This is a genomic window from Urechidicola sp. KH5 (genome assembly GCF_054661455.1).
Genome location: NZ_BAAFSW010000004.1, coordinates 173,015 through 230,685, shown reverse-complemented (window position 1 = coordinate 230,685; position 57,671 = coordinate 173,015). Strand labels below are relative to the sequence as shown.

Below are 57,671 nucleotides of genomic sequence, written 5' to 3'. Positions count from 1 at the left end.
TCAATACTTACAACCAAGTAAAAAACACTTACCTGTTAAAGAATTTATCACTCCAGAACAATTCAAAAAGTACGAACGTATAGGTAAAGAAATGGGCTTTAGACATGTAGAAAGTGGCGCTTTAGTTCGCTCTTCATATAAAGCTCATAAACATATAGAATAATTAACAAATCATTAACGCTTAGTCTGTTAAGCTGGCATATTAATTGCGTCTAACATTGTAACAAAGAGTTAGTAGGCTTTGTTTCATATTAAATGATTTAAATAAGTTTAGTTAGTTGATTTACACCCGCTTTTTTAGCGGGTGTTTTCTTTTATCGAAAAATACAAATACGATGAGTACTACTAATAAGATTCTATCTAAAACTAAATCTTTATTATCTTTACTAAAAAAGTGTATGTCTAATCAATCTAATGTCGTTATTGGAGTTATTGCAGGAATAGCTCTTGGTGCAGTTGCCGGTTTGCTACTCGCTCCAGATTCCGGAGAAAATACTAGAAATAAATTAAAAGATAAGTCAACTGATTTAAAACATTCAATTCAAGATCAATTAACCGCCTTATCTGAGCATTTAGATAATAAAACTCTAGAAAAAATTAAAGAAGAAATAAATTCTGCACAAGATACTGTTAAAGAAGAATATCAAGAGATAACACATAAAATAAAAGATTTAGAGAACGAAATTGAAGCTAAAATAAAGGAGGTTAAATTACAATGGAAAGAAACTAAAAACGCCTAATTATTTCTTATGATTGATTTATTAAAAAACTATTTAGAAAAACGTATACAGTTAGTAAAAGTTGAGCTTATTGCTTCTTTTGCTAATATAGCATCTGGACTTATTAGTGGATTTTTAGTGATACTTTTTGTCTTTTTCATAATTCTAATTTTAAGTTTTGCCTTGGCATTTTGGTTAGGCAATATGCTTGAAAATACAGCTCTCGGATTTCTAAGTACTGGAGGTATTTACACCTTATTATTTATTGGTTATCTCACCATTGGTAAAACCAGAATGGATGCAACGGTAAAAGATACCATAGTTAAAAATGCAATGAAAAACGAAGAATTAATCTCTGATACCACAGAAGAGTTATGAAAAAAATAACGTCATACGAAGATTTAATGACCTATAAGGCTCTCTTAAAAGTAGATGTTAAATCTAAAGAAGAAGAAATTAGAAATCATCAATTGGTTAAAATTTCTCAAACTTTCTCGAGTAAAGAAAGTGCTAAAGAAACAGTATTGTCTTCGGTTCAGAAATTAAAATTAAAAGATGTAATCAACTCTCCAATTGGTTCTGTTATTAGCACATATTTACTAACCAATAAAGTTATTAGAAAATACTTTGTTGCATTTACTATTGCGAAACAAACAATACCATATGCCCTAGATAAATTGAAAGATATTTTAGAGCAATCCAAAGAGGAAAGTAATCCTAATCAAACTTGATTGCTTTTATCGGACTTATTTTAGCCACCATATAAGAAGGGACTATAAGCATTAATAAGCAAAGTAGTATTGTGCCTATATTTAAAAGAACTATATAGCCTACATTTAAGTAAACTGGAGCTTCTTTTACGTAATACGTTTGAGGATCTAGGGTAATAACACCAAAAAAATGTTGAATAAGTAAAATACTCAACCCAATTAAATTACCCCAAAAAAGCCCTTTCAAAATAATGTAAGCTGCATTGTATAAAAACACCTTTCTAATACTCAAATTAGTACCTCCCATAGATTTTAAAATCCCGATAAATTGCGTGCGTTCAAGAATTAATACCAGTAATGCAGTAATCATATTAATACCTGCGACCAAAATCATTAATACGATTATGAAAGCTACATTATTATCAAAGAGCTTAATCCATTCAAAAATCCCAGGAAATCTATGAACTACCGTCTCCGCATTTAAATTAGAAGGAATGGCTCTATAAATTTCATTTCCCTTTTCTTTAATCTTATCAAAATCATCTATAAACACCTCAAAACCTCCTACTTGAGTAGCCTCCCATCTATTTAAATGCTGTACTTGCTTTAAATCAGCTATCACCAATGAGGCATCGTAATCTTCGATACCAGTGCTGTATAAGCCAACTATCTTGTAAACTCTTACGCTTGGAGGCTTGTTCGGATCTTTTTTTAAGAAAAACGTATTGAACTCATCGCCTATTTCAAATCCTAATCTGTTGGCAATAAAACTGGACATCAATACTTCATTACTTCTTCTTTTAGTGGTATCAAAACTTGGTACATTTCCGGCATCTAAGTACTCTTCAAAAAAAGACCAGTCGTAATCTGGGCCAACTCCTTTTAGAACAATACCTTCAAAATCTGTTTCAGTCCTTATGATACCGGCCTTTGTTGCAAAGGGTTGTATATGTTTTATCTCATCTACCGAAACAAAATTTGGATAAAAATTTTGATCTGTACTAATAGGCTCTAAAGTAATTTGAGAATTGTTGTTGTCGAAATTAGTGATCTGAATGTGGCCATTAAAGCCAGAAACCTTATCTCTAATTTTTTCTTGAAGCCCTACATTTGTAGCAATAGCAACCAACATAACAACAATACCAAGTGTAATTGCTATTATGGCAATTTTTATAATTGGTGCCGATATTGTATTTTTATATTGCTTACCCGTAATAAGGCGTTTGGCTATAAATAATTCGTAATTCAAAAAATTAAATGCTTCAAGTTCGATTCAAAAATACATATTTATTACAAGTTTTTTTCATTTTATGTTGGTCTATATCCTGCACTACAGAGGCCAAAACGAATACTAGAAAAATTGAGGTTGGGGCCAATCAAACTGCGAGTTATCTTCCTCTCTTAAAAGGAAAAAAAGTAGGTGTTATTGCCAATCAAACTTCTGTAATTTTTAAAGAAGATAATAGCTATACACATCTAGTGGATTCATTGCTCAGCTTAGCTATTGATATAAAAAAAGTATTTTCTCCAGAGCACGGTTTTAGAGGTAAAGCTGATGCGGCAGAGCTTGTCGCAGATGGTAATGATATAAAAACTGGATTACCAATCGTTTCTTTATACGGTAAAAACAAAAAACCAACTGCCGAACAATTATCTGGGTTAGACCTTGTGGTTTTTGATATTCAAGATGTTGGCGTACGTTTTTACACATATATCTCTACCATGCATTATGTTATGGAGGCCTGTGCAGAAAATAACATACCCATAATTGTTTTAGATAGACCGAACCCTAATGGACACTACGTAGATGGCCCTATTTTGAATATGGAATTTAGAAGTTTTGTTGGTATGCATCCAGTGCCACTAGTATACGGAATGACCATCGGCGAATATGCACAAATGATTAATGGAGAACATTGGTTAAAGAACAATGCAGTGTGCGAACTCACTGTAATTCGACTTAAAAATTACGAGCATAGCAGCAGTTATAGCCTACCCATTAGGCCTTCACCAAACTTACCTAATGACAAAAGCATTAACCTTTATCCTAGCCTAGGCTTTTTTGAAGGAACTCCCGTAAATGCAGGAAGAGGAACAGAATTTCAATTCCAACGGTATGGTTCACCAGATTTCCCAACCTCTGATTTCACCTACACACCTCAACCTAATTTTGGCTCAAAATATCCCAAACATAAAGGTAGAATATGTAATGGTATAGATTTATCAAGTGAGCCAAATCAATCTAAAGTAAATTTAAAATGGGTCGTTGATGCCTATCAAAAATCGAAAGACAAAAATGCCTTTTTTGGAAATACTTTTACAATTCATGCAGGATCAAAAAAATTAGAAGAACAATTAAAAGATGGGTTAACCGCTGCAGAAATTGAAGCTTCTTGGCAAAGAGACATTGAAGTATTTAGAAAAAAAAGGGAGAAATACATTATCTACAATTACCAAAACAAAGATTAGTTAAATTCAATATTAAATGTATTGCCTCAATAATTGCTATAAACTTTAGTCTATAAGGGCAATTGCTTTTTTAAATTTTCAATGATATTATACGTAGCAGGACAAATATCAATATTATTTAAGGTGAGATTGGTTAACTGTGCGAAACGCCTTCTATTTGTATGAGGGTACTCACCACACGCTTTAGGTCGCACGTCGTAAATAAAACACGTATTATCACTCTCATCTAAAAACGTGCAAGGTGCAGATTGCAATACATAAAAGTCATCTTCATCTCGCTGTAAATAAGTTTTAATAAATTGATGTTCCTTCATACGTAAATGCTTCGCAATACGCTGAATATCCTTCTCTGTAAAAATCGGACTTGTGGTTTTACAGCAATTCGCGCACTCCAAACAATCTGTTTTGGCAAACTCTTCGTCATGCAATTCTTGCATCAAAACATCTAAGCGTTTAAGCTTTTTCTTTTTGAGTTTTTGAAAGTATTTTTTAGTTTCTGCTTTCGACTCTCTCGCCAAATTTGGCAATTCTTCTAAACTGGGTTTAAGCATCTTAGGTTTTGCTTTTAATTACTGTATAATTCAATGCAAATATCGTAAATTTGCACTTCATTATTTTAGACCAACAATCATGCATCAAATTATAGAAGCAGCTGTTAAAAAAGCCATTCTTTCTATTTATAATACCGAGGTTCCATCGGTTGAATTTCAAGCAACACGCAAAGATTTTGAAGGAGATATTACTGTGGTAGTTTTTGCCTTATTAAGATATGTAAAAGGAAACCCTGTTGTTATTGGTAACGAAATTGGTCTATACCTTAAAGAAAATATTGAGACTATTGCTGATTTTAATGTTGTAAAAGGGTTCTTAAATCTCGTGATTTCTGATACCGCTTATACTTCACAATTCAATGAATTATTTAAAAACAATACCTACGGCATCGTTTCAGCAGATGCCGATGCAAAAGCGGTAATGGTTGAATATTCTTCACCTAACACCAATAAACCGCTGCATTTAGGACACATTAGAAATAATTTATTAGGATACTCAGTAGCAGAAATTATTAGAGCTGCAGGTAACAATGTGTACAAAACACAAATTATTAACGATCGTGGAATTCACATTTGTAAAAGCATGCTCGCATGGAAAAAGTATGGGAATGGTGAAACTCCTGATAGCACTGGTCTGAAAGGTGATAAATTGGTTGGAAACTACTACGTAAAATTCGATCAAGAGTACAAAAAAGAAATTGAAGTATTAGTTTCTGAAGGACAAACAGAAGTCGAAGCAAAAAAGAATGCCCCTTCTCTAATAGAAGCTCAGGAAATGCTGCGTTTATGGGAAGCAGGAAATGGTGATGTTGTAAAGCTTTGGAAAACCATGAATCAATGGGTGTATGATGGTTTTGATAGCACGTATGATGAATTAGGCGTTGATTTTGACAAGAACTACTACGAAAGTAATACGTATCTATTGGGTAAAGATGTGATTGCTGACGGCCTAAAACGTGGTGTATTTTTTCAAAAAGAAGATGGTTCGGTTTGGTGCGATCTTACCGAAGATGGTTTAGATGAAAAATTGGTATTGCGTTCAGATGGAACAGCGGTTTACATGACACAAGATATCGGAACAGCCATTGAACGATTTAAAGATTACAATCTAAAAGGATTGACCTACACCGTTGGTAATGAGCAAGATTACCATTTTAAGGTGTTGTTTTTAATCTTGAAAAAGTTAGGCTTTGATTGGGCCGAAAACTTATACCATTTGTCATACGGAATGGTAGACTTACCTTCTGGGAAAATGAAATCGAGAGAAGGTACCGTTGTAGATGCTGATGATTTAATTGTTGAAATGGTAAATACTGCAAGAAGTATTTCAGAGGAACTTGGGAAGCTTGAAGGCTACACAAATAATGAAAAAGAAGCACTTTATAAAACGATTGGTTTAGGTGCCCTTAAGTATTATATTCTAAAAGTAGATCCTAAAAAACGAATTCTTTTTGATCCTAAAGAGTCCATCGATTTTCAAGGAAATACAGGGCCATTCATTCAATATACCTATGCTAGAATACAGTCTATTTTGAGAAAAGCAGACTTCGACTATTCTTTTGAAATTTCTGACATAAAACTTCATGTCAAAGAAAAAGAAGTTATCAAGCTTATTCAGCAGTTTCCAGAAGTTGTACAAAATGCAGCAAACAATCACAGTCCTGCATTAATTGCAAACTACACCTATGATTTGGTTAAAGAATACAATTCTTTTTATCAAAGTGTACCCATTTTAGGAAGCGAAGTTGCACATGAAAAAATATTTAGAACTCAGTTGTCAAAAAAGGTTGGAGAAGTTATAAAATCGGCCTTTAATCTACTGGGAATTGACGTTCCTGAGCGCATGTAAATAAACGCGCAATAAGTCTGAATTATTCATTAAATTTGCACTACGAAAAAAAGGACAACCTTTTACAAAATATATCTCATGAACGAAGAAAATTAATATTTACTAGTTCATGAAACCGAATTAAAAACATTAAAAAAAGAATACATGAAATACGACATCATTGTTATTGGAAGTGGACCAGGTGGATATGTAACTGCTATTAGAGCATCGCAACTTGGGTTTAAAACTGCCGTAGTAGAAAAAGAAAACCTTGGTGGTATCTGTTTAAATTGGGGGTGTATCCCAACCAAAGCGCTTTTAAAAAGTGCACAGGTATATGATTACTTAAAGCATGTTGATGAATACGGTTTAAAAGCCGAAGCTATTGACAAAGATTTCTCTGCTGTAATCAAGCGTAGTCGTGGTGTTGCTGATGGTATGAGTAAAGGTGTTCAATTTTTAATGAAAAAGAACAAAATTGATATTATTGATGGTTTTGGTAAAATTAAACCAGGTAAAAAAGTAGATGTTACTGATGCTGACGGCAACGTTACTGAGTACAGCGCAGGTAACATTATTATTGCAACCGGAGCTCGTAGTCGACAATTACCAAACTTACCACAAGATGGTAAAAAAGTAATTGGATACCGTGAAGCTATGACCTTACCTGAACAACCAAAGAAAATGATTGTTGTAGGTTCTGGAGCAATTGGTGTTGAATTTGCACATTTCTATAACTCAATGGGAACAGAAGTTACTATTGTTGAATTTATGCCAACATTGGTTCCTGTAGAAGACAATGATATTTCTAAGCAGTTTGAACGTTCAATGAAGAAATCTGGCATTAAAGTAATGACAAATTCTTCTGTTGAATCGGTTGACACGTCTGGTGATGGTGTTATTGCAACCGTTAAAACTAAAAAAGGAGAACAAACTTTAGAAGCCGACATTTTATTATCTGCTGTTGGAATTAAATCAAATATTGAAAACATTGGTTTAGAAGATGTAGGTATTGTAGTTGATAGAGATAAAATCTTAGTAAACGATTTCTACCAAACAAATATCCCAGGCTATTATGCGATTGGTGATGTTGTACCTGGTCAAGCATTGGCACATGTTGCATCTGCAGAAGGTATTACTTGTGTTGAAAAATTAGCTGGTTTAGATGTAGAACCAATTGATTACGGCAATATACCAGGATGTACCTATGCAACTCCAGAAATCGCAAGTGTAGGATTCACTGAAGCGAAAGCAAAAGAAGCAGGTTACGAATTAAAAATCGGAAAATTCCCTTTCTCAGCATCAGGTAAAGCAAAAGCAGCAGGAACCCCTGATGGATTTGTAAAAGTTATTTTTGATGCAAAATACGGTGAGTGGTTAGGTTGCCATATGATTGGTGCTGGTGTGACAGATATGATTGCAGAAGCAGTTGTTGCTCGTAAATTAGAAACTACGGGGCACGAAGTATTAAAAGCTGTGCATCCGCACCCAACTATGAGTGAAGCTGTAATGGAAGCCGTAGCTGATGCGTATGATGAAGTAATTCATCTATAATAAAATATATAATTGTCATAAAAATACCGAGCATATGCTCGGTATTTTTATTTTAATATTTCATAAGAATTTTAAAGTTTAAAGATAATTTTGAGGGACTTGCTTTAAAATAGTGTTCTAAAAAAAATCCATTCAAGTTTTAGAAAATTAAAAAGTGACAATGGTAAAATTTAAATCTAATGGTTTTAAAGACTCTTTTAAGGTCAGAATTAAATCAGAACCATATTCTAAATAGTATTCAGAAAAGTTCTTTTGACGCTCTTGTAAACTTTGCTTTGGAAAGAGCTCATCTTGTAAAGTACGAATACGTTCTGCACGGTCTTTATACTTCCGCCTTTCTGCTTTTAACAAACGTTTCTCTAACATATCTAACCCATTCAATTGTTTTTGTTTCTGAGCTTTAACAGCCCCAATAAAGGATTTATCTGTTTTCGCAGCGATGCCTTCTAACATTTCAAAATGACTATCTATTTGTAAACGCTGTTCAGAAAAATCAATAATAACATCTGAATGCTCCGTAATTTTTTTATTCACTAAATCTAGTTGCTTTAAAAACAATTCTTGATAACTGATATTTAGCTTTTCCATTTTTTGTTCCTGTTTTTCAGAAACCAATAATGCACAATTACGCAACAATAGTATTGGAAATGGCACTTTAACCGTGTCAAAAAAGGACTTCAATTCAAACCAATAAGCCAATTCTCCACCACCACCTATATAGCATAAATTTGGTAAAATAACCTCTTGATATAAAGGTCTTAAAATAACATTCGGACTAAATCGCTCTGGGTGAACATGCAACTCATATGCTAATTCTTCCTGATTAAAACGAATATCAGTATTCAATACTTTGTATTCATCGTCTTCAAAAACTATACGCTCTCTTATAGTATCCGTAAGGTAAAACAAGTTTATTGCTCTCGGATTTACCTGAACTTTATAGTTTTTAGAAAAACTAGTGATTGTTTCACTAACTCTCTTATAAGCTAGGCCTTCTTCTAACTCTTGTTTTACATAAGGAGAAAATAAGCGTTTCAATGCAGGGTCATCTCCATCAACAATTACGAGACCGTACGATTTAAAAAGTTCGTTTGCCAAATAACGCGTTGCCTGGGTTAAATTCTCCGCATTCAAATAAGCATCCGTCATCCATTTTACCAATTGTTTGGCATTGTCTGAATTGCCAACCAACTTTGTAAACTCTGCAATCACCAAATCCAAACCTTCTGAATCCAATCTTCCTACTCCTCCAGATGCTTCTCTATTCCAAGCGATTTTCTTTCCTTGATAATTAAAATAATGAATTTCATCGAAGTCGTGATCTTCAGAAGCCATCCAATAGACCGGAACAAAATCGTAAGCAGGATAGTTCTGTTTGAGTTCTTCTGCCAAATTTATGGCCGAAATAATTTTATATAAAAAATACAGTGGACCGGTAAATAAGTTTAATTGATGTCCGGTAGTAACCGTAAACGATGTTGATTTTCGCAACAATTCAATATTCTCTTTGGTACCATCAGAAATTGTTAAATGCGCATATTGATTGCTCAAAGCATCTGCCAAAACATTTCGAGACTCTTCCGACATCCACGATTGTTTTTGTTTGATTTGAGCCTGAAAATTTTTGATATTCGGATATGCACCAGCATAAGGTGAAATTGTATCAGCTTGGTCTAAATAGTCACAAATGGTTTTGGAAAAATATCCTGTGTTTTGGTACGAAATCGAAGTTACTTTGGTCACTAGTTCGTTAATTTTCTCTATTAAGTATTGGTCTTTTTAGCAAAACCAAATCATGCTTTAAAAATACTAAAATAAATACAGTGGTCGTATTTGAGTGTTTATTCTAACAGTTTTTTAACGAAAATAAAGTTATCTTTGGTACTCTAATTTTACTACATGAAAAAACATACTTTCCTCAGTTTTTTATTATTCATTTCAATTCAATTACTTGCGCAAAATATTCAATCGCCTTCTCAATTTTTAGGCTATGAATTAGGAACTCAATTTTCTAGACATCACGAAGTAGTATCCTATTACAAGTATTTAGAAAGTCAAGTAGAAAATTTACAATTACAACAATATGGCACAACGAACGAACGAAGAGGATTGTATCTAGCAATTCTTTCTAGTAACCAGAACATGCAGCAACTCGAAACGATAAGGTTAGACAACTTAAAGCGTACAGGAATGGTTGAAGGTACTGCAAGTACCAACATACCAATTGTTTGGTTGAGTTATAATGTACACGGAAACGAAAGTAGTAGCACAGAGGCTTCTATGCAAACGATTTACGAATTGCTCACTAGTAAAAAGAATCTTTTAGAAAATGCTGTAGTAATTATTGACCCTTGTATTAATCCTGATGGTCGCGATAGGTATGTAAACTGGTACAATCAGGTAAAAAGTTCTCCATATAACAAATCGCAAGATGCTCGCGAACATTCAGAGCCTTGGCCTAGTGGAAGACCAAACCACTACTTATTTGATTTAAATAGAGACTGGGCTTGGGCTACACAAGTTGAAACACAACAACGCTTAGAAGTTTATAATAAATGGATGCCACATGTGCATGTAGATTTTCACGAACAAGGCATTAATAGCCCTTATTATTTTGCTCCGGCTGTTGAGCCTTATCATGAAATAATAACAGATTGGCAACGTGAATTTCAAACACATGTAGGTAAAAACAATGCAAAGTATTTTGATAAAAACGGATGGCTCTATTTTACGAAAGAGAGCTTTGATTTGTTATATCCAAGCTATGGAGACACTTATCCAACATATATGGGTACCATTGGTATGACCTACGAACAAGCGGGGCACGGTAGAGCTGGATTGGGTATTCAAACAGATGAAGGTTTTGAATTGACTTTAAAAGATAGAATTGCACACCATACAACTAGTGGTTTATCTACAGTAGAAACTTCAGTTACACATGCCTCTCAATTATTAAGTGAATTCGAAAATTATTTTGTTAATAAGAACCTCAACTATAAAAGTTATATCTTAAAAAACGATAATCCTGATAAAATTGAAAAATTAAAAGCTTTGTTAGAGCGACACGGTATTGTTTATGGTGCTCCAACTTCTTCAAAAGTATCTGGGTATCATTATGCCACCCAATCAGAAGGAACATTAAATCTAGATAAAAATGACATAGTTATTAGTACGGATCAACCATTAGGTAAAATGGTTAAAGTATTGTTCGAACCGCAAACAAAATTGTCAGATTCTTTAACTTATGACATTACTGCTTGGTCTATTCCATATGCTTATGGCTTAGACGCTATCGCATCGAAAACTAACGTAAAAACTGAAGTTTCAGTTGCACCGACATTCGTGTCAAATACTACGCATACAAATGCTATTGGATACGTTTTTAAATACCGAAGTGTTGCAGATGCGGCCTTTTTAGGAGCAGTGCTGCAACATGATTTATTTGTAAGAAGAGCTGAAAAATCATTTAGTGTAGATGGTACTAATTTCAAGGCTGGAAGTTTACTTGTTTTAAAAAGTGATAATTCACCAGATTATCAAGAAAAAATAGTGACCTTAGCAAATGAGCACAAACAAGCATTAACACCTGTAACTACAGGTTTTGTTAATAGTGGACCTGATTTTGGTTCCTACAGCATGGCTCCTGTTAACAAACAACGAGTTGCCGTTCTAGCCGGAAATTCAGTTTCTTCATTAGCCTTTGGAGAAGTATGGTACTTTTTTGAGCAAGAATTAAAATACCCACTAACAGTTATTGATGCTGACGATTTAGGTTATGCTGAGATGACAGATTATGATGTATTGATTTTACCTAATGGATATTACGGTTCTGTTTTAGATGAAGACACCATGAATTCCTTAAATTCTTGGGTACGCAGTGGAGGAACATTAATAGCTTTAGAAAATGCCTTATCTAGTTTTGCCAATAAAGATGGTGGTGCCTTAAAAACAAAGAAAGATGATAACGACAAATCTAAAGAGGCAGATTTAACACCTTACAGCGATTTAGAGCGCAAGAATGCTGAAAACCTAATAACTGGTGCTATTTATAAAACTAAAGTTGATGCCTCTCACCCATTGGCATTTGGATATAATGGCACCTACTACACCTTAAAGGCGCGTAAAACTAGTTATGATTATCTACAAAAAGGAGGCAATGTTGCCTATACTGATAGTTCCGCAACACCAATCTCTGGATTCGCAGGAACAAAAGCTAAAGAAATGCAGCAAAAAGCCTTATTGTTTGGAGTAGAAAGAAAAGGTAGTGGTGCCATGGTATATATGGTAGACAATCCTCTGTTTAGAGCCTTTTGGGAAAACGGAAAACTTTTTATTGCCAATGCCGTTTTTCAATTTAATAGTGAAGAATTAAGATAATCGATTTATGCATCTCGGACTTGGCACAGCGGCAATAGGGAGACCTACTTATATCAACATAAGAAGCGAGAAAAGCAATGCTCCTTTCGATTTAAATACTTTTAAACAAAGTGGGCTCTCAATTTTAGAAGAAGCTTATGCTCAAGGAATTCGATATTTTGATACGGCTCCTGGTTATGGTATGGCTGAACAACTTATATTAGAGTGGTTACAGCACAATCCAAAAAACGATGTAGAAGTCGCCACCAAATGGGGCTATAAATATGTAGCTAATTTCGACCCTAACGCAACACAACATGAAATCAAAGAACATTCGCTCAAGCTATTAAATGAGCAATGGGACTTTTCAAAGCAATTATTGCCCAACTTAACAACTTTGCAAATTCATTCGGCAACTTTTGATTCTGGGGTTCTAGAAAATAACGAAGTTTTAGCGCGATTGGCTTCGTTAAAAGAAACAAATGATATTCATATTGGACTTACTGCTTCTGGTGCAAACCAGGTAGCAATAGTGCAAAAAGCTTTAGACATTCAGTCAAACGGCAAACAACTATTTGATGTTTACCAACTCACCTATAACATTTTAGATCAATCCATTCTCGCATTGCAATCTGATTTGAAAGATAAGCGAGTGGTAATTAAGGAAGCTTTGGCCAACGGACGCGTTTTTAAAAATTCGAATTATCCGGTATATTTTGAGTTGTACAATACGCTTGAAAATCTGAGTAAAAAATACAATGTAGGTATAGATGCCATCGCATTACAATTTTGTAGTCAAACTATAAATCCTTTTAAAGTTTTAAGTGGCGCATCAAATAAGCAACAACTTCATCAAAATTTAAGAACCACTACATTTCAGCTATCCAATTCTGAAATTAATGCATTATCTAAATATGGAGTAAGCGCCAATTATTATTGGAATGAACGCAAACACTTAACTTGGAATTAAAACTGGAATTCATTTTTGGCACGCTTTTTTATAGGTAGTATTCGAACAAATTAAAACTACCATGAAAACGAAAACCTTACTATTTACCTTACTATTATCAATATTTTTAACCAGTTGTAAAGAATTTGTAGAAGACTGCATATTTTGGTCATCTACTCCTGAATTTAAGCGAGTAGATCTAGAAATTGGCTATGAGGGTATCCCCTATTCCGATTATATCAAGGCTGAAGTTAGAAACGACTCGAACGATGAAGACTACTACTACGATTTCTTCGTTTATGGTGATTTACCTCCTGGTATGGATTTTCAATTCCATCGAAATAGAGTAGTTTTTAATGGTACTCCTACTCAGAAAGGAATATACTCGATTACCATTCAAGTATATGTTTATGCAAATGATTATAGAAATCCGAATGAAGTAGATGCCGACAACTTTTGCTATGATGATAATTTTATTCAAAGAGAATTTGTCTTTGAAATTCGAGAACCATAGTTCATTTAAATTTTCTATATTTTTAAATTGTAAAATCTAGAAGAATATTTTAAAAATGACTAAACGACTACAAATTCTTGTCACACTATTATTGGTACTTGTATTTCATAGCTGCCAAAAAAACTGGGTCGATGCTATAAGAGGTGGTGCCATGGACAAAGACAATTTTAATAGCTCTATAGCTATTGAAATTAAAAATGATTTAATTATTGTTCCGGTGCAAATAGAAAATAATACTTATCAATTTCTGTTAGATACAGGAGCTCCTTTTAGTATTTCAAAAGAATTACAATCTAAATTTCAGTTTAAAACTGTGAGTAAAGGAACCCTACGAGATTCTGATAATAGTACTATTTCAGTTGACTATGTGAGCCTACCCAAAATTTCTTTAAATGATGTTGGCTTTACAGATCAAGTAGCCTTTGTCGCTGATTTCAATAAAAATCCAATTATAGGCTGTTTGGGTATCGATGGAATTATTGGCTCAAACATGATGCGCTATTGCAATTGGAAAATAGATGCTAAAAACAAAATCATTCAAATCAGCAATAGCGAATTTAAATTAAAGAACCACGATTCTATTTCAATGAAATTTACGCCCAATAGGCAGTTTAGTATCAAAATAAACACACCTCTAGGGAAATCAAAAATTTCTAACCTCACATTAGATTACGGTTCTAATGGGGGTATAACAGTGCCTCAAAAAATTTACGATACGCTAGAAAACAGAGCCATTGTAAAAAAGTCTTTCGTGGCTTATGGTTTTGCTAGCAGTGGTTTGGGCGGAAAATTAAAAAAGTTAGATCGCAAATTTAGTCGTGTAGATTCTTTGGCATTAGGCAATGTCATCAGCAATAATGTACCTATTAAAACAGGTAAATCTGGATTGTTAGGTACCGAAGTATTATCAAAACACATTGTAGCTATAAACTGGAGCAGTGAGAGTTTGGCTTTTGAAAAGTACCCCGATTTAAAAGAAGAGGTTTACAAAACCTTTGGCGTTAACGTAGGTGTTCAGAATAACAAACATGTGGTTACTGTAATTGTAAAGGGTTCTCCTGCAGAAAAAGCAGGCATCAAGCCAAATATGGAAGTATTAAATTATGACAGTATAGATTTTACAGCCAGCACCTTTTGTGAGTATATCGATTATTTAGATAGCAACAATGCTGACGAATTACATCTAACCCTTTTAAATGAAAACGGTGAAAAACAATCTTTTGACTTGGTTAAAACCGAAATGTTTTAAATCAGTGTTTAAGCGCGTTGAAACAAGGTGTAGATAAACGGACGCTCTCCACCAAACGGATTTACAAAGGTAAACTCAAATTCCTCTAAAAGTGTGAACTCCTCCCCTAATTGGGCTGCAATCATGTTGCGGTCATAACGGTGTAATTCTTGTCCGCTGCACTTTAAAGCACCCTCTAAATTAAATTCAGCAATAATAACATAACCACCAGCTTGCACTTTGCTTTTCAACAAATCAAAATAGGCTTGTTGTTCATGTGCTTCTCTAAAAAAGTGCAATACAGCCCTATCGTGCCAAACCGCTACAGGAGCTATGTCTTTTAACACAGTTGGGGCTGTTAAATCGTCTTCTATAAAGCGTACATACTCTAATTGCTCTTCGGGAATTCTAGACTGCAAAACCTCCAATGCACTTGCTGCAATATCATTTACAGACACATTGGTATAGCCGGCATCTAACACCTGATTTACAAAATTAGAAGCGCCAGTACCAACATTTAAAATGTGCGCATCTTTATCAATATTGCATTTAGATAATAGCAATAACGATTCTGATGCCTCGGCTTGGTACCATCCTGTTTTTTCTGGAGGGGTATTGGCATATACTTGCTGCCAATGTTCTTTTATTGGATTCATTAGGCGTTTATTGGGGTTGCATACAAATCAAAGTCTGCCGCTTCGGTAACTTTAACAGTAGTGTACTCTCCTGTTTTTAAATAGTGTTGACTCGCATCAATTAATACCTCATTATCTACATCTGGTGAATCAAACTCAGTACGTCCTACAAAGTAATTTCCTTCTTTACGGTCTATCACCACTTTAAACTCCTTCCCTATTTTCTCTTGATTCAATTCCCAAGAAATTTGCGATTGTAACTCCATAATCTCATTGGCACGTTGTTGCTTTACTTCTTGTGGCACATTGTCTTCTAAAGCATATGCTCCAGTATTCTCTTCATGTGAATACGTAAAACAGCCTAAACGCTCAAAACGCATTTCTTCTACCCAGTTTTTAAGGGTTTGAAAATCTTCTTCGGTTTCACCAGGATACCCAACAATTAAGGTAGTTCTAATCGCCATATCTGGCACCGCCTCTCTAAACTGATGCAACAACTTAGTAGTTTTAGCTTTGGTAGTACCGCGTTTCATACTCTTTAAAATAGGATCTGCAATATGCTGTAACGGTATATCGATATAGTTACAAATCTTTGGCTCTTCGCGCATAACTTCTAACACATCCATCGGAAAGCCTGTTGGAAACGCGTAGTGTAAACGAATCCACTCAATACCTTCTACTTTTACCAAATGACGTAATAACTCTGCTAAGTTTCTTTTCTTGTACAAGTCTAATCCGTAGTAGGTTAAGTCTTGCGCAATTAAAATCAATTCTTTTACACCTTTGGCAGCCAACTTGGTTGCTTCTTCTACCACCTCTTCTATTGGCGTAGATTTATGCTTACCGCGCATTAAAGGTATCGCACAAAAGCTACAAGGTCTATCGCAACCTTCGGCAATTTTTAAATAGGCATAATTTTTTGGTGTGGTAGTTAAACGCTCACCAATCAACTCGTGTTTGTAGTCTGCCCCTAAGGCTTTTAATAACGAAGGTAATTCCGTAGTACCAAAATACTGATCTACAGACGGAATCTCTTTTTGTAAATCTGGTTTGTAACGCTCACTCAAACATCCGGTTACAAAAACCTTATCTACATCGCCTTCTTCTTTTTTGCGCACATATTCTAAAATGGTATTTACACTTTCTTCTTTGGCATTGTCTATAAATCCGCAAGTGTTAATCACTACCACATTTCCTTCTTCTTCGTGCACCACTTCTTTGTCATTGGCCTTTAATTGACCCATTAACACTTCAGAATCATAAACGTTTTTAGAACAACCCAATGTAACTACATTGATTTTATTTTTCTTTAAAGATTTTGTGCGCATAATCGTTTAAATTTTGGACTGCAAAAGTACGGATATTTATCGGTTTGAATCCTATTTTAAATCAGGTACTTATTCATAGCCTTTAGGGGCTTTTCGCATCAATGAAATCTGCTCGTAGCCATAGCCCCATTGCAACAAATTATTTTCGCCTTTTGGCGATATAAATGTTAAGCCAAATGGTTTGCCATCTTTATCATAACCCATAGGTACCGTTAATGCAGGATAAATAGCCACAGCAGCATACCCTGCATGGTAATTATTAATAGATAACACCGCATCTAAATTGTGTTTTTCCATAGGCACATCAAAAAAGGCTTTCCCTTTTAGTTGCAACGAATCTTTTAACTGTGCGAAATCAGCGTCGGTTGTGGCATCATTTACAATACCATAAAATAAGTTCTGCCCATAGGGCATGGTCTTTACAGAATCGGTTTTATTAAAGGCAATCACATCTGCTACAGAATACACTCCAATATCTTTATCTGCCGCATTGTTTAAATACACCGGTAAATCATGGCGCATATCTAAATTCAACAAAGTTAAAAATCCATCGAGCTGCGGTCTTTCTGGAGCAATCTCCACCAATACAGCACCGGCTTCTTGCAATTGTTGTGTGGCAGTAGCATACAACTCGTTTTCTAGCAAACTCTTAAGCACACCAAAACGCTTGCCTTTTACAAAATCGGCAGCTGGTTGCATCCATACGGTGCCATCGTAGGCAAATTCTGCCACTTCAAAACTTTTGCTATCTGCAGCATCGTAGCCTTTCATGGCATCTAACACAATGGCATTGTCTATCACATTTTTGGTCATTGGCCCAGGAGTATCTAGCGTACTAGAAATTGGCACAATACCCGACCTACTCAAAAACCCGATGGTGGGTTTTAAGCCTACAATTGAATTCTGACTAGAAGGCGACAAGATAGAACCAGAGGTTTCAGACCCCACGGTTGCCACAGCAAAATTTACCGAAGTGGCTACCCCACTACCGCTACTAGAACCACCAGTATCAAACTTTTTTCTGCCATAAGGGTTTAAGGTTTGTCCGCCTACCGCACTATAACCACTTGGGCAATCGCCACAGAAAAAATACGCCCATTCGCTCAAATTAGATTTTCCTAAAATAAGGGCTCCGTGTTTTTTAAGTTGGGTGGTTATAAAGGCATCTTCTGCAAAATTTTCTGACAAGGCAATGGCACCTGCAGTGGTTGCAATACCTTGGGCGTTGATATTGTCTTTTAATAATATAGGCATACCAAAAATGGGATGTTTTACCTCTGCATTTTCTAAAGCAGCATCGCGTTGTTTGGCTTCTTCTACCACATTGGGGTTAAGGGCGATTACACTGTTTAAGGAGTTGTTATTGGCACGATCGTAGGTTTTAATACGGTACAAATAAAACAAGGTTAGCTCTTGGTAGCTCAACCTACCATTAGAAATATGACGTTGTATGCTCGGGATGCTTTGCTCCCAAACCATGGGTTTTATACGCTCGTAATCTGTGGCTGTAAAATCTTGCCAATAGCTTTCAAAAGGTTCCCACATAGCTGCTACATCAAGGTATTGCGAGTCTAATACTTTAAAATCGTAAAACGCTTCTGGAAGGTTGCTGGTTGTTTCTGTGGGTTGTTCTGTTTGGCATGCTGCTAGACAAAGCAGTGCTAGTAATGGGTATAGGTATTGGGTTTTCATTTGTTTTGTTTTGAGTTTCTAAAGTACAAAAAACCTTGTTGATAAGTCGAGGAGAAAGATATCAAAGAAAATGGTTATATTTGAAATATTGACAATCAGAAAATTAACCAACCAATATTATTCCTAATAAAAATTATATTTTTTTGAAATGGATAATAGCACCTAAAAGTGATGATATCCCCCTCATATTAGCGGGATAACAGCACCTTTGGTAATGATATAACAAGCTAGTTACTATTTGAATAGAAAAAAAATTGATTAGTTTTATTTAATTGAACGATATGAAAAAATTTCTTCTCGCAATTCTCTTTGGATTATCAGTATTTACAGGTAGTTCTCAATCAGGAACCCTTCGTTTTTATTATTCGGTTGGCATGGAATATACACCATTTGAAATGGAGAATCCAAGCCAAACAGACCCTAATGGTGTAGTAACATTTGTCTCTCAGGTATTTGAATGTCCTTACAGTGACGGTGATTTTGCAGCAAATCTAGATAATGATCTATATGAAAACGAACAGACTCATGGAGATTTCAAGAGGTTTATAATAGACTATGTAAAGAGGTTTCATAGAGATTGGGCTGAACATCCAAGATTTCGACTTATAAACAATACGGTACATTCATCGGCAACGGTATATTCGTCGTCGGTAAATGGATATCAGGCAGTTATTGACTTACCTCAAACAATTGTTGTTGATTATTGGGCCGTCGCACGTTGCCCTATACCGTATAATAATAATAGTCCAAATACCATTGGTCAGGTTTCCACGGTCACAAATAACTCGAACAACACTGGAACGTCATCTACAAAAAATGGAGTTATGTACGACAGTAATGGGTTGCCAACCACCCCTGAAATAGAAGCGATGAAAAGAAAAAGCCAAGCAGAATATAATAGAAACGTACAAATGTTTCAAGCTGGTATGCAAACACTTAATGCCATTGGCAACATGCTCGAACAAAACCGACAACGTAGACTAGCTTTTGAAAGAGAACAAAGACAAAAAGAAGAAATGGAAGAGCAGCGAAAAATTCAATTTAACAATCAAGCTCGTCAATTTCGAAAACAATATAATGAAGTAATAAGTTCAAGACAGTCGTTTTTAGACCAAGTCAAATTAAAGTCTACCTTAGGAGAAGACGGAACAGTGTTTAAGCCGCTGTATATATACTTTGCTTATGTACCTAAGGATTATGATTATTATTACGAAAGAGTCAATTACCCTAATATCTTAAAGTTTGAAATTAATGAAAACACACAGGTTCAATTCTCTCAGGTTTTTGCCTTTTTTCCCTATTCAAATGGTCAGTACCCCTTTATAGAGGATATTAAAAAACAGATAATTAGGGAACATTTTGGAAGAAAAGCAAATGATTATGAAACAGTTTTTTTCAATGGGAAAATAGTGTAAATGCTATTACCAGTAGTCTTAAAAGAAATTTAGAAATGGCTGTTTCTACTTACTATTTTAGTAAAGCGTCTCCACCTCAGACTAATCAAATAACATTTTTAAATGATAAAGTCAATAGCGAACAAAGCAAAGATTACTGGACAGGTGAAAAGATAAAATCAAAATCTGATGAGAAAACAGACTATTGGTCTACAGATAAAAAATCGAAATCGACACAAAAAAAAGATTACTGGTCTACAGACAAAAAAACTAAAAAGAAAACGGACTATTGGAATAACAATAATTAGCAAACAATGAAACAATTTATTTACTGTCTTTTATCATTGATAATTAGTTCATCAATTTATGCCCAAAACGTCACCATGGCCAAGGCGTTTTATAAAAAAGCGCAGATTGCTTATGAAAATAATGAATATAAAAAAGCCATTGATTTATTAGAAAAGACTAAGTCAAATTTAAATGGAGGTACTAATCCTGATATCATTTATTTGGAAGCAAAATCTAGGTTAGCTAATGATAAGAAAATAAATCATGCAAAAACCTTATTTGAAACATTTTTAAACACGGTAGATGATACCGATAGTAGAGTTGAAGAGGTGTCTTCATTATTAGTGGATTTCGAAACCTCAGATGAGTATTACAGTAATGGTCAAAAAAAAAGAAACATATCTTATACTGAAGAAGGTCTAAGAAAAGTGCGCTATTATGCCTCGAACGGAATAGACTACAGATTTGACGATTTTGATGGTAACGAATTGGTATATTCAGAATATTACAGTTATATCAATGGTGAATATAGAGTCAAATGTGTTCTTAATTTAAAAGATAGAGAAGATTATTATTATTCATATTCTATGACAAATGGTGATGTCAAAACCTTAAAGTTGTATAATTCAAAACCAAGTAATATTTCCTATCAAACTTATGGCTTTAATGCAGATTATGAGGCTGTAACTTCTGAAGTACCAATTGTCAAGGATAATCCTGATAAAGTAAAATGGTATTATGATGGTGAATTAAGACAAGAAATAAATTATAACACAAATACAAATGAGATTTTTTCTGCTATTTTCCAATATGAAACTGAGAATAATGATACTTCCTATCTAGGTGACCGCATAAAAACTGATTTTACAACAGACAGTGACCGAAAATTGTCAGTTGAGAGATACCATGATAATGGTCTAATAGCAGTATTTTATTTTCAAAACTTTTTTAAAGCATCTTATGCTTTTGATTATCGCTGTTACTTTGATGAAATAGGGAATCCACTAAAAATGGTAATATTAAAGAAAGGAAGGCATAAAAGATCATATTCTTATGATAGTTCTAGTAAATTCTGGACTAAAATTTAAATCATACTCGAATGAAAAGCAATTGTATTCTGCTCTTTTTTTTATTTGTTTCTCTTGGCTTAAATGCCCAAAACATCACCATGGCTAAAGCGTTTTATAAAAAGGCACAAATGGCTTATGAAAATGAGAATTATCGAGAAGCTATCAATCTAATTATCGAAACTAAGAATAACTTAAATGGAAATACTAATCCTGACATCATTTATCTAGAAGCAAAAGCACGATATAAGAATGACATGAATATTAATAAAGCTAAAAGTTTATTTCAATCATTTTTAAATGAAGCAGATGAGGATGATGGCAGAATACAAGAAGTTGCGGGTATTTTAGTAGACCTAGAGACCTCAGAAGAATTTTACAGCAACGGTTTACGCAAACAAGTGACACAACAGTTTTCTGATACAGGAAGAACATTCATAGATTATTATAGCGAATGCTATGAGGATACTGGCACCTATAAACGATATGTCCCCGAAACATCTAAATATTATGGGAGGCAAGAATACGTTGTTGGAGCACTAACTGTCTTTGAAGAATCTTTTTCTGATGGAGAAATCTATTCTCAAACATATTACAAAAATGTAGAAAAAAACAAATATCAACTTAACCCAGTGCCGTATTACAAGGCATATCGAAATCCTGATGAGGATATAAAGACTATAAAAACCGCTATTGCAATTTCAGGTGGTAGTCTCAACTGCGAGGAAGAGAAATATACATTTAACAGACTGGTAAGCCAAGGACCTCATAGTTTTAAGTTTTACAACGATGAAGGTAAAATGATAATTCATAAAAAACCAGGGTCTATTCACGTTTTTGATCCAAATAATGAAGAACAGGTTTTCGGTACGGCCACTTCATGGGACTCCATAACCTACTACGATTTTGAGACTGATATAGATCTTGTAGAAAATTTTAACCAAGGCATGATAAAATCCTTTAAAGAACAGCGAGGAAAAGAACATCACATTTACCATTTTAACCAACAAGGTGTATTAACCAAACGTGATTTTTATAAAAAGAATAAGTTTAAATATAGTGAAGCCTTCGATTATTCAAATAAATCCTGGACTAAAATTTAAACCCTACACAAATGAAAAGCTACAGTATTATACTCATTATCTTATTTGTCTCTCTCGGTGTAAAGGCCCAAAACGTCACCATGGCCAAGGCCTTTTATCAAAAAGCACAGATGGCTTATGAAAATGAGAACTATAAAGAAGCCATTGATCTAATCACTGAAACTAAAAACAACCTAAATGGCAACACCAACGCAGATATCATCTATTTAGAGGCAAAAGCACGATATAAAAGTGATAAGAATATTACTAAAGCTAAAAGCTTATTTGAATCCTTTTTAAATGAATCAGATGATGATGATGGCAGAATACAAGAAGTTGCAGATATTTTAGTGGATATTAAAACTTCTGATAATTTCTATAACAATGGTAACATTAAATCAAAGGAGTATGTTAATGAGAATGGACAACGGATATATGATTCTTATGATGCCAGTGGAAATCGTTTAACATCAAAAATATACAACTCAAAAGGAGAAACTAATGTTTCACAGATTATCTCATACACCAATTTGAATGACAAAGAAAAGATAGACAATGTCAAATTTTACAACACAAACAACGACGTATACAAAGTCATGTATTATCATGATGGTGCTAAATACATAGAGTTAGAAGACTTAGCTACAGCCAAAAACGGAAAGTATAATATTGAAAACCCTTGGGCTTGGGAAAATACTCCGTACTATATCACCATATATAACTCAAATGGAGATCCAGTGCAAGGCTATACTCCAGCAATTGTAAGGAGCGATTATTATCGCCCTAATGGACTTTTTATTCGCTCAGCTTATAATTCAAATGACTATGTATTATATGAGCCTAAAAACCCTTTAATTTATTCGTATCATGACTCACCAGAGATAAATTCCGCCACAAAGGAGCATAAATACTGGTTTGGCATGGTGAAAGAGTTGGGCTATTGGGACGAAAGTTTAAATACATGGATAGTGATGTATTTTAATAGTGAAGGTATTCCAGAGAAAAAAGAACATTACAAAAATGTGTACATGAAAAAATTAAGATCAACTTGGGAGTATAACGTCTCACAAGACCAGTGGGTTCAACAATAATTTTAAACAATGAAGTATATTTTATTTTACATATTAACGCTTTCCATTTTCTCAAGTCTTTGTGCCCAAAACATCACCATGGCCAAGGCGTTTTACAAAAAAGCACAGATGGCTTATGAAAATGAAGACTATGAAGAAGCCATTGATCTAATCACTGAAACTAAAAACAACCTAAATGGCAACACCAACGCAGATATCATCTATTTAGAGGCAAAAGCACGATATAAAAATGACAGGAACATTAATAAAGCTAAAAGACTATTTGAATCATTTTTAGACGAAGCAGACACAGATGACGGTAGGATACAAGAGGTTGCAAACATTTTAGTTGATATTAAAACTTCTGATAACTTCTATGATAATGGTTTAAGGAAAATGATAACTGGCACATTTGATGATGGCAGAAAATACAAAAAGTATCTGACTGAGTGTTATGTCAGTACAAATACCTGTAAAATAGTTACGGAGGAGTCAGAGAAATATTTAGGAAGTATTCAGCATTGCGTTGGGGGAAATTTAGTATTTAGGGAGAACATAAAAGATGGTAAAATCAATTATCAGACTTTTTATAAATATCATTCTTTAAATGGTAATTTAATTCTCTCTAAATATTATGAGAATTATTTGTATGAAATAACTTATTATCCTACCGATGAGGAATATAGATATAGAGAAGAAAAAAGCTTTTTTGAGGATATATCAACATTTCGGACTGAAATTAGAGACGAAACCCTAAAGACGGCATGTAAAGGAGAAAACTACTCATTTAATTATGTTATTCCCAATGAAGATCACGGTTTTAAATATTTTGATAATGACGGTAATGTAACTATTCATTATATGGGGCCCGCAATACATATTTTCGGATCAAATGGGGTAAAAGTTGGTACCGGTAACATTTATAGCCAAACTTCTATACAGTATTATGACAAAGAATCTAACGAATCAATTTACAGCGATTTTAATATGCCTCTTATTAAATCAATAAAAACAGAATGGGATGGCGGCAATGGTTTATACCATGAAATATATCATTTTGATGAAAATGGTCAATTAATAAAAAAGGATCAATACAAAAGAAAAAAGTATAAATACAGTGAACGTTTTAATAAATCTGATAACTCTTGGACTAAAATTTAAATCAAATGAAAAACTTCAGTATGTTGCTCCTCTTCTTACTGGTTGCTCTCGGTGTAAACGCCCAAAACGTCACCATGGCCAAGGCCTTTTATTAAAAAGCACAAATTGCTTATGAAAATGAAAACTACGAAGAAGCCTTAGAATTTATCAAAAAAACTAAGGATAATCTGAATGGCAGTACAAATCCAGATATCACATATCTAGAGGCGAAAACTGAATTAGCAAAACTTAGAACATATTATGCAGCTCAATTGCTTTTTAAAAAATTTCTAAGGGATGCTGATTCTGATGATACAAGAATTGAGGAAGTAACAATGATTTTAGTAAATTTTGAAAATTCTGAGGATTATCATAGTAATGGATTCAAAAAGCGATACATATCATATACCGATGAAGGGTTCCGCAAAATTGAATACTTAAATGCTGATGGAAGACCGTTGAGATATGATATTTTTGATGGAAATGAACTGAAGTATTCTCAACTAAACGGCACTGATAGCAATAATTTCTCCACCTATAAATTAGATTTACGCGATCGAGAAGGCCATTTTTATTCATTCTCCAAAACTAATGGAAGCGTAACAGTTATTAAGCTTTTTAATAATAGACCAAATACTATTGTTTACAAGACAGGTTCTTTAAAAGCTGATTATACCCTTGCTTTATCAGATTCTCCAATTATAAATGATCGACCTGATGAGGTGAAAATATACTACGATAATGAATTTAGACAATACTATAAATATGACAAAGAAAATAGCAAATCTTCAAGAGTTGCAGAGATGAAGGTTTTTAATTATTTTAAATCTTGGAAACCTTATGAGAATGGCTATTGTGTCTATTATGAATCTAGGCATATCGATTATGATTACATACAAGAAGTGAAAATAATAAGCTTCCACGATAATGGTATGGTTAAAGAATTATATGAAGAAGATCACTTAAATATTGGTTACGATATACATGCCTTTTTTAATGACGAAGGATGGCCGATTAAACAGAAAATGTATTCTAAGAATAAACTCAAGGTTGTCCAGTCTTTTGATTCTAAAACAAAAGACTGGACAGAATTAAAAAAGCGAGATTGGTAAAATAACGGCTACCAACAATCCCTTTAATTGCCAGCGCCAATTAGCTGCGCTCTTGGCATTGCTAGATTTAAATAAAATATTACCTTTAAATTTTAAGCTACTGCATTGGATTAAATAGTAGAAATATTTCTAACTTTTCTCCGAAGGAATACGAGACAAGTTAATTTTTGAACCTACGAAGTACATCCTAAGCATTCCACTGGAAACAAATTAGTATTCATGAAAGAACTTTTAGATTATTTTAAGCATTCAGTTTCAATTTCACCTGAAATAGAACATAAAATAAATGAGATAATCAAAGAGAGAAACTTAGTAAAAGGAGAACAAATTCTAACAGAGAATTCTAACAAAAAGGAACATATATTTATTGCAAGTGGCTGTTTGCGTTCCTATTACAAATCAGAAAATGGAAAGGAGCACACCTTACAATTTGCCATTAAAAATTGGTGGATAAGTGATTATATAACGCTTTATACAAATAACAAATCTGTTGTTACCATTGAAAGCCTCACCCATTCTAAAGTTTATATAATGGACAATTCTAAAGTTGAAAAATTCTACCAAGAATTTCCTCAATTCGAAATGATGCAGCGTAAGAATTTTGAGAAACGAATTGCTGCACTTCAAAAACGAATTTTAAATTTATTAGCATTAACGGCCGCAGAAAAATACAATCAGTTTATTGAGGATTATGCTGATTTCGAAAAAATAATACCCAATTATCAAATTGCCTCATACCTCGGAATTACTCCTCAAAGTTTAAGTAGAATCAGAAAGGAAAGAGTGAAAAACTGATTTATTAACATAGATTCATTTTTACCTTTTAATTATAATTTAACTTTGTATACCAATCAAAATTATGACAATGAGTTTTTTAGACAAATTAAAAGAACGCTATGCTACAAAAGCAATGAATGGCGAAATAGTTCCTCAAGAAAAAATAGACAACATTTTAGAAGCCATAAGGCTAGCGCCAACATCTAGCGGATTACAACCATTTGAAGTTTTTGTGGTTACAAACAAAGAAACCAAAGCCAGCATCAAAGAAATAGCTTGGAATCAACCGCAAGTAACAGATTGTTCTCATTTGCTTGTATTTGCAGCATGGGATCATTATACGGAAGACCGAATTAACTATATGTTTGATTTAACAAATGACGTAAGAGGTTTTAAAAATGAAGGATGGGAAAATTATCGTCAAATGTTATTAGATAGCTACCCAAAACGCGATCCTGAAGCCAATTTTGAACATGCTGCAAGACAAACTTATATTGCCTTTATGGCCGCTATCGGGCAAGCAGCATACGAAGGTTTAGACAGTACTCCTATGGAAGGGTTTGACCCTGAGGCCTTAGATAAAATTCTTGGTTTGAGAGAAAAAGGGTTACGTAGCACACTACTATTACCTATAGGCTATAAAGACGCAGATAACGATTGGTTGGTAAATCTTGTAAAGGTTAGAAAACCAATGAAGAAATTAGTAACATTTATACAATAGAATTATGAAGAAGAAAATAATTTTATCGCTACTTAGCTTATTTTTGCTAGTAACGATTGGTTTATACTTAACATCTAGACCTACAAAAACAGAAGACGGATCTTATATTCCTTCGCCGTTAGCATTAAAATTAGCAACATCTCCAACTACAGATTTTGATAATACTGTTTATGAAAATAAGTATACAGGAGATAAAAAGGTGTTAATGCTATGCACAGAACAGAAAAACATGACCATGGCAAATGGTAAAAAATTTTCAACCGGAAACCATCCTGTGGAAATGCTGCTCCCTATACTACATTTAAGAAATGCGGGGTTTGATGTTGATGTAGCTACACCTAATGGAAAACCAGCAGTACTTGAACATTGGGCAATGCCAGAGAAAGATGAGCAAGTAAAAGCAATCTATTCGGAATTCAAGAATAAATTTGAGCAACCTATAAATTTATCCGATTTTGTATCAAATACTATGAATGAAAATAGTGACTATATCGCCATTTATTTTCCTGGAGGTCATGGCGCAATGCTTGGACTTCCAGAAAATAAGGATGTGAATAAGTTGATTAATTGGTCTCACAATAATGATATGTTTACCCTAGCCATTTGTCATGGCCCAGCTGCATTATTAGCAGCAAATTTAAATTCTGATAAAGATACATTCATTTATAAAGGTTATAAAATAGCTGCATTTCCTGATGCTGTTGACGAACAAACTGCAATGATTGGATATATGCCTGGGCACATGCCATGGAAATTTGGCGAAAAATTGAACGCATTAGGAGTTACAATTATTAACCAAGAAGCAGATAATTCAGTGTATATAGATCGAAAATTAATTACAGGAGCAAGTCCGCAGGCAGCAAATGATTTTGGAAAACTATCTGCCACTGAATTATTAAAAGAAGTGCATAAAACTAGTAGATAAAATTGGGGATAATTTGATGTTGAATCTTGTTACTTTCTAACGATTGAATTAAGAATTAAATACAACAAATCAATTCTCTCGTTTGAATGGTTTTTGGCCTCTGATTCTAGGGTAAATATCTTCAAAAAACTATACTCGAAGCCGCTGGAGATCAAAATCTTACATAAAAACATTTTTTAAGAAAAATGTATATTGTTAGAAGCATGAATAAAATAGCGATTTTAACTTTTAAAAGTTCACATATAGATCCATGAATACTCTAGGATATTCTATAGAAGAAAACATAATTTTACTATTCTAAAAATAAAATATCTCTTAGCGATTTTAGTTCATTTTAAGATGATTATAAATCAAAATTAGATTTCATACGAGTCGATATAATCTATAGTTGAGTAATAGAGACCTCAACAAAAACGACTTATTAAAAATGATAGTTAATTAATTTTTAAGGAATTATAAAAATTTATACCTAATTTTAAAAGTGAAAATGTGTTTGCGTTTTTAAATAATTTTATCAATTCAAAATACAATGATATCATTGTTTGAAAATACGAGGTACATGAAATAGCGATTTCCGAAAAGCTAAGAGAGTAGGAATAATTTAAATTACAATAGAATGGAAAATTTAATTCATTTAGGTCAATTAATAGTTGGAATATCTGTTTTGTTTGTTTGGACATTTAGATTTCACAATGTTTTAATAGAGTTTGAGGAATTCGGTTTAAGTGATTTAACCAGAAATCTAGTTGGTGCCTCCAAAATAGCTCTCGCCACTTTACTTATTGCTGGTATTTGGTACCCCTCATTGGTATTGATTCCTGCTATTTTAATGGGAGTTTTTATGATTAGCGCACAATATTTTCACAATAAAAATGGTAATCCCTTTATAAAGCGATTACCCTCTCTTGTTCTTTTGATATTATGTGCTTTAATAACTTATTTTTCAATATAGAACATTGCTTGACCTTCTCACTATATGCATTGTAGTATCTAGTTTTTCTTTTATTGGCTATGCTATATCCTATTTTACAGCACCTCATATGAAGAAAGAGTTTGAACGTTTTGGACTTCAAAAATTGGGCTTTACGATAATTATATTAGAAATAATTGGAGCATTAGGTTTGTTAGTTGGTTTAAAGTTTTTATCGCTATTATTAATTTCTTCAGGAGGTCTTGCATTGCTAATGCTGGCGGGATTAATTGTACGAATAAAAATTAAAGATTCAATTTGGGTTTCTTTTCCAGCTTTTTTCTTTTTGATTTTGAATGCTTATATATTTTGGGAGTCATTGTATTTAATGAATTAAAATGTAATCCTCTTTTGTATGAAAAGACTTTTTTGTACAACTTTTCTTATGGTACTATTTTAGTTTCACTAAATAGCAATGCTCAAGAAAGCCATCGCAACTGCCATTCATCGATAATTGCCTGTGAGACCTTAATTGATATTGAAAATAAAATAGGCTTGAATTTGTACCTACCCAAAGGTTGACAAAGTGGAAAAATAAAAGTGAATGAATGATGAAAATACTTTTTAAAACTTTTGGATTACTATGCCTACTGTTTTTTGGTTTCAATTCTTATTCACAGAAAATAATTGAAGACTACAAACCCCTTAAATACGATAGTGTTAGAATTGGACCAGGAGAAAAAGATTTTCTACCTTATATTCAGAACGGGTATACCCTAATGCTTCCTGACACAAGTAAAATTAAAGGGGTTCTTATTTTTCTTGAAGATTCAAAATATGACCAGAAGAATTTTAGTGCAAAGCAACTCTATAAAGAGGCAGCGGACAAAGGTTTTGCCGTATTATCTGTTTCTTCTGAAATACCACTTAATTTTTACTTTTCAAAAACATCTATGTCTGCAACACATGAATTGATTCATGAAGCGTTTAACACGCACGATTTACCCAATACAAATATATTCTTCTTGGGAACTAGCTTGGTTGGACATAGAGCCATGCGCTATATAAAATTTATTGAGGAAGACATATTGGATTTTAAACCAAACATTAAAGGTATTGTTATATGCAACTTTACGTTAGATTTTACTAGAAAATGGTACCAACATCAGCGAGATATTCGCATCAATAAAATTGATCTTGGAGAACCAAAATTTATGAATTATATGTTGGAAACCTATCTGAATGGCACACCCGAAACAAACCCAGAAGCATATTTTAATTTTTCAGCTTATAGCTACTTCGATCAAAAAAATAGAAATATTAAGTATTATTCAGACCTGGCCGTTAGAGCTTATGTAGAACCAGCAATAAAATATAAATTAACCAACCAACTGAGAACGCTATATGAGAATAACACTACAGACTTGGTTGGTTTCTTGGCTGAATTGGCATTGGCTGGAAATAAAAATACCGAGTTAATTGTGCTACAACCAGAAGATAATCCATCTGAAGTAAAGAACACCCAATCTACATGGAATGCTATAGACAAAGACGAATTATTGAATTGGATTGACAATCAAACCGAAGAAGGTCATTAAACAGTCACTTTTTATTTAAACACATATTAACTTATGTAAATTAAAAGCTACCTTTAAAAAACAAACTAAATTTTTTATACATGCAATTCGCTCAGAGGATTTTTCCGAAAGAAATTAATAACACCTATGTAGGTAATAAAATAGCATTGTACTTTTTCTATCTATTTACAATAGTAACTGTTGTAAGAAGTTTGATTCACATGTTTGCCCCAGATGGTGGTGCCCAAAGTATTGCAACCATTCCGTTAGATACTTATACTATTGAAGGAGCGCAAACTGTTATTTTAATTTTTGCTCTTTGGGGGTTATCACAGCTACTTATGGGGCTGTTCTATGCAATTGTATGTTGGCGATATAAATCCTTAATTCCATTGATGTACCTGTTTATTGTTTTAGAGTATGCAATGCGTTTGGTATTAGCCACAATAAAGCCAATAGAAACCGCAGGAACAGCACCTGGTGGTATTGCTAATTATATTATAATACCAATTGCGTTCATATTGTTCTTATTATCTGTAAATTCAAAAAACAATAAGAGTTAATTCCAAGAGCTTATCAGTACTTTGGTTGTTAAATAAAAGTTTGTTGATTAATCTTGAGTCTCAATTTTATTTCAAATTACTAACTTTAAACTTTTACCACTAAATCATCTTCAACACATGGAAGTAACAGCCGAAAAAAATGAAAAAGTCGGAACCTTATTATTTAGCTCTATTTATCCACTTTATTGGAATAGATTAGAAAAAAATGGCAGAACAAAAGAAGAGTTTCATCAAGTTTTAGAATGGTTTACAGGATTTGATGAAGCTACCTTACAAAAGTTGATCGATGAGAAAGTAACCTTTGAAACCTTTTTTGATCGCGCAAATATTCATCCGAATGCTCATATGATTAAAGGAGTCGTTTGTGGTTATCGTATTGAAAATATTGCGGATGAATTTGAATTATACAGACAATGCAGACAAATGGAAAAACTTATTGACGAACTTGCAAAGGGGCGTAAAATGGAGAAAATTTTACGTTCATAAAATTGCAGTTAAATAATCAACTCTTATGAAATTGAGAAAAATCTACTTTTTATCTTCGCTTTTGATAGCGTTATTAGTTATAGCTCTTTTAATTACTGGCTCAAAATATCTAACCGTGGCATTAGATAAAGATGCTACAATTCCCTTAGGTACTTTTATAAGCTGTGCAGGTATTATTGCTTTACCTCAAACAGTTTATTGGGGAGTTTATGGATTGAGAACTCCTAAGAACAAACTTCACAAACTGCTTTCAATTTTACTTAAAACGTGTATTGTTTTAGGAATTCTTTGGATGCCAATTTCTTATTTTTTAGCTGGTAATATTTCGTTCACATTTATAGAAAAAATCACCTTTCAAGGTGGTCAAAGTGCAATGCGGTGGTTTTGGAGATTGAATTATGGCATTGCTATTGGATCCATTGCAACACTTTTAGTTTATTGGATATCATTGTTATTTAAGCCTAAAAATAATACAAGAAATATCTATTAGAACATCAAGAAACAGAACGACTTTTGTTTAAAAATGTCAGCATTAAACATTTTGACGATTGGCTTGTATTTCATCAATCCCCTATCACATCTCTTTATTGGGAAGCCGAATTGCAATCTCCAGAAATTGAATGTGAAAAATGGTATAAAAAACAGTTTCATCGTTATGAAAATAATTTGGGTGGCATGAATGCCTTGATTGAAAAAGCCTCTGGAAAATTAGTGGGACATTGTGGTCTGTTGGTTCAAACTGTTGATTCACAAACCGAGTTAGAAATTGGTTATTCTCTGTTACCAGAATTTTGGAATAGAGGGTTTGCTACTGAAGCTGCAAAAAAATGTAGAGATTTCGCTTTTACAAACAACTTTTCAGAGTCACTAATATCTATTATTAGTGTAACAAATAAACCTTCTGAAAAGGTGGCTTTAAAAAATGGAATGCGCAACTTCAAAGCGACCATTTACAATAATAACGAGGTTAACATCTTTAGAGTAACAAAGTCTGAATGGAACAGCCTGATTGTTAAATAATCTGACAGAGAAAGCTCCGAAGTATTACTAAAAAAAAAGTATAGAAACCTAATTCCTTCTTGTCAACTTAGATTGATTATAGTAAATAAACAAATATCATTACAGGTCATTCAAATTAATATTTTCAAAGCAAATAAGATATTGTTTTACTTCTAATTTTCTATTTAACAATATTTTAGCTATTTTTAAAGGTGTATTGAATTAATACTTATAAATTAATTTCAATATACAAATTCAATAAAATAATTGCTTTGAGAATAAATATTTCCTTTTTGAATAGTACTATTTTTTTCATTATTTATGTAATATCAATTACCATAAATAGTCAAACTACGGCAAATATATATGGGCATGTTATGGTTGATATGGGTTATAATACCGGACAAATTAATCCTGATTGGTTTGATGTTTTAAGACCTACACAGTTATCTTCGTTTGAAAACCAATATGCTCCTGATGGCGAAGTTTACTATAGTGTACGACAATCAAGATTTGGTACCTTGGTGAATATACCTACAAAAAATAATGATATTAAACTGATTTTTGAATGGGAATTATTTGGTGTTGGTAGTAATGTTGGAGAAACAGCATTCAGACTAAGACATGCCTACATAGAATATGGTAAATGGGGAGTAGGACAAACAAATAGTCCGTTTATGGATATGGATGTTTTTCCAAATACGCTTGAATATTGGGGGCCTAATGCTATGGTATTTTTTAGAAATATACAACTACGCTATATGCCAATACAGGGAGAAACTCGTATGACATTAGCATTAGAAAGACCTGGAGCCTCTGCGGATGGTGGAATTTATACGGATGCCATAGCATTGACAGATGTAAGGTTTCGATTTATGGTTCCAGATTTAAGTATCGAATATCGACAAGCAACTTCTTTTGGTTATGTAGAATTGGCAGGTATCTTGCGATATATAAGTTGGGAAGATGCCAGTTCCGAATTTTTTGATCTTTCAGGAAACGCTTTAGGTTGGGGACTTAATCTATCTTCTCAGATTAAAATAAATAATAATGGTTTATTTAAATTTCAAAGTGCTTTTGGTGAGGGCATACAAAACTATATAAATGATGCTGGTGTGGATATTGGTGTTGTAAATCAACCAGGAAATGTGCGTACACCAATACAAGGAGAAGTTATGCCTGTATGGACAATTATGGGATTCTATGATCATAACTGGAACTCAAAATGGTCAAGCTCCCTAGGTTTTGGATATGTGAATGTAGATGTTTCAGAGGGACAAGATCCATCTAGTTTTAGAAAAGGACAATATGCTTTGCTAAATACGTTATTTTATCCAATACCAAATTTTATGACAGGAATTGAATTACAATATGGAGCTCGAGAAAATTTCTCTGATAACTGGTCCACTTCCATTGTAAAAGTGCAAGCATCTATAAAATACAGTTTTGATATTAAACTTAATAAAAATTAATTGCTATGAAAATTTCAAAATCTTTCGTCATTTTTTTATTGATTCTTTTAATTTCTGATCAGTTCATATGCTATTCCCAAAGTGAAATAAGCGTTGATGATAATAGTATAAAAGAAGCTCTTGATTCAGCTTATGTAAAGTTTAAAGACTTAAATAAAGGTGAAAATGCTAATTACATACCCGCACTTGCAGAAGTTCCATCAGAGTTATATGGAATCGTAATAGTTACAGCTGATGGCCGCATTTTTAAAATAGGTGATGTAAATTATAATTTCTCCATACAATCAATATCTAAAGTATTTACAATGGCTCAAGTTGTTGAAAAAGATGGGCCACAAATAATTCAAGATAGTGTTGGTGTTAATCCTACAGGTCAAGTATTTAATAGCATTTATCCTATAGAACAGCATAAAGGCAAAGGCATCAATCCATTTGTAAATCCTGGGGCAATTGCAACAACATCTTTGGTAAAAGGAGCATCTTATGATGAGAAGTTTGATAAAATTTTGAAAATTCATAGTGATTTTGCAGGAAGAGATTTAAAAATTGATCAGGTGATTTATGAGAGTGAAGCGGCAACAAATGGTAGGAATCAAGCGATATCTATGCTTCTTAATGCATATGGAAGAATTTATTCAGACCCCTTAGAGTCAACAGATATTTATACAAAACAATGTGCTATTTCTGTAAATACAGTTGATTTAGCCACTATGGCGGGAACCTTAGCTAATGGTGGTATTAATCCACTTACAAAATCGTATGTGGTTTCCTCCCAAACAGTTTCTTATGTACTTCCCATCATGACAGTTGCCGGATTGTATGATAATGCTGGCTTTTGGTTATATCATGTTGGAATTCCAGCCAAAAGTGGTGTAGGTGGTGGAGTTATAGCTGTTGTGCCTGGTAAATTTGGAATTGCTGCTTTTTCACCACCCTTGGATGAAGCAGGCAATAGTGTAAGAGCGCAATGGGCTATTTATGATGTTGTATTAAGATTAGGAGTAAACCCCTATTTAATTCAGCCAATTAAATAAATTAAAATAAGACCATTGCTAACATGGTCTTTTAAGTTTGACTACCTTTATAAAACAACTGAAACCCCACCTTAATGCCAACAAAATTTCTATTTTGGTATGCTATTTAAACTGTTTCAATCCCCATGAAAAAACTAACACTTGTACATCTATTCTTTGCTTTCACTATTTCTTTAATAGCGCAAAAAAATAGACCTCAGGAACCTAAAGAACCTTTTAATTATACCATTGAAGAAGTTGTATTGAATAACACCAAAGATGGTGTTAAACTTGCAGGCACACTCACCTATCCTACATCTGGCACCAATTATCCCGCAGTTCTATTGATTAGCGGTAGTGGAGCACAAGATCGTAATTCAGAATTAATGCAACACAAACCCTTTTTAGTAATTGCAGATTACTTGACAACTAATGGCATAGCAGTGTTAAGAGTTGATGATCGTGGCATTGGTGAATCGGAAGGAAATTATAACAACTCAACATTAGAAGAATTTGTAAATGATAATCAAAGTGCGCTAAACTTTCTAAAATCTCATAAAAAAATAAATCCTGAACAAATTGGCCTTATCGGTCATAGTCTTGGAGGTAATATAGCGCCTATTTTAGCGAGTAAAAATAAAGATGTAGCATTTATTATTCTATTAGCAGCCTCTGGCATTAAAGGAGATGAATTAATGCTACTACAAAAAGCTAAAATTGAGCGTAAAATGGGCGCATCAGAAATTGCCATAACCATGGGACAAACCAACATGAAAGGAGCCTATGATATCATACTCAAATCTGAGAATAACACCTCCAAATTACAAGATGATTTAGAAGTATATTTCACGAAAATATCAGGTGGTTTATTACCTAAAAATCAAATTCAAGGAATTGCTATGCAATTATCACTACCATGGCTTGTAGATTTTATTAAACTTGATCCAAAAACGGCTTTAAATAATACAAACTGTCCTGTTTTGGCTTTAAATGGCACTAATGATTTGCAAGTACCTGCAGAAGAAAATTTATCAGCTATAGAAAAAGCGTTAAACTCTAATGGCAATAAAGAGGTGACTATCAAAGAATTTGAAAATCTTAACCATCTATTTCAAAAAAGTGAAACAGGGTTACCAAATGAGTATGGGAGTATTGAGCAAACATTTGCTCCAGAAGTTCTAGAGTTTATGAGCGAATGGATATTATTGACAATTAAATAACCTGAGAAATCAACATTTCTGGAGAGAAGCAATGAGCACAGGAACAGAATATTTTATTGCATAAATAGTATTTTATAGTAACTTTAATATATGGAGATACCAAAATCTAAAGCAACCCTCATAGCCTATAGCATACCAGTTCTTATGGCACTTATAATTATTTTAGACTTCGCCTTACCAGGAACGAAGTACAATGAGGAGGTTACAAATATTGAACGTGAACGTCAGAACTATTATAATGCAGGAGGTAACTACCACTATACCTATGAAGTTGTAACACCTACTACAACTTTTACTGTAGAAGAAGATTTTGCCAAACAAGTGAAAGGAAAAGAAATTGGATATACTGTATCTCTCTTTTTTAAGGAAGTAAACAAACACTATTTATTACCAAAAGGTACTATTCGTATTCATTCTTTTAGAATAGCTACAGGGTTGGTCTATCCACTATTTGTTATTTTTATGATATTTATTGCATATCGCTACAAGAAGAATTGGGATACACTTTTATTTGTACTACAAGTAGTTTTATTGGCAGATTTGTTTTTGTTGATGCAGTAACCTACAACTCATATCGCGCTCTAAACGTTAAAAGACGTGGTTGAATAAAGATGCGTGATTCTGATACAAACAAGGTGGTTGAAGCATTGGTAATTTTAGAATCTATATTCAATAAATTGGTAGCCACCAATTCAAACTCCCATTTAGCATCGCGATTTTTTCGATATGCCATCGAGGCATTCCAAGTTTGAAAATCGTCGCTGTTACCTCCTTTCAAACGTTGACTATTATAGGTGTAATCTGAACGAATTGTTACAGAATCCCACAAATAAGCATCAACACCTACAGAAGGTGCATTCGAATAGAACGTTGTAGAATTGGTACCCTGATCAGTGGTATTCACTCTATAGGTATAACGTATATTAAAATTAGGTGCTTTTCTAAAATTTGAACGGATACCTGGTGTATAACTCTGATTAAAGCTTCTAAAAACAGAGCGTCTGGTTTCAATAAACTGATTGCTTTTGTTATAATTAAAACTCACATTTAGACTTGCTCTAATAGCACCAAATGTTCGTTGAATTCTACCAAATGCAGTAGCACTTTCATCGGCGAAACTCGAGTTGAAAAATGTATTCGTTGTAATTACATTTTCAAAAAATGTAATATTTCTTATCTGATCTATATTCTTGTTATACGACAATCGAGCGAATATATTCGTGTAATTAAAGAGATTAAAACTAGAATACAATAAACTTAAATTATGAGATAGGGCATTTTGCAATTCTGGCTCACCAAATCGTATACTACTAAAACTATTATAAACAATACCTTCCGCGAGTCTTGTAACATCTGTAAATTGATTTTGCATTGCATATCTAAAGGTTAAGCTCTCATTATTTTTTATTTGAATGCGCGTTTCAAAATCTGGAAGCACTCTAAAAAAATCTTCACTGTAATTTTCATCATATTGTTCATTACTATTACCATAACTATGTATAGAAACACCTGGAGTTATTGTAAACTTACCCTTTCTAAATCGGTAATGTGCTGCTAAATAAATATCTCTAAAATTGTATTCCACATCATTCATTGATTTACCATCATTAAATGTTGGTGTTGGATCGAACTCTGTACCATTATCTAAAAATTGAAACAAGCGCGAATCAAATTGCTGCCTGCTAAAAATAGACCCCAATGTCAAGTTTAAATTACTCTTAGTATTTATGATCCAATAATAATCCAATTTAGCATCTACTTGATTTGACTTGATACGTCTATTTTGAGCTACGTTGTAATTTTCTTGATCTTGATCTAATCCTAAAGAGGCAGCCGTAGCATCATAACTGTCTTTATCATCTATAACCGCATTGTAAAAAGGATCTTCATCTTTTAATAAATGCTGTACCTCAAGCGCAAAAATGTTGTTCTCATTTAGGGTATAATAATAGTTTAAGTTTTGACTTATACTATAAGGTGTGATATCGTCTTCTTGCAAGGTATTTCCTAAAACAGATGAAAACAAATTCTGACTTTGCTCATCTTTTGAAATACGTCCAAGTATATCGTAATCTATTTGATTGTTTACGTTAGGTTTAAAAGAACCACTAAGCTTTAAAAGACCTTGATTTGAACGTTCTTCACTGGTTTGTTCAGTTAATTCATTGGGGATTCCAATATCTGAATCGGTGTATTGTTTTATGGTACGCTGTTTAGAATTCACCAAAGTACTATTAAATATGGCAAATCCACTAATATCCAGTGTTGGCTTTACAGCCCAACTAAAATTAGAAGCCGCCAAGGCATTCTCAATAGCAACTGCATTACTTTGGTTGGTTAAAAAATTAAGACTATTATCGCCTAAATTCAAATTGGTACCACTTGTTCGACTTGGAGCCCTAAAACCACCACCAAAACCTCTTAAATCACGAGGTGTTAAAACAACATCTCCAATATTATTGAGGTCTCCAATAAAATTAAAGGTAAACTCAGGGTCGTAATAAAATAGCTTTGGTTGTACTAAATACAATCCTTTTTCATCAGCCGAAGTACCTGCTCCTCCTGTGATATTTCCAAACCAAAAGTTTTCTTTCCCTTCTTTTAATTTAATGTTGAGGGCAACATTGTCACTATTATTGGTAACATTTCGCAATTGACCAACCTCTGCATAATTACGCAGTACTTGAATTTTATCTACAGCATTTGATGGGATGTTTTTTGTAGCTAATTTGGTGTCGCCGTCAAAGAAATCTTTACCATTAACCATTAATTTGTTAACCACCTTTCCTTCTACTTCTACTTGTCCATCTTGATTAATTTCAACTCCGGGTAACTTTTCTAAAACATCTTCTAATTTACGTTCGGATCCATTTTTAAAAGAATCGGCATTGTAAACAATGGTATCCCCCTGCACAGTGACGGGCATTTCATAGGTAATCTCTACCTCATCTAAGGCATTGTCTGGTTGCAAAACAAAATTCTTTGTAATTGCATCTTGCTGGGTTGTAAGTTCTTCTTCAACACTAGCCATACCTATATAACTTACTTGAAGAATATAAGTTGTATTGGCTTCTAACTCCAATTTATACAATCCCTCCTCACTTGTAAACCCATAAGACTCTAGGCTGTTTGTAGCCTTATTCATAGCTACCACATTGGCTAATTCAAGTGGATTTCCAATACTATCTTTGACAGCACCAGTAACTTTGATTTGGGCATTTAATAGGAAAGAACTAAATACGAATACGCAAAGAAAAATTGATCTCATAACAACAAGGTGATCGCGTTGGTTAATTAAAAAGTTTATAGCTCTTAATTGCTTCTTCTACCGCGCATTCTATTATTGCGCATTTCAATCATTTTGCTGGAAATAATTTCTTGGTACTCAGCTTTGGTAACTTCTTTACCTTTTTCAGGTATTTTGATTTTTGTTTTCTCGTCCGGATTCATAACAATTTTCGAGCATAGCATTGTAGTATTGCCCATACTAACTTCAAGTATCAAACCAGGTAATCCCCAATATTCCAGAGGACCTTGATTTAATGGTATTTGAGGCGTATACCACGCCACTACCTCACTCATTTCAACTTCTGGTTCTTCTCCTTCTTCGGTTTCATTATTTCTTAATTGACCCCAAGAAAAATCATACCATGTTAAATCTTTAGTAGGTATCATAGCAGTTGCCTTTAAACATAAGTATTCACCAATTTTTTTAGATTCTTTACCTATGTTCCATTTAATTTCTAATAAATCATCTTTCACTAAAAATTGTCTTCCATAAAATTCCTGTTTTTGTAAAAGCGTATTTTGTTTTACGTTTTTATATTGAGCTCCAGGTGAGAAGTTTTTGCCCCAAGAATCGGTTGCACCAGAATAGGCATCAACTTTTTCTTCTTCTTTAAAAACAGATTCCTCTTTATTGAATGTTAGTACATACGTTTTTTCAAGTCTATTCTTTAATCGTTCGGCAATTTGTTTTTTTTGAGCTTCACTCATCGTTGCACCAAACCTTCCAAGTTCAAGTGTTGATTTAGAGAAGTAATAAGCTTTTCCTTGAAAATCTTGTGAGTTCGCTGTTAATGGAAGGAGCACCATTAAGGCCATAAAAATTTGTGTGGTAAAAAAAGTTTTCATAATCTATTGGATGTTTGTTTTGTTCAACAAATATACACTATAAGTTAGACAAAACAATTTTTGTTACGAAAAATTTAACATTTAGATACTTCTAATGATGCGCAATTCTAGCTTCTAGAAAATAAAAAAGGACTTAAATATTGTAGCCCTTTTGATATTATATTATGAATTTCTACTTAAAAAAGGAGTCTACAAACTCAATCTTATTAAAGACTTGTAGATCATCGATTCCTTCACCAACGCCAATGTACTTAACTGGAATCTGAAATTGGTCTGAAATACCAATTACAACGCCTCCTTTTGCAGTACCATCTAATTTGGTTACTGCTAATGAAGTTACTTCTGTAGCCTTGGTAAATTGTTTTGCTTGTTCAAAGGCATTTTGTCCGGTTGAGCCATCTAAAACCAATAATACGTCATGAGGAGCATCTCCAACAACTTTTTGCATTACACGCTTAATCTTCGTTAATTCATTCATTAAGTTTACCTTATTGTGCAATCTACCTGCAGTATCAATAATTATTACATCTGCATTATTAGCTACACCACTTTGCAAAGTATCGAATGCCACAGATGCAGGATCTGAACCCATATCTTGACGTACAATAGGCACATCTACTTTATCTGCCCAAACCTGAAGTTGATCTATTGCTGCTGCTCTAAAGGTATCGGCTGCACCTAAAACAACATTTTTACCTGCCTTTTTAAATTGAGAGGCTAACTTACCAATGGTTGTTGTTTTACCAACACCATTTACACCAACTACCATTAAAACATATGGTTTATTATCTATAGGAACAGTAAACTCCGTTTCATTACCACTATTCGTTTCAGATAACAATCCCGCAATTTCTTCACGAAGAATCGAATTTAATTCATCCGTACCTAAATATTTATCTTTAGCAACGCGTTCTTCAATTCTTTCAATGATCTTAAGCGTGGTATTTACACCTACATCAGAAGAAATTAGCACTTCTTCTAAATCATCTAAAACATCATCATCTACTTTAGATTTACCTGCAACGGCTTTTGATAGTTTAGAAATAAAAGAAGTTTTAGATTTCTCTAAACCTTTATCTAAAGTTTCTTTCTTCTCTTTTGAAAATATTTTTTTAAAAAAACTCATGTTTCTTATCGTTAGTTAAAATATTGATGGAGTTCGTGTTTCTATTAGAAAGTGTAGTAAACACGAACAAAGATAACACAAAAAAGGCTACTTTCTATTAAGAAAATAGCCTTGATATATTTGTATAGAATGTGACTTACTTCTTGTTAAAAAAGTCGTTTACTTTTGTTGGATCCATAATAGCCTCAACAAATGTGTAAGCACCGGTTTTAGGTGATTTTACCATTTTGATAGCTTTAGATAAACGCTTAGATCCTGTTTGTAATGATGCTACTGCCTTCTTTGCCATGACTTATGCTTTTAGTTTGATGTTTTCTTCTCGAAAAGATCGTAATTATTTAATTTCTTTATGAACTGTCATTCTCTTTAAGATTGGATTAAATTTCTTAATCTCTAATCTATCTGGAGTGTTCTTTTTGTTCTTAGTTGTAATATATCTAGAAGTACCAGCCATACCTGTAGCTTTGTGCTCAGTACACTCTAAAATAACCTGAATTCTATTTCCTTTACCTTTTGCCATCGTATTATATCTTTAAATGATTGAGGAAAATTACTTCGTTAAAAAACCTTTTTCTCTTGCTTCTTTAATTACAGCAGAGATTCCTTTTTTGTTGATATTCTTTAAAGCAGACGTTGATACTTTTAAAGTAATCCATTTGTCTTCTTCTGGAATATAAAAACGCTTTGTAATTAAATTAGCGTTGAATTTTCTCTTAGTTCTGTTCAATGCGTGAGACACATTGTTCCCAACCATTGCTTTCTTACCTGTAAGTTCACAAACTCTTGACATTTCTATACTGTTTTATTGTTATCTTAAAACGAGGTGCAAAAATATGAACATTTTTACAAACTCACAAGACAAATTGTAGTATTTTTTTGTCTCTTTATAAAAACGTTACAATCGTCGACAAAGATAGGAAAAACAACCGTTTCAATCATCCATTCTAATTTAGAAATTATTCTTCCTTTTACTCTATTTCAAATGCTGTCTTATAAGTTCAAATGCCTTGTTAGCACTTCGATTAATTACCTTTTCTCTTGGCTGACCAAAATTAAACTCTTCAGAAATCACACCTGTGGGCGTTGCAATAGCAATAATTACGACTCCAACAGTTTTATCAGTATCATCTGTAGTTGGACCAGCATTTCCACTTGTAGCAATTGCAAAATCAGTCTGAAATTTCGATTGCGCACCTAATGCCATTGCTTCGGCAACCTGAGTACTAACAACAGAATATTTCTGTATTAATGCACTATCAACATTCAATTCTTGTTCTTTTATTTCTTTGGTATATGCCACTAAACTTCCTTTAAAATAATTTGAAGCTCCAGGAACGCTCGTCAGTAATTTCGCGATTGTACCACCCGTACAACTTTCGGCAGTTGCAATAGTATATTTTTTATCAGATAATTGTTTGGCAACGGCAACCTCAATTGTTTCCTCCTCTTCCATTCCAACAATGATATCTCCAATCAACAATTTTAATGATTCTAACTGCGCCTTTAATTCTTCAAGCAATCTATTTTTATCTGTTCCTTTAGCAGATAAACGCAAACGAACCCTACCATATGAAGGCAAATAGGCTAACTTTATATACGATGGTAATTCATCTTCCCAAGACTCTATTTTTGCAGCTACCATACTCTCACCCATTCCATAAGTTAAAACTGTTTTATGAATAATGTGAGGTAATTGAAAAGTTTCTTGAATCATTGGCAATACACTATTTCCAATCAAACCACGCATTTCATAAGGAACTCCAGGTAAAGAAACAGTAACTTTCCCATTTTCAAAAAACCACATCCCTGGAGCAGTACCATAATTATTTTGTAGTGGTGTACATTTTGTGGGAACTAAAGCTTGCATTCTGTTTACTTCGGTAAACGGGTAATTGACTCTTTTAAATAGAGACTTAATATGGTCAACTATAGATTCATTTATGGTCATATCAGAATCAAAATAAAAAGCCAATGTATGTTTTGTTATATCGTCTTTGGTAGGACCAAGACCTCCAGTAAGAATAACAATATCTGCATTAGCATGGGCTTCTTTTAAGGACTTTAGAATATGATCTCGATCATCTTGTACCGAAGTAATTTGATAAACGGAAACACCAATTTTATTCAGTTGTTTTGCAATATACTGTGAATTTGTATCTGTAATTTGACCAATTAAAATCTCATCGCCAATGGTAATAATTTCCGCCTGCATGGAGTTACTTTGAAATAAACTACAAAAATAACCAAAGTAGTCGGAGTAGCCAATAATAAGTATTTTTGGAAGAAACAAATCAAACCATGAAACGACTTTTCTTACTTGTATTTCTAATTTCTACAACAACCTCATTCAGTCAAACATCAGAAGAGCAATTATTGCGTATTCCATATAAAAGCTCGTTTGATAATACAAGCCGCGAATATTTCGTGTATTTGCCAAAAGGATATAAAGACAATACAGATAAGAAATGGCCTGTTCTCCTGTTTTTACATGGCAACGGAGAAAGGGGTAATGGCAAAGATGAACTAGACTATGTTATGATTCATGGACCGTTGTATGAAGCTTGGGTTCAAAAACGTGATTTACCTTTTGTAATGATTGTTCCACAATTGCACATGATGGGGCAAGATACAATTGCCACATATATAGGCAACAGAACTAGAGATCAAATTCCTGTAAGGTTAAAAGAAGGTGTTCCAGAAAGACCAGAATATTTTGGTATCGAAGGGCCACTTGATGGCGTTACCCCTGCAGATAGTGTTTTTAATATGAATAGAACCCCTGCGGGTTGGGATCACGTTGAATATGACCTTATTTCTATGTTAGACAATACTTTAGCAAATTTTAATACTGATGTAGATAGAGTTTATATATCTGGTTTAAGTTATGGAGGGTTTGGAACTTTCTATATAGCAAGTCATTATACCGATAGATTTGCAGCTATGAATCCTGTAGTTGGCTGGGGATCTCCTGAACAAATGAAAACTATTGCAAAAGCACAACTACCCATTTGGGTATTTGCAGCTGGTTATGACCAAGCAGTAAAATGGGAGCACTTCTACCCTGGTCTGAATGCTTTAAAAGAATTTGGTCACAAAGATGTGAGATTCACAATTCATGAGGATTTAAATCATGATGCTTGGAAACGCATTTACGGAGGATGGGATATTTATGCATGGTTATTAGAACAAAAAAGAGAGTAGAATTTTACTACTTTTGTTTTCCTAAATTTCGATTTTATGCAAAAATACGCACACTATTTCTATGATAAACTTATAACCTCAGGTGTAACTGAAAGTTTAGCAACACACCTAAATATGATGATACTTTTAGTAGCATTACTGTTTGTTCTTTTTACAATTGATTTTATTCTTAGAAAAATAATTATTGCAGCTTTTAATCGCTTTGCTGAGAATACAAATACTGATTTTGACAATCTGCTTGTTAAAAATAAAGCACCAAGAAACATTGCGCATATTATTCCTGTAATTGTTGCTGATAGTATGCTAAATACAGTGTTTATAGATTTTCCTGAAACAGCGATTTTTTTAAGTAAAACTGTAGAAGTCTTTGGAGTATTATTGGCCCTTTGGATTGTCCGAAGTGTTCTAAATACATTTAAGGACTATTTCAAGACCTTACCAAGATTAAAAGATAAACCAATTGACAGCTACATTCAAGTAGTTATGATTTTTGCATGGATTGGAGGAATCATGTTTGCTACAGTATTGGTAACAAATACATCTATTGTAGGTTTCTTTGCTGCATTAGGAACTATTTCTGCTGTTATAATTTTAATTTTTAAAGACACTATTTTAGGGTTTGTAGCGAGCATTCAGGTTGCCACAAACGATATGGTCCGAATTGGTGATTGGATTACCTTTCAAAAATTTGGTGCAGATGGTGATGTAATAGAAATTAACCTTGCTACTGTTAAAGTTCAAAACTTTGATAAAACCATTACAACCATACCTACATACGCCTTAATTTCAGATTCATTTAAGAATTGGCGTGGTATGAGTGAATCTGGTGGTAGACGTATTAAAAGAGCATTAATAGTACAACAAGAAAGTGTACAATATCTTACTGATGAACAAGTGGAGAAATTGAAAGAAATTCAATTATTGACAAATTATTTAAATACAAAACAACAAGATATTGCCGAACATAATGAGCGAAATAAAATTGACAAATCACTTTCTATTAATGGTAGAAATCTCACCAATATGGGAGTATTCAGAAAATACATGCAAAGTTATGTAGAACAGCATTCTGCTATTAATGAAGAAATGACCATAATGGTCCGCCAGTTGGCTCCAACAACCCAAGGTATTCCAATTGAAATCTATGCTTTTAGCGCAGATAAAGTTTGGAAAAATTACGAATATATCATGGCTGACATCTTTGATCATTTGGTTGCAGCAGTGAGGTATTTTGATTTGAAATTGTTTGAATTACCAAGTAATACAACATTTAGGAATTAGTTAATAGTTATCGGTAAAATAGCTATTTACTTCAATCAAAGACATTAAGTTCAACTCCTTCGACTTTAGACTGTAGACTTTAGACTTTAGACTTTAAACAAATTTACTTTACTTTAATTCTAAAATTTTCTTTTCCTTCAAGAGTTCCAACTAGCACATCGTTGGGCTTCACACTTCCAACACCAGCAGGAGTTCCAGTAAAAATTAAATCCCCTTTTTTAAGGGTGAAAAATTGAGAAACATACCCTATCAACTCATCAATTTTCCATAGCATTGCTTGAGACTCACCATCTTGAACCAATTCTTCATTTTTAAATAACTGGAATTTAATATTACTTAAATTGAATTGTTCTTTTGAAAAAAATTCTCCAACCACAGCACTTCCATCAAATCCTTTGGCTTTTTCCCAGGGCAAACCTTTGGCCTTCAATTTGGATTGTAGTTTACGATCTGTAAAATCGATTCCCAAACCAATTTCATCGTAGTACTTGTGTGCGAACTTAGGCTCTATATGTTTACCAACCCTATTAATCTTAACAAGCAATTCCACTTCGTAATGAATGTTATCGGAAAATGGTGGAATAAAAAATGGATTTTTCTTTGGTAAAATCGCAGAATCTGGTTTTAAAAACACCACCGGTTCATCTGGTCTTTCATTTGCCAATTCTTCAATATGTTTTGCGTAGTTACGCCCAATACAAATAATTTTCATCTACTTCTATCAAATTATATTGTTGTTATGGAATCCATTTTTTATCAAAATTCGGTTTACGCTTTTCTAAAAATGCATTTCTACCTTCTTTTGCTTCATCTGTCATGTAAGCCAAACGTGTAGCTTCTCCAGCAAACACTTGCTGACCTACCATACCGTCATCTGTAAGGTTCATAGCAAATTTTAGCATTTTTATAGAAGTTGGAGATTTTGCCAAAATCTCTTGAGCCCACTCATATGCTGTATCTTCTAACTCATCGTGGGGAATAACTGCATTTACCATTCCCATTTCAAAAGCTTCTTGTGCAGAATAATTTCTTCCCAAAAAGAATATTTCGCGCGCCTTTTTCTGCCCCACCATTTTTGCAAGATACGCTGAGCCATATCCTCCATCAAAGCTTGTAACATCAGCATCAGTTTGTTTAAAAATAGCATGCTCTTTACTCGCCAAAGTCAAATCACAAACTACGTGCAAACTATGTCCTCCACCAACTGCCCAACCTGGAACCACAGCTATCACAGCTTTCGGCATAAACCTAATTAAACGCTGCACTTCTAGAATATTTAATCTATGATACCCATCTTCTCCAACATATCCTTGATGCCCTCTCGCCTTTTGATCTCCACCACTACAAAAAGAATACACACCGTCTTTCGCAGATGGCCCTTCTGCAGACAACAAGACTACTCCAATAGAAGTATCTTCATTCGCATCGTAAAAGGCATCATATAATTCACTAGTAGTTTTAGGTCTAAAGGCATTACGCACATTTGGTCTGTTAAACGCAATTCGAGCTACACCATTACATTTTTTATAGGTTATATCTTCGTATTCTTTAACCGTGACCCAGTTTGTTTCGCTCATAAATCGTGATTTTTAAAGTGGTAAAAATACAGTATTCTATTGTAAATAGAACTATTTAGGAATGTACAAATTGCGTGTAACTCATGTTACGTGGCGATGCCTATTTTTATTGTAACTTTGTTGAGAATTTTACGACCATTTTTATTCAATAATTAAATAGCCATGAAAATCATTTCTTCTTCTTTCTCAAAAAATAATGAGTTACCTTTAAAACTCAAATTGAGTTTCGAATCCATTTACGAACATATGGAGAAAATTGCTTCAGACCCTTCTCATGTAATTCATGAAACTGGCAAGGTACTATTAGAAGAAATGAATCAATACCCATTGTTACGCCATGGTTTTGAAGACTTTGAAAAACTAGAAGAATACAAAACTCAAATTGATAGACTGTTAAATTTTGTGTTTCCCGAGATGTTAACCACAAATGAAATTAAGGCTGCTAGTATTCCCTTTGAATTTACAACCTTTAAATTCTCACAACGTTTTTTAAAAATCATAGAAAATGCCGGAGAGGATTTTCAAATGGAGCTAAGAAGTTTTGATGAGTCTAAAATGTATATCATGGCATGTACGTTTATCATGGCTTTTCAGTACGGATTTAATGTGGACAATAAACGGCCTTTTTATTTTGATATACCAAATAAAAAAACTGGCTTTTTGCATCATTACCGCGCTTTGTTTAATGGTGATTTCTTTTCTGTAAAAGCTTTAGAAAAAGCACCTCCATTATCCGAAGAAGATATGTGGGAGCTTTTAGACAATTATGAGAACTTAGAGATGTGGAAAGAAAAATTCCCTCCAAATAGCTATGAGTTTAAAGGCTTCGGATTGATGAATTTGGTTGATGTTACATCAGACCAAATAATATCTAACATCAAAGAAAACTTGCTCAAAAAAGACCAAGAAGCTGTAGAAGAAGTAGAGAATAATGTCTCGTTTTTATTTGGCTCTAAAGACATTCAATTCGAATTTTCCACCTATGCTGTTGAGCATGGTAAATTGGTATACAAAGAGATTAACCAAAATAGAAAGTTTCAAATTTTTGATGAATTTAGTGAGAATTGTGATGGCTATTTTTGTGACCATATTATTAAAACAGTATTTGAGGATCGCAAGATTGTTGCCGTTTCTGATTTAGAATTATATGCCAAAAACACTGAAAATAATGGGTTCTCTCAGACCTTATTAAATCAAGGCTTTAAAAGTGCCATGCTAGCTCCTATTGAACTTTCTGAAGATATATTTGGAGTTATGGAGTTGGTATCTCCACATAAATATGAATTAAATTCAGTTAATGTAGAAAAACTGAAAGATGTAATACCAGTATTTAAAATGGCTGCTTTAAGATATATGGAAGAAAAAGACCATCGATTAGAAGCTATAATTCAAGAATACTACACTTCATTGCACCCTTCTGTTAAATGGAAATTTAACGAATCTGCAGAACAATTTGATTTAAATACAGCTATCAATGCTCCATTTAAAATTGACGAGATTGTCTTTGAAGATGTGCTACCATTATATGGGCAAAGTGATATTAAAGGTTCTTCTGTTGCGCGTAACACAGCCATTCAAAAAGATTTGCTATATCAGTTAGATTTAGCTACAAGTGTTATGGACGCCGCTATTTTACATGCAGATTTACCCATATATAGTGATCTAAAATTCCGTATTTCAGAATATGCAAAAAGCATCTCTAAAGAATTAGATTCAGGAGACGAATTAAGCCTATCCTATTTCCTAAAAGAAGAAATTTACCCAGTTTTTAATCATTTAAAATCTTTAAATAGTACTTTAAAAAAAGTAGTTAAATCATACATGAGTCAAATCGATGACAAACTACATGTTGTCTACAACGAACGTAAAAAATATGAGGAAAGTGTAAATTTCTTAAATGAAAAGATGGCATTATTCATAGATAAAAAACAGGTTGAAGCCCAAGCCATGTTTCCACACTATTTTGAGCGCTATAAAACAGATGGAATTGATTACAATATGTACATCGGCCAAAGTTTGGTGAGAAACAAAAAATACGACAAGCTTTATCTAGATAATTTGAGATTATGGCAGCTACAAATGATGTGTGAGTTAGAAAATATAGCTCATAATCTAAAATCCGACTTAACGCATCCGTTGGATATAGCATCTTTGATACTAGTTCATAGCACCCCATTGACCATTAAATTTAGAATGGATGAAAAGAGATTTGATGTTGATGGTGCATACAATATTCGATATGAGATTCTCAAAAAACGAATTGACAAAGCCCATATTAAGAATTCTAACGATCGCTTAACGGTCCCTGGGAAAATTGCCATAGTTTATAGTCAAGAAAAAGAAAGTGAAGAATACTTAAAATACATAAAACACCTTCAAACTAAAAACTTTATCGGTAAAGAAATAGAACATTTAGAAATTGAAGATTTACAAGGTACAACTGGTTTAAAAGCCATTAGAATTCCAGTAGTCTACAAAAAAACTAAAGGCGAGATTACCTTTAATGACTTGGTAAAGGTAATAGAAGGAGAATAATCTTAAATTAAAATTGCCAAAGCTGAATCAGCTTCCATTTCGAGAGCGGCAAAAGAGATCAAAAAGGATAAAACAGAAATAATTATTCCCACCATAAAAATGGTGTAAGCCACTCTCAGCATCCTATATTTCTTATTAAGAACAATACCCAAGAAATATAAATCTTTCATTAATGATTGATACAAATAGGTCCTATCTTCAATTAATTCTTCCATACCAGCTATGTATTCATCCAGCGGCATCTTATGAAAATTACCAAAAAACAATAGATTCACCTTTTTATTTTCAACATCTTCTTTTGTAAACATTCCAGACGTAATTTTTGGCCTTGTAGACAAAATTGAAAAAATCATGGTTACCACAGTTATTCCAATAAAAATTAACGTTGGATAAATTAAATATGAATTATCTGGTTTATCTAATTTTGGAAACAAATTTGTTAAAGCAATAGACAGTGTTATGGCACTAACTGAAAGTAAAATATTGGCTTTAGTATCTGCAATATCGCTTAATTTAATATGGTTTCTAAGAGTAACCCTAAAAACCGTCTCAACCCCTCGACTGGGTTTATCTTCTTTTTCTTTCTTTTTAGATGCTGCTGTTCTTTTTAATTTCTCCTTTTCTTTTAACTGAGCTGATTTAGCTTCCATTTTCTTTAAATCTTTTTTAATCTTTAATAGATTTAAATCTTTCTGCTGTTGCAATTTTTTATAAGCTGCATCTGTAAAAAAACTATGTTTCTCTAAAAAATTTTGATTGGCAATCAACCATTCTACATCTGTAAATTCCTTTTGCAAAAGCTCCAGCTTCTCTGCTCGAACTAAGTTGGTAATCTTTGAAAAGTTTTCAGTTCCAAAATGATATAAATCTGCATCACAAATAATCTCCTCTAGCAAACCGTTTGGCTTTTGGGGCATTTTTGTAGCAATTATAATTGCTGCTACCTTTTCAATAATAGCTGAAGTAACCTTTTGCTCCCTTAAAAATTTGGTTGCAATTACAACGCTCTCCTCCTCATGATTCTCTGCTCCTTTTACATAACCAGTATCATGAAACCACGATGCCAATTGCAATAATTCCATATCAGATTCAGAAACACCTAAATCCTTACCAAATTCATATGTGGCATTTACTACTTGTAAGGTATGACTATAATTATGGTAATAAGCACTAGTAGGCAAGTCATTTTTAAATAATTCAAAAACTTTTTGCTGAGATGCTTTTAATAAATCATTTTCTAACATTCTAGATATTTTATTTAATCAAATGTACAAATATTATTGTACTTTTAGTTCTCATTTTTCAACAGCATGATTCGAATAAATCGTATTAAACTTTCGCTTTTAAGCAGCTTATTTTTAATGATTAGCTGCGCAACTTTTGAAACTCAAATTTCTTCAGATTTTCAATCAAAAAATGACAAACTAGCTAAAAATGATGCAATTGAACATACCTTCTATTTATTAGGTGATGCCGGAAAACTTTCTGAAGAGACTAGTAAACGTAATTTTTCTGTATTAAAGGAAGAATTACAACAAGCAAATGAAAATAGTACTATACTTTTTCTGGGTGATAATATTTACCAACATGGTATGCCAAATAAAAACGATCCGGATAGAGAAAGAGCGGAGCTTATTCTTGACGCACAAATAAACCTAGTAAAAGAATTTCAAGGACATCCCATTTTTATTCCTGGAAATCACGATTACTATAACAATGGTATTGAAGGTCTTGAAAGACAAGCAAAATATGTTACTAACGCTCTAGACGATAAGAAAGTCTTTTTACCCGAAGATGGTTGTCCTATTGAAAAAGTAACAATTTCAGATAATGCAGTACTCCTAATTATTGATTCGCAATGGTATCTTGAAAATTGGGACAACAACCCGAATATGAATGATGCTTGCGAGATTAAAACACGCACTCAATTTTTTGACGAGTTTGAAAGTCATGTAAAAAAGAATGCCGGCAAAATTATTTATGTAGCCATGCACCATCCTATGTTTTCAAATGGGCCTCATGGTGGACAATACACTTGGAAAAGACAACTTTATCCTTCTGATAGTGGACCTCCGCTACCAATTCTTGGCTCTATAGCTAACTTCGTTTTAAAAACAAGCGGAATTTCTCCACAAGACATCCAAAACAAATTGTATTTAGAATATCAAAAACGTATTGTAACCATAGCACAAAGAGCAGACAATCTCGTGTTTTTATCAGGTCATGAACACAGTCTTCAATATTTAATTAAAGATAATAAACCACAAATTATTAGTGGTGCAGGTTCTAAAAGCACTGGTGTTCGAAACAATGCGAATGGAGGAATTTTCTCCCACAGTGGGTTAGGCTATGTTAAATTAACCCAGTTTAAATCAGGTGCAGTTTGGGCAAGTTTTATTGCAGAAGAAGAAGGGCAGCAAAATATTTTATTTAAAACAGAACTTTTTTCTTCTCCAGACTCTTACGAAAAAATTCACCAAGAAACAGGATTTGAACCTTCAACTACTTCATCAGTTTATAGACCTGAAGAAACTAAAAAATCTAAGGCTCAGAGTGCTTTACTAGGTAAACATTACAGAGATGTATACAGCAAAACGGTTAGGGTGCCAATTGTACAAATAGACACTCTTTTTGGTGGTTTAACACCTATAAGAAAAGGTGGTGGTATGCAATCTAGATCCTTACGTTTGGTGCATAAAGAAACTGGCAAGGAGTACGTTATGAGAGCTATTCGAAAAAGCGCGACTCAGTTCTTTCAAGCTGCTGTTTTTAAAGACCAATATATAGAAGGTCAATTCAATGAAACATATACAGAAGAATTGATGTTTGACTTGTATACTACGGCACATCCATACACTTCTTTTGCTATTGGAACCATGGCAGATGCTATTGATATATATCACACCACACCTACGCTCTATTATATACCGAAACAAAAAGGGCTTTTACATTATAATGATGAATTTGGTGATGAGCTCTACATGATAGAAGAAAGACCAACAGACGGTCATGGTGACTTAAAGAATTTTGGATATTCAAATGAAATTATCTCTACCAGAGATATGCTAAAGAAATTACGAAAATCAGATAACAATACGGTTGATGAATCTACTTACATTAGAGCGCGCTTATTTGATTTATTAATTGGTGACTGGGATAGGCACCAAGATCAGTGGCGTTGGGCAGCATTTCAAGATGGTAAAAAAAAGGTATACAAACCCATACCAAGAGACCGTGATCAAGCCTTTTCTAAATTTGACGGTATTCTATTGCAAACCTTGAATAGAGTTGTTTACGATGTTGGAAAAATGCAAAGTTATAAAGATGATATTCGAAATATTAGAAAGTTCAATATTTCTGGATATCCATTAGATATTGCTTTAATTAATGAAGCTACTTTTAATGATTGGCAGGAAGAAGTTGAGTTCATTCAAAAAGAGTTAACTAATAATGTTATTGATGCTGCATTTCAACAATTACCTGTTGAAGTACAAGATCATCATATAGATGAAATCAAGCAAAATTTAAAGATCCGTTTAAAGCGATTAAATGAAATCGCTAAAAGATACTTTGAAGAAGTATCTAAATATGTCGTTGTAAAAGGTACAGATAAAGATAACTGGTTTGTAATAGACCGAAAATCTAATGGGGACACCTTTATTCAAGTATTTAACATTAAAGATGATAAAAAAGGATCTTTAATTCATGAAAAACTATATCTCAATGATCTAACAAAAGAAATATGGGTATATGGTTTAGATGATGACGATATTTTTGAAGTAATTGGATCCGAAAAAAAAGTGAAACCTCTTGTTCTAGTTGGTGGACAAAATCACGATGAATATCATATTTCTTCGGGTAAGAAAGTGAGAATGTTTGATTTTAAAAGAAAGAAAAACACTTTTACTACCAATAAGGGTAGAAAAAAACTAACAAACGATTACGAACTCAATCTTTACGATTATAAAAAGCTGAGGAATCGAAAAAATTTGTTGTTGCCTATGATTGGGTTTAACCCCGATGATGGTGTTCGATTGGGTTTTACAAATAGTACGAGTATTTATGGCTACAATAGAAACCCCTTTTCACAAAAACATATCGTAAAAGCCTTCTATTATTTTGCAACCAACGGTTTCGATGTTCATTATACCGGGGAGTTTGCCAATATATTTAAAGATTGGAATTTTATGCTAGAAGGTAAAATTACAAGCCCAAATTACAGTATCAACTTTTATGACTACGGTAATGAAAGCACCAATTTTGAAGATGAATTTAACGATGATTACCATCGTGTTCGTTTCAGCGCATACGGGGCATATCCATCTTTAAAATGGGAAGGTAGAATGGGAAGTATCTTTAAAATTGGTGGTGTTTATGAAAGCATCGAAGTAGAAAAGACTCCAGGAAGATTTATTGAAACATTACCAAATGTTTCAGATGAACGTCAGTATTTTGTAGGAGGTCAAGCCTCTTATATATTTGAAAATTCAGACAACAGCGCATTCCCTACGCTAGGGTTTCATTCGCAACTAGATCTAGGCGTAAAAACTAATATAGAAGAAAATTATACATTTGGTTATGTTATTCCGTCTCTTGGTTTTGCCTATAAATTAACAGGTAACGGAAAAGTAGTTTTAGCTACAAAATTTAAAGGCCACATAATAATTGGTGATGAATATGAGTTTTATTATGGAGCTAACATAGGTGGTAAAAACGGTTTAAGAGGCTATAGAAACCAGCGTTTTATTGGTGATAAGGCGTATTATCAGAATACAGATGTTCGTTTTGATTTAGGTGGATTTAAAACCGCTGTATTACCAATGAGAGTTGGATTATTTGGAGGTTTTGATTACGGACGCGTTTGGCTTGACGGAGAAAACTCCAATGATTGGAAAACCTCATATGGAGGTGGCTTATGGCTTATTGGAGCAGATATGATAAATATAAATACATCAATATTCGGATCAAAAGATGGAGCTTATTTTAGTTTTGGTCTTGGATTCGGATTTTAAATAAAAACAACTTAAACCCCAATAACTATGAAAATCCTAACCACTTTAATTACATTATTTGTAATAACCTGCAGTTTTGCACAGCAATCTTTTACACATCAATTACAATCAGATTATTTAGGTGAGACAAGAGATCTTAAAATTTACATTCCGCCTTCTTATGAGATGGATTCAACAAGATATTATCCTTTAGCGGTTGTATTAGATGCAGAATATATGTTTGATGCCTATGTTGGCAATTCAGTATTATTCGCTCAAAAAGAAAAAGCGCCTGAACAGATTGTTGTTGGAATTTCTCAAAAAGACAGACAACGTTATTCAGATTGTGCATATGACAAAACGAATAGTATGCCCGTGCAAACTTCTGATAATTTTTATCGATTTATACGTGCTGAATTATTAAATTACTTAGAAGCAAACTACCGTATTTCACCATTTAAAACGATTGTGGGCAATACACTAACCGCAAATTTTACGAATTACTTTTTTATTGAAGATACCCCTGGATTTAATGCATTTATTAATCTGAATCCCTATTATGCAGCCGATATACCAAATGTTGTGGTTTCTGAAACCGAAAAAATTAAGAACAACAATTATTACTATTACATGTGCAGCGGTTCTTATTTATCTCCTAAAAGAGCTGGAGAAAATAGAAATATTGCAGAAATGTACGGCACCATTACTAACGAAAAATTCAAGTTTAAATTCGATAGTTTTGATGGTTCAGACAAAGTAACATCAATTGGAATGGGTATGGCCAATGCTATGGCGCATATTTTCGGAATTTATGCCCCTATTTCTAAAGAAGAATTTGAAAATACCATTAAAGAAATGTCGCCTCCAGATGCCATTGCATATTTAGAAAACAAATATGTAGAAATCGAATACCAATTTGGAGCAAATCTCAAAATTAGAGAACGAGACATCTATGTGGTGGAGCCAATAATTTTAGACAAAGAAGATGGAGAATATCTGAGAGATTATGGCGAAATGATTTTCAAGTTATACCCAGACTCTCCTTTAAGTGATTATTATATAGGCATGGACTACGAAATGCGAGGGAAATATAAAAATGCACTAGAGGCTTATAAAGAAGGGTATATGAAAATTACGGGTAGTATTGAAGATGCCGATGCCTTTTATAAAAACATCGAGCGCGTTTCTGCTAAAGTGAATTAAGGCATTATAACATATTTCAATTAAATTTTGAGTGCGTAAAAAATTGTATTTTCGCACTCAATCTTTTTAAAACAAACAATCAATGCAAAAATTAGTTACAGCTATTTGCCTTTTAATTGCAATGAGTATTAGCGCTCAAGATGTACAATTAAAAAGCAACAAAACAATTACCCCATCTGCCGCTTACGATTTTAAAACAATAATTGATATCGAAGCATCTGCTGTAAAAAGTCAAGGTAGAACTGGTACTTGTTGGAGTTTTTCTACAACATCTTTTATTGAGTCAGAAATTTACAGACAAACAGGCAAGAGCATTGATTTGTCTGAAATGTATACCGTTCGAGCAACGTACTATCAAAAAGCATGGAATTATGTAATGCGCCAAGGTAAAACACAGTTTAGTGAGGGTGGTTTAGCACATGATATGATTAATGCTACTAAATCTCATGGTTTGGTAACAGAAGAAGCATATTCTGGCTTATTAAATGGAGCAACAAGACATGATCATTCTACCATAGTACCAACACTAAAAAAAGTGTTGGATGTATATATTGCGGAACAAAATCACAGTGATGAATGGAAAAAAGAAGTTAGCTCTATTCTCGATGAAAAACTTGGAGCTGATATAGAGGAGTTTGCCTATGAAGGGAAGATTTACACTCCTGAATCATTTTTAAAAATGACAGGTATTAACCCAGATGATTATGTAACAATCACTTCGTTTAATCATATACCTTATTACAATTCGTTTGTTTTAAACATTCCAGATAATTTCTCTAATGGTAGTTTTTACAATGTTCCTTTAGAAGAATTACACAAAATAACGATGGCATCTTTAGAAAAAGGTTACACTGTAGAATGGGATGGTGATGTAAGTGAAAAAACATTTTCTTCAAGACATGGTGTTGCTGTTGTTCCTGCAAAAAAAGAACAGACCGAAATTGCTTTAAAACAAATGGTAAACGAAATTGACGTAACACCAGAATTTCGTCAACAAGAATTTGAAAATTACAACACCACAGATGATCATTTAATGCACATTATGGGCTTGGTTAAAGATCAAGAAGGTAACATCTATTATAAAATTAAGAATTCTTGGGGTGCGAATAGTGACCGTGTAGGCAATGGCGGATATATTTACATGAGTGAATCTTACTTTAAACTAAAATCTATATCGGTTATGGTACATAAAGATGTACTTAGCGATGAGCTCAAGAAAAAATTACACATCTAAAATAAAAAAGGCTTCTAACGAAGCCTTTTTTATTTTATTT

55 protein-coding genes (2 of these 55 running past the window's edge) are annotated in these 57,671 nt (G+C 33.4%); 38 read left to right on the top strand and 17 right to left on the bottom strand.

Annotation, left to right across the window (positions count from 1 at the left end):
* The 4 genes from lipA to ACYQ5R_RS12080 all read left to right on the top strand — a co-directional run.
* A protein-coding gene (lipA, locus tag ACYQ5R_RS12095) for a lipoyl synthase (protein ID WP_460191216.1) crosses the window boundary here: on the top strand, positions 1 to 163 show its 3' end. It extends 710 nt beyond the left edge of the window; only the last 163 of its 873 coding nucleotides appear in the window; its start codon lies beyond the left edge, outside the window; the stop codon is at positions 161 to 163.
* A 172-nt stretch (positions 164 to 335) separates the two neighbouring features.
* On the top strand, positions 336 to 740 hold the full coding sequence (locus ACYQ5R_RS12090; protein ID WP_460191215.1) for a YtxH domain-containing protein: 405 nt from the start codon (positions 336 to 338) through the stop codon (positions 738 to 740).
* Positions 741 to 749: 9 nt separating this feature from the next.
* A complete protein-coding gene (locus ACYQ5R_RS12085; protein WP_460191214.1) occupies positions 750 to 1,097 on the top strand; it encodes a phage holin family protein in 348 nt (115 codons plus the stop codon).
* Positions 1,094 to 1,450 carry a hypothetical protein gene (locus ACYQ5R_RS12080; protein ID WP_460191213.1) on the top strand — a complete coding sequence of 119 codons (357 nt, stop codon included), beginning with the start codon at positions 1,094 to 1,096 and terminating at the stop codon, positions 1,448 to 1,450. The genes ACYQ5R_RS12085 and ACYQ5R_RS12080 overlap by 4 nt, the downstream gene beginning before the upstream one ends.
* Here ACYQ5R_RS12080 and ACYQ5R_RS12075 read toward each other — a convergent pair.
* Positions 1,437 to 2,678 carry an ABC transporter permease gene (locus ACYQ5R_RS12075; protein WP_460191212.1) on the bottom strand — a complete coding sequence of 414 codons (1,242 nt, stop codon included), beginning with the start codon at positions 2,676 to 2,678 and terminating at the stop codon, positions 1,437 to 1,439. The two genes, ACYQ5R_RS12080 and ACYQ5R_RS12075, sit on opposite strands and share 14 nt — an antisense overlap.
* Positions 2,679 to 2,686: 8 nt before the next feature.
* On the opposite strand from ACYQ5R_RS12075, the gene ACYQ5R_RS12070 reads away from it, so the two are divergent.
* Positions 2,687 to 3,898: an exo-beta-N-acetylmuramidase NamZ family protein gene (locus ACYQ5R_RS12070; RefSeq protein ID WP_460191211.1), complete on the top strand. Its 1,212-nt coding sequence runs from the start codon at positions 2,687 to 2,689 to the stop codon at positions 3,896 to 3,898.
* Between the two features lie 50 nt (positions 3,899 to 3,948).
* Here the strand turns inward: ACYQ5R_RS12070 and ACYQ5R_RS12065 are convergent, their stop codons facing one another.
* Positions 3,949 to 4,449 (bottom strand): YkgJ family cysteine cluster protein, encoded by a 501-nt coding sequence (locus ACYQ5R_RS12065; RefSeq protein WP_460191210.1) that lies wholly within the window; start codon positions 4,447 to 4,449, stop codon positions 3,949 to 3,951.
* Positions 4,450 to 4,528: 79 nt separating this feature from the next.
* Between ACYQ5R_RS12065 and argS the strand changes: the two genes are divergently transcribed.
* Together argS and lpdA are read left to right on the top strand one after the other, a co-directional pair.
* Complete coding sequence (gene argS / locus ACYQ5R_RS12060) at positions 4,529 to 6,298, top strand: arginine--tRNA ligase (protein ID WP_460191209.1); 1,770 nt, start codon at positions 4,529 to 4,531, stop codon at positions 6,296 to 6,298.
* 144 nt (positions 6,299 to 6,442) lie between these two features.
* Positions 6,443 to 7,831: a dihydrolipoyl dehydrogenase gene (lpdA, locus tag ACYQ5R_RS12055; protein ID WP_460191208.1), complete on the top strand. Its 1,389-nt coding sequence runs from the start codon at positions 6,443 to 6,445 to the stop codon at positions 7,829 to 7,831.
* A gap of 147 nt (positions 7,832 to 7,978) precedes the next feature.
* On the opposite strand, the gene bshC is transcribed toward lpdA, so the two are convergent.
* Complete coding sequence (gene bshC / locus ACYQ5R_RS12050; protein WP_460191207.1) at positions 7,979 to 9,574, bottom strand: bacillithiol biosynthesis cysteine-adding enzyme BshC; 1,596 nt, start codon at positions 9,572 to 9,574, stop codon at positions 7,979 to 7,981.
* Positions 9,575 to 9,730: 156 nt separating this feature from the next.
* On the opposite strand from bshC, the gene ACYQ5R_RS12045 reads away from it, so the two are divergent.
* The 4 genes from ACYQ5R_RS12045 to ACYQ5R_RS12030 all read left to right on the top strand — a co-directional run bounded on the left by ACYQ5R_RS12045 (position 9,731) and on the right by ACYQ5R_RS12030 (position 14,899).
* Positions 9,731 to 12,208, top strand: a complete 2,478-nt coding sequence (locus tag ACYQ5R_RS12045) for a M14 family metallopeptidase (RefSeq protein WP_460191206.1) — start codon at positions 9,731 to 9,733, stop codon at positions 12,206 to 12,208.
* A 7-nt stretch (positions 12,209 to 12,215) separates the two neighbouring features.
* Positions 12,216 to 13,157 (top strand): aldo/keto reductase, encoded by a 942-nt coding sequence (locus tag ACYQ5R_RS12040; RefSeq protein ID WP_460191205.1) that lies wholly within the window; start codon positions 12,216 to 12,218, stop codon positions 13,155 to 13,157.
* Between the two features lie 61 nt (positions 13,158 to 13,218).
* Complete coding sequence (locus ACYQ5R_RS12035) at positions 13,219 to 13,650, top strand: hypothetical protein (RefSeq protein ID WP_460191204.1); 432 nt, start codon at positions 13,219 to 13,221, stop codon at positions 13,648 to 13,650.
* A gap of 55 nt (positions 13,651 to 13,705) precedes the next feature.
* On the top strand, positions 13,706 to 14,899 hold the full coding sequence (locus tag ACYQ5R_RS12030) for a retropepsin-like aspartic protease (protein ID WP_460191203.1): 1,194 nt from the start codon (positions 13,706 to 13,708) through the stop codon (positions 14,897 to 14,899).
* Positions 14,900 to 14,907: 8 nt separating this feature from the next.
* Here ACYQ5R_RS12030 and ACYQ5R_RS12025 read toward each other — a convergent pair whose 3' ends face one another.
* The 3 genes from ACYQ5R_RS12025 to ACYQ5R_RS12015 form a co-directional block, all read right to left on the bottom strand.
* A complete protein-coding gene (locus ACYQ5R_RS12025; RefSeq protein ID WP_460191202.1) occupies positions 14,908 to 15,534 on the bottom strand; it encodes a methyltransferase domain-containing protein in 627 nt (208 codons plus the stop codon).
* The gene (rimO, locus tag ACYQ5R_RS12020) at positions 15,534 to 16,841 is read right to left on the bottom strand and encodes a 30S ribosomal protein S12 methylthiotransferase RimO (protein ID WP_460191201.1); all 1,308 of its coding nucleotides are present in this window, start codon (positions 16,839 to 16,841) and stop codon (positions 15,534 to 15,536) included. Before rimO ends, ACYQ5R_RS12025 begins: the two co-directional genes overlap by 1 nt.
* 69 nt (positions 16,842 to 16,910) lie before the next feature.
* A complete protein-coding gene (locus ACYQ5R_RS12015) occupies positions 16,911 to 18,533 on the bottom strand; it encodes an amidase family protein (protein ID WP_460191200.1) in 1,623 nt (540 codons plus the stop codon).
* 281 nt (positions 18,534 to 18,814) lie between these two features.
* Here ACYQ5R_RS12015 and ACYQ5R_RS12010 point away from each other — a divergent pair, with 281 nt between their 5' ends.
* The 21 genes from ACYQ5R_RS12010 to ACYQ5R_RS11910 all read left to right on the top strand — a co-directional run bounded on the left by ACYQ5R_RS12010 (position 18,815) and on the right by ACYQ5R_RS11910 (position 36,910).
* On the top strand, positions 18,815 to 19,948 hold the full coding sequence (locus tag ACYQ5R_RS12010) for a hypothetical protein (RefSeq protein ID WP_460191199.1): 1,134 nt from the start codon (positions 18,815 to 18,817) through the stop codon (positions 19,946 to 19,948).
* A gap of 35 nt (positions 19,949 to 19,983) precedes the next feature.
* A complete protein-coding gene (locus ACYQ5R_RS12005) occupies positions 19,984 to 20,235 on the top strand; it encodes a hypothetical protein (RefSeq protein WP_460191198.1) in 252 nt (83 codons plus the stop codon).
* 75 nt (positions 20,236 to 20,310) lie between these two features.
* Entirely contained in the window at positions 20,311 to 21,303 is a 993-nt protein-coding gene (locus ACYQ5R_RS12000; RefSeq protein ID WP_460191197.1) for a hypothetical protein, read from the top strand.
* Between the two features lie 80 nt (positions 21,304 to 21,383).
* On the top strand, positions 21,384 to 22,385 hold the full coding sequence (locus tag ACYQ5R_RS11995) for a hypothetical protein (protein WP_460191196.1): 1,002 nt from the start codon (positions 21,384 to 21,386) through the stop codon (positions 22,383 to 22,385).
* Positions 22,386 to 22,396: 11 nt separating this feature from the next.
* A complete protein-coding gene (locus tag ACYQ5R_RS11990; RefSeq protein ID WP_460191195.1) occupies positions 22,397 to 23,455 on the top strand; it encodes a hypothetical protein in 1,059 nt (352 codons plus the stop codon).
* Between the two features lie 78 nt (positions 23,456 to 23,533).
* On the top strand, positions 23,534 to 24,595 hold the full coding sequence (locus ACYQ5R_RS11985; protein ID WP_460191194.1) for a hypothetical protein: 1,062 nt from the start codon (positions 23,534 to 23,536) through the stop codon (positions 24,593 to 24,595).
* 314 nt (positions 24,596 to 24,909) lie between these two features.
* Positions 24,910 to 25,686, top strand: coding sequence for a hypothetical protein (locus ACYQ5R_RS11980; protein ID WP_460191193.1), 777 nt, complete (start codon positions 24,910 to 24,912; stop codon positions 25,684 to 25,686).
* Positions 25,687 to 25,905: 219 nt separating this feature from the next.
* Positions 25,906 to 26,481, top strand: coding sequence for a Crp/Fnr family transcriptional regulator (locus tag ACYQ5R_RS11975; protein WP_460191192.1), 576 nt, complete (start codon positions 25,906 to 25,908; stop codon positions 26,479 to 26,481).
* A gap of 70 nt (positions 26,482 to 26,551) precedes the next feature.
* Positions 26,552 to 27,184 carry an NAD(P)H-dependent oxidoreductase gene (locus ACYQ5R_RS11970; protein ID WP_460191191.1) on the top strand — a complete coding sequence of 211 codons (633 nt, stop codon included), beginning with the start codon at positions 26,552 to 26,554 and terminating at the stop codon, positions 27,182 to 27,184.
* A 4-nt stretch (positions 27,185 to 27,188) separates the two neighbouring features.
* The gene (gene hchA, locus ACYQ5R_RS11965; RefSeq protein WP_460191190.1) at positions 27,189 to 28,109 is read left to right on the top strand and encodes a glyoxalase III HchA; all 921 of its coding nucleotides are present in this window, start codon (positions 27,189 to 27,191) and stop codon (positions 28,107 to 28,109) included.
* A gap of 616 nt (positions 28,110 to 28,725) precedes the next feature.
* Entirely contained in the window at positions 28,726 to 29,061 is a 336-nt protein-coding gene (locus ACYQ5R_RS11960; protein WP_460191189.1) for a DoxX family protein, read from the top strand.
* A gap of 4 nt (positions 29,062 to 29,065) precedes the next feature.
* Entirely contained in the window at positions 29,066 to 29,416 is a 351-nt protein-coding gene (locus ACYQ5R_RS11955) for a DoxX family protein (RefSeq protein WP_460191188.1), read from the top strand.
* A gap of 211 nt (positions 29,417 to 29,627) precedes the next feature.
* Entirely contained in the window at positions 29,628 to 30,617 is a 990-nt protein-coding gene (locus ACYQ5R_RS11950) for a hypothetical protein (protein WP_460191187.1), read from the top strand.
* Between the two features lie 80 nt (positions 30,618 to 30,697).
* On the top strand, positions 30,698 to 31,159 hold the full coding sequence (locus ACYQ5R_RS11945; RefSeq protein WP_460191186.1) for a hypothetical protein: 462 nt from the start codon (positions 30,698 to 30,700) through the stop codon (positions 31,157 to 31,159).
* 117 nt (positions 31,160 to 31,276) lie between these two features.
* Entirely contained in the window at positions 31,277 to 31,645 is a 369-nt protein-coding gene (locus ACYQ5R_RS11940) for a DUF2200 domain-containing protein (RefSeq protein WP_460191185.1), read from the top strand.
* Between the two features lie 25 nt (positions 31,646 to 31,670).
* Positions 31,671 to 32,135, top strand: coding sequence for a hypothetical protein (locus tag ACYQ5R_RS11935; RefSeq protein WP_460191184.1), 465 nt, complete (start codon positions 31,671 to 31,673; stop codon positions 32,133 to 32,135).
* A gap of 23 nt (positions 32,136 to 32,158) precedes the next feature.
* On the top strand, positions 32,159 to 32,665 hold the full coding sequence (locus ACYQ5R_RS11930) for a GNAT family N-acetyltransferase (protein WP_460191183.1): 507 nt from the start codon (positions 32,159 to 32,161) through the stop codon (positions 32,663 to 32,665).
* 272 nt (positions 32,666 to 32,937) lie between these two features.
* Complete coding sequence (locus ACYQ5R_RS11925; RefSeq protein WP_460191182.1) at positions 32,938 to 34,116, top strand: DcaP family trimeric outer membrane transporter; 1,179 nt, start codon at positions 32,938 to 32,940, stop codon at positions 34,114 to 34,116.
* A 5-nt stretch (positions 34,117 to 34,121) separates the two neighbouring features.
* Positions 34,122 to 35,150: a glutaminase A gene (gene glsA, locus ACYQ5R_RS11920; RefSeq protein WP_460191181.1), complete on the top strand. Its 1,029-nt coding sequence runs from the start codon at positions 34,122 to 34,124 to the stop codon at positions 35,148 to 35,150.
* 125 nt (positions 35,151 to 35,275) lie between these two features.
* On the top strand, positions 35,276 to 36,349 hold the full coding sequence (locus tag ACYQ5R_RS11915) for an alpha/beta hydrolase family protein (protein WP_460191180.1): 1,074 nt from the start codon (positions 35,276 to 35,278) through the stop codon (positions 36,347 to 36,349).
* 90 nt (positions 36,350 to 36,439) lie between these two features.
* Positions 36,440 to 36,910: a hypothetical protein gene (locus ACYQ5R_RS11910; protein WP_460191179.1), complete on the top strand. Its 471-nt coding sequence runs from the start codon at positions 36,440 to 36,442 to the stop codon at positions 36,908 to 36,910.
* Position 36,911: 1 nt separating this feature from the next.
* Here the strand turns inward: ACYQ5R_RS11910 and ACYQ5R_RS11905 are convergent, their stop codons facing one another.
* The 7 genes from ACYQ5R_RS11905 to ACYQ5R_RS11875 form a co-directional block, all read right to left on the bottom strand.
* A complete protein-coding gene (locus tag ACYQ5R_RS11905; protein WP_460191178.1) occupies positions 36,912 to 39,617 on the bottom strand; it encodes a carboxypeptidase regulatory-like domain-containing protein in 2,706 nt (901 codons plus the stop codon).
* A gap of 44 nt (positions 39,618 to 39,661) precedes the next feature.
* A complete protein-coding gene (locus tag ACYQ5R_RS11900; protein ID WP_460191177.1) occupies positions 39,662 to 40,483 on the bottom strand; it encodes a GLPGLI family protein in 822 nt (273 codons plus the stop codon).
* 172 nt (positions 40,484 to 40,655) lie between these two features.
* Positions 40,656 to 41,609 carry a signal recognition particle-docking protein FtsY gene (gene ftsY / locus ACYQ5R_RS11895; RefSeq protein WP_460191176.1) on the bottom strand — a complete coding sequence of 318 codons (954 nt, stop codon included), beginning with the start codon at positions 41,607 to 41,609 and terminating at the stop codon, positions 40,656 to 40,658.
* Positions 41,610 to 41,745: 136 nt separating this feature from the next.
* Positions 41,746 to 41,898, bottom strand: coding sequence for a DUF4295 domain-containing protein (locus ACYQ5R_RS11890; protein WP_460191175.1), 153 nt, complete (start codon positions 41,896 to 41,898; stop codon positions 41,746 to 41,748).
* A 45-nt stretch (positions 41,899 to 41,943) separates the two neighbouring features.
* Positions 41,944 to 42,129, bottom strand: coding sequence for a 50S ribosomal protein L33 (gene rpmG / locus ACYQ5R_RS11885; RefSeq protein ID WP_460191174.1), 186 nt, complete (start codon positions 42,127 to 42,129; stop codon positions 41,944 to 41,946).
* Positions 42,130 to 42,159: 30 nt separating this feature from the next.
* Positions 42,160 to 42,399 carry a 50S ribosomal protein L28 gene (rpmB, locus tag ACYQ5R_RS11880; RefSeq protein ID WP_460191173.1) on the bottom strand — a complete coding sequence of 80 codons (240 nt, stop codon included), beginning with the start codon at positions 42,397 to 42,399 and terminating at the stop codon, positions 42,160 to 42,162.
* A gap of 183 nt (positions 42,400 to 42,582) precedes the next feature.
* Positions 42,583 to 43,821 carry a competence/damage-inducible protein A gene (locus ACYQ5R_RS11875; protein WP_460191172.1) on the bottom strand — a complete coding sequence of 413 codons (1,239 nt, stop codon included), beginning with the start codon at positions 43,819 to 43,821 and terminating at the stop codon, positions 42,583 to 42,585.
* Positions 43,822 to 43,907: 86 nt separating this feature from the next.
* On the opposite strand from ACYQ5R_RS11875, the gene ACYQ5R_RS11870 reads away from it, so the two are divergent.
* A complete protein-coding gene (locus ACYQ5R_RS11870) occupies positions 43,908 to 44,810 on the top strand; it encodes a carboxylesterase family protein (protein WP_460191171.1) in 903 nt (300 codons plus the stop codon).
* A 36-nt stretch (positions 44,811 to 44,846) separates the two neighbouring features.
* Positions 44,847 to 46,091, top strand: a complete 1,245-nt coding sequence (locus ACYQ5R_RS11865; protein WP_460191170.1) for a mechanosensitive ion channel family protein — start codon at positions 44,847 to 44,849, stop codon at positions 46,089 to 46,091.
* A 103-nt stretch (positions 46,092 to 46,194) separates the two neighbouring features.
* Here ACYQ5R_RS11865 and ACYQ5R_RS11860 read toward each other — a convergent pair whose 3' ends face one another.
* The gene (locus ACYQ5R_RS11860; protein ID WP_460191169.1) at positions 46,195 to 46,803 is read right to left on the bottom strand and encodes a fumarylacetoacetate hydrolase family protein; all 609 of its coding nucleotides are present in this window, start codon (positions 46,801 to 46,803) and stop codon (positions 46,195 to 46,197) included.
* Between the two features lie 25 nt (positions 46,804 to 46,828).
* Entirely contained in the window at positions 46,829 to 47,668 is an 840-nt protein-coding gene (locus ACYQ5R_RS11855) for a 1,4-dihydroxy-2-naphthoyl-CoA synthase (protein WP_460191168.1), read from the bottom strand.
* Between the two features lie 162 nt (positions 47,669 to 47,830).
* Between ACYQ5R_RS11855 and ACYQ5R_RS11850 the strand changes: the two genes are divergently transcribed.
* Complete coding sequence (locus tag ACYQ5R_RS11850; RefSeq protein WP_460191167.1) at positions 47,831 to 50,203, top strand: GAF domain-containing protein; 2,373 nt, start codon at positions 47,831 to 47,833, stop codon at positions 50,201 to 50,203.
* Between the two features lie 2 nt (positions 50,204 to 50,205).
* On the opposite strand, the gene ACYQ5R_RS11845 is transcribed toward ACYQ5R_RS11850, so the two are convergent.
* A complete protein-coding gene (locus ACYQ5R_RS11845; RefSeq protein ID WP_460191166.1) occupies positions 50,206 to 51,447 on the bottom strand; it encodes a Pycsar system effector family protein in 1,242 nt (413 codons plus the stop codon).
* A 117-nt stretch (positions 51,448 to 51,564) separates the two neighbouring features.
* Here ACYQ5R_RS11845 and ACYQ5R_RS11840 point away from each other — a divergent pair, with 117 nt between their 5' ends.
* From ACYQ5R_RS11840 to ACYQ5R_RS11830, 3 genes are all read left to right on the top strand, one after another.
* Positions 51,565 to 55,215, top strand: a complete 3,651-nt coding sequence (locus ACYQ5R_RS11840; protein WP_460191165.1) for a metallophosphoesterase — start codon at positions 51,565 to 51,567, stop codon at positions 55,213 to 55,215.
* A gap of 27 nt (positions 55,216 to 55,242) precedes the next feature.
* Positions 55,243 to 56,397, top strand: coding sequence for an alpha/beta hydrolase-fold protein (locus ACYQ5R_RS11835; RefSeq protein ID WP_460191164.1), 1,155 nt, complete (start codon positions 55,243 to 55,245; stop codon positions 56,395 to 56,397).
* An 82-nt stretch (positions 56,398 to 56,479) separates the two neighbouring features.
* A complete protein-coding gene (locus ACYQ5R_RS11830; RefSeq protein WP_460191163.1) occupies positions 56,480 to 57,631 on the top strand; it encodes a C1 family peptidase in 1,152 nt (383 codons plus the stop codon).
* Positions 57,632 to 57,665: 34 nt separating this feature from the next.
* Here ACYQ5R_RS11830 and ACYQ5R_RS11825 read toward each other — a convergent pair whose 3' ends face one another.
* On the bottom strand, positions 57,666 to 57,671 hold the 3' portion of the coding sequence (locus ACYQ5R_RS11825) for a S1 RNA-binding domain-containing protein (protein ID WP_460191162.1). Its footprint extends 414 nt past the window's final position; the window shows 6 of its 420 coding nt (coding positions 415-420); its start codon lies beyond the right edge, outside the window — the gene reads right to left on this strand; it ends in the stop codon at positions 57,666 to 57,668.

Excerpts from the sequence above, each read along its gene's own strand:
- ACYQ5R_RS11915 (WP_460191180.1), top strand. The coding sequence starts at position 35,276 with ATGAAAAAACTAACACTTGTACATCTATTCTTTGCTTTCACTATTTCT.
- ACYQ5R_RS12085 (WP_460191214.1), top strand. The coding sequence starts at position 750 with ATGATTGATTTATTAAAAAACTATTTAGAAAAACGTATACAGTTAGTA.
- ACYQ5R_RS11945 (WP_460191186.1), top strand. The coding sequence starts at position 30,698 with ATGCAATTCGCTCAGAGGATTTTTCCGAAAGAAATTAATAACACCTAT.
- ACYQ5R_RS11860 (WP_460191169.1), bottom strand. The coding sequence starts at position 46,803 with ATGAAAATTATTTGTATTGGGCGTAACTACGCAAAACATATTGAAGAA.
- ACYQ5R_RS11935 (WP_460191184.1), top strand. The coding sequence starts at position 31,671 with ATGAAATTGAGAAAAATCTACTTTTTATCTTCGCTTTTGATAGCGTTA.
- ftsY (WP_460191176.1), bottom strand. The coding sequence starts at position 41,609 with ATGAGTTTTTTTAAAAAAATATTTTCAAAAGAGAAGAAAGAAACTTTA.
- ACYQ5R_RS11970 (WP_460191191.1), top strand. The coding sequence starts at position 26,552 with ATGAGTTTTTTAGACAAATTAAAAGAACGCTATGCTACAAAAGCAATG.
- ACYQ5R_RS12025 (WP_460191202.1), bottom strand. The coding sequence starts at position 15,534 with ATGAATCCAATAAAAGAACATTGGCAGCAAGTATATGCCAATACCCCT.
- ACYQ5R_RS12030 (WP_460191203.1), top strand. The coding sequence starts at position 13,706 with ATGACTAAACGACTACAAATTCTTGTCACACTATTATTGGTACTTGTA.
- rpmG (WP_460191174.1), bottom strand. The coding sequence starts at position 42,129 with ATGGCAAAAGGTAAAGGAAATAGAATTCAGGTTATTTTAGAGTGTACT.
- rimO (WP_460191201.1), bottom strand. The coding sequence starts at position 16,841 with ATGCGCACAAAATCTTTAAAGAAAAATAAAATCAATGTAGTTACATTG.
- ACYQ5R_RS11875 (WP_460191172.1), bottom strand. The coding sequence starts at position 43,821 with ATGCAGGCGGAAATTATTACCATTGGCGATGAGATTTTAATTGGTCAA.
- ACYQ5R_RS12035 (WP_460191204.1), top strand. The coding sequence starts at position 13,219 with ATGAAAACGAAAACCTTACTATTTACCTTACTATTATCAATATTTTTA.
- rpmB (WP_460191173.1), bottom strand. The coding sequence starts at position 42,399 with ATGTCAAGAGTTTGTGAACTTACAGGTAAGAAAGCAATGGTTGGGAAC.
- lpdA (WP_460191208.1), top strand. The coding sequence starts at position 6,443 with ATGAAATACGACATCATTGTTATTGGAAGTGGACCAGGTGGATATGTA.
- ACYQ5R_RS11870 (WP_460191171.1), top strand. The coding sequence starts at position 43,908 with ATGAAACGACTTTTCTTACTTGTATTTCTAATTTCTACAACAACCTCA.
- ACYQ5R_RS11835 (WP_460191164.1), top strand. The coding sequence starts at position 55,243 with ATGAAAATCCTAACCACTTTAATTACATTATTTGTAATAACCTGCAGT.
- ACYQ5R_RS11975 (WP_460191192.1), top strand. The coding sequence starts at position 25,906 with ATGAAAGAACTTTTAGATTATTTTAAGCATTCAGTTTCAATTTCACCT.
- ACYQ5R_RS12010 (WP_460191199.1), top strand. The coding sequence starts at position 18,815 with ATGAAAAAATTTCTTCTCGCAATTCTCTTTGGATTATCAGTATTTACA.
- ACYQ5R_RS12080 (WP_460191213.1), top strand. The coding sequence starts at position 1,094 with ATGAAAAAAATAACGTCATACGAAGATTTAATGACCTATAAGGCTCTC.
- ACYQ5R_RS12005 (WP_460191198.1), top strand. The coding sequence starts at position 19,984 with ATGGCTGTTTCTACTTACTATTTTAGTAAAGCGTCTCCACCTCAGACT.
- ACYQ5R_RS11900 (WP_460191177.1), bottom strand. The coding sequence starts at position 40,483 with ATGAAAACTTTTTTTACCACACAAATTTTTATGGCCTTAATGGTGCTC.
- glsA (WP_460191181.1), top strand. The coding sequence starts at position 34,122 with ATGAAAATTTCAAAATCTTTCGTCATTTTTTTATTGATTCTTTTAATT.
- ACYQ5R_RS11990 (WP_460191195.1), top strand. The coding sequence starts at position 22,397 with ATGAAAAGCTACAGTATTATACTCATTATCTTATTTGTCTCTCTCGGT.
- ACYQ5R_RS11995 (WP_460191196.1), top strand. The coding sequence starts at position 21,384 with ATGGCTAAAGCGTTTTATAAAAAGGCACAAATGGCTTATGAAAATGAG.
- ACYQ5R_RS11960 (WP_460191189.1), top strand. The coding sequence starts at position 28,726 with ATGGAAAATTTAATTCATTTAGGTCAATTAATAGTTGGAATATCTGTT.
- ACYQ5R_RS11890 (WP_460191175.1), bottom strand. The coding sequence starts at position 41,898 with ATGGCAAAGAAGGCAGTAGCATCATTACAAACAGGATCTAAGCGTTTA.
- ACYQ5R_RS11985 (WP_460191194.1), top strand. The coding sequence starts at position 23,534 with ATGGCCAAGGCGTTTTACAAAAAAGCACAGATGGCTTATGAAAATGAA.
- ACYQ5R_RS12065 (WP_460191210.1), bottom strand. The coding sequence starts at position 4,449 with ATGCTTAAACCCAGTTTAGAAGAATTGCCAAATTTGGCGAGAGAGTCG.
- ACYQ5R_RS12000 (WP_460191197.1), top strand. The coding sequence starts at position 20,311 with ATGGCCAAGGCGTTTTATAAAAAAGCGCAGATTGCTTATGAAAATAAT.
- argS (WP_460191209.1), top strand. The coding sequence starts at position 4,529 with ATGCATCAAATTATAGAAGCAGCTGTTAAAAAAGCCATTCTTTCTATT.
- ACYQ5R_RS12090 (WP_460191215.1), top strand. The coding sequence starts at position 336 with ATGAGTACTACTAATAAGATTCTATCTAAAACTAAATCTTTATTATCT.
- ACYQ5R_RS11855 (WP_460191168.1), bottom strand. The coding sequence starts at position 47,668 with ATGAGCGAAACAAACTGGGTCACGGTTAAAGAATACGAAGATATAACC.
- ACYQ5R_RS11840 (WP_460191165.1), top strand. The coding sequence starts at position 51,565 with ATGATTAGCTGCGCAACTTTTGAAACTCAAATTTCTTCAGATTTTCAA.
- ACYQ5R_RS12045 (WP_460191206.1), top strand. The coding sequence starts at position 9,731 with ATGAAAAAACATACTTTCCTCAGTTTTTTATTATTCATTTCAATTCAA.
- ACYQ5R_RS11910 (WP_460191179.1), top strand. The coding sequence starts at position 36,440 with ATGGAGATACCAAAATCTAAAGCAACCCTCATAGCCTATAGCATACCA.
- ACYQ5R_RS11865 (WP_460191170.1), top strand. The coding sequence starts at position 44,847 with ATGCAAAAATACGCACACTATTTCTATGATAAACTTATAACCTCAGGT.
- ACYQ5R_RS11845 (WP_460191166.1), bottom strand. The coding sequence starts at position 51,447 with ATGTTAGAAAATGATTTATTAAAAGCATCTCAGCAAAAAGTTTTTGAA.
- ACYQ5R_RS11940 (WP_460191185.1), top strand. The coding sequence starts at position 31,277 with ATGGAAGTAACAGCCGAAAAAAATGAAAAAGTCGGAACCTTATTATTT.
- ACYQ5R_RS12070 (WP_460191211.1), top strand. The coding sequence starts at position 2,687 with ATGCTTCAAGTTCGATTCAAAAATACATATTTATTACAAGTTTTTTTC.
- hchA (WP_460191190.1), top strand. The coding sequence starts at position 27,189 with ATGAAGAAGAAAATAATTTTATCGCTACTTAGCTTATTTTTGCTAGTA.
- ACYQ5R_RS11905 (WP_460191178.1), bottom strand. The coding sequence starts at position 39,617 with ATGAGATCAATTTTTCTTTGCGTATTCGTATTTAGTTCTTTCCTATTA.
- ACYQ5R_RS12015 (WP_460191200.1), bottom strand. The coding sequence starts at position 18,533 with ATGAAAACCCAATACCTATACCCATTACTAGCACTGCTTTGTCTAGCA.
- ACYQ5R_RS11980 (WP_460191193.1), top strand. The coding sequence starts at position 24,910 with ATGATTTTAGTAAATTTTGAAAATTCTGAGGATTATCATAGTAATGGA.
- ACYQ5R_RS11950 (WP_460191187.1), top strand. The coding sequence starts at position 29,628 with ATGATGAAAATACTTTTTAAAACTTTTGGATTACTATGCCTACTGTTT.
- ACYQ5R_RS12040 (WP_460191205.1), top strand. The coding sequence starts at position 12,216 with ATGCATCTCGGACTTGGCACAGCGGCAATAGGGAGACCTACTTATATC.
- ACYQ5R_RS11850 (WP_460191167.1), top strand. The coding sequence starts at position 47,831 with ATGAAAATCATTTCTTCTTCTTTCTCAAAAAATAATGAGTTACCTTTA.
- ACYQ5R_RS11830 (WP_460191163.1), top strand. The coding sequence starts at position 56,480 with ATGCAAAAATTAGTTACAGCTATTTGCCTTTTAATTGCAATGAGTATT.